Origin of the sequence: Nostoc sp. UHCC 0870 (assembly GCF_022063185.1) — a bacterium.
GTDB lineage: Bacteria > Cyanobacteriota > Cyanobacteriia > Cyanobacteriales > Nostocaceae > Trichormus.
Map to the genome: position 1 here is coordinate 1,182,915 of NZ_CP091913.1, position 52,086 is coordinate 1,235,000.

At 40.7% G+C, this 52,086-nt stretch carries 44 protein-coding genes and 2 CRISPR repeat arrays (2 of these 46 running past the window's edge); of the genes, 26 read left to right on the forward strand and 18 right to left on the reverse strand.

The window, feature by feature from the left end; genetic code table 11:
* Together L6494_RS05265 and ilvN are read right to left on the reverse strand one after the other, a co-directional pair.
* Positions 1 to 579 carry the beginning of a P-loop NTPase fold protein gene (locus L6494_RS05265; RefSeq protein WP_237991914.1) on the reverse strand. The gene continues 768 nt to the left of window position 1, outside the view, so 579 of the gene's 1,347 nt are visible here — the first part of the coding sequence; the start codon lies at positions 577 to 579; its stop codon lies off the left edge, out of view.
* 398 nt (positions 580 to 977) lie between these two features.
* Positions 978 to 1,499, reverse strand: coding sequence for an acetolactate synthase small subunit (gene ilvN, locus L6494_RS05270; RefSeq protein WP_190699525.1), 522 nt, complete (start codon positions 1,497 to 1,499; stop codon positions 978 to 980).
* A 284-nt stretch (positions 1,500 to 1,783) separates the two neighbouring features.
* Between ilvN and L6494_RS05275 the strand changes: the two genes are divergently transcribed.
* Entirely contained in the window at positions 1,784 to 2,137 is a 354-nt protein-coding gene (locus L6494_RS05275) for a BON domain-containing protein (RefSeq protein ID WP_237991916.1), read from the forward strand.
* Positions 2,138 to 2,305: 168 nt separating this feature from the next.
* On the opposite strand, the gene L6494_RS05280 is transcribed toward L6494_RS05275, so the two are convergent.
* Positions 2,306 to 3,226: an alpha/beta fold hydrolase gene (locus L6494_RS05280; protein WP_237991918.1), complete on the reverse strand. Its 921-nt coding sequence runs from the start codon at positions 3,224 to 3,226 to the stop codon at positions 2,306 to 2,308.
* Between the two features lie 355 nt (positions 3,227 to 3,581).
* Here L6494_RS05280 and infC point away from each other — a divergent pair, with 355 nt between their 5' ends.
* From infC to L6494_RS05330, 10 genes are all read left to right on the forward strand, one after another.
* Complete coding sequence (infC, locus tag L6494_RS05285; protein WP_190705740.1) at positions 3,582 to 4,115, forward strand: translation initiation factor IF-3; 534 nt, start codon at positions 3,582 to 3,584, stop codon at positions 4,113 to 4,115.
* Positions 4,116 to 4,233: 118 nt separating this feature from the next.
* On the forward strand, positions 4,234 to 7,272 hold the full coding sequence (locus L6494_RS05290) for an MFS transporter (protein ID WP_237991921.1): 3,039 nt from the start codon (positions 4,234 to 4,236) through the stop codon (positions 7,270 to 7,272).
* Positions 7,273 to 7,951: 679 nt separating this feature from the next.
* Positions 7,952 to 9,328, forward strand: a complete 1,377-nt coding sequence (locus L6494_RS05295) for a S8 family peptidase (protein WP_237991923.1) — start codon at positions 7,952 to 7,954, stop codon at positions 9,326 to 9,328.
* A gap of 147 nt (positions 9,329 to 9,475) precedes the next feature.
* Positions 9,476 to 9,715, forward strand: a complete 240-nt coding sequence (locus L6494_RS05300) for a ketohydroxyglutarate aldolase (protein WP_237991926.1) — start codon at positions 9,476 to 9,478, stop codon at positions 9,713 to 9,715.
* Between the two features lie 78 nt (positions 9,716 to 9,793).
* Positions 9,794 to 10,255, forward strand: coding sequence for a trypco2 family protein (locus tag L6494_RS05305; RefSeq protein ID WP_237991928.1), 462 nt, complete (start codon positions 9,794 to 9,796; stop codon positions 10,253 to 10,255).
* Between the two features lie 21 nt (positions 10,256 to 10,276).
* Positions 10,277 to 11,962, forward strand: a complete 1,686-nt coding sequence (locus tag L6494_RS05310) for an SIR2 family protein (protein WP_237991930.1) — start codon at positions 10,277 to 10,279, stop codon at positions 11,960 to 11,962.
* A 4-nt stretch (positions 11,963 to 11,966) separates the two neighbouring features.
* A complete protein-coding gene (locus tag L6494_RS05315) occupies positions 11,967 to 15,092 on the forward strand; it encodes an NACHT and WD repeat domain-containing protein (protein WP_237991934.1) in 3,126 nt (1,041 codons plus the stop codon).
* A 14-nt stretch (positions 15,093 to 15,106) separates the two neighbouring features.
* Positions 15,107 to 15,379 carry a hypothetical protein gene (locus tag L6494_RS05320; RefSeq protein ID WP_237991936.1) on the forward strand — a complete coding sequence of 91 codons (273 nt, stop codon included), beginning with the start codon at positions 15,107 to 15,109 and terminating at the stop codon, positions 15,377 to 15,379.
* Positions 15,380 to 15,411: 32 nt separating this feature from the next.
* Positions 15,412 to 16,575, forward strand: a complete 1,164-nt coding sequence (gene grrM / locus L6494_RS05325; protein WP_237991938.1) for a cyclophane-forming radical SAM/SPASM peptide maturase GrrM/OscB — start codon at positions 15,412 to 15,414, stop codon at positions 16,573 to 16,575.
* A 36-nt stretch (positions 16,576 to 16,611) separates the two neighbouring features.
* Positions 16,612 to 17,649 (forward strand): hypothetical protein, encoded by a 1,038-nt coding sequence (locus L6494_RS05330; RefSeq protein WP_237991940.1) that lies wholly within the window; start codon positions 16,612 to 16,614, stop codon positions 17,647 to 17,649.
* Between the two features lie 55 nt (positions 17,650 to 17,704).
* Here the strand turns inward: L6494_RS05330 and L6494_RS05335 are convergent, their stop codons facing one another.
* Entirely contained in the window at positions 17,705 to 17,881 is a 177-nt protein-coding gene (locus L6494_RS05335) for a hypothetical protein (protein ID WP_237991942.1), read from the reverse strand.
* A 59-nt stretch (positions 17,882 to 17,940) separates the two neighbouring features.
* On the opposite strand from L6494_RS05335, the gene L6494_RS05340 reads away from it, so the two are divergent.
* The gene (locus L6494_RS05340; RefSeq protein WP_237991944.1) at positions 17,941 to 19,500 is read left to right on the forward strand and encodes a cation:proton antiporter; all 1,560 of its coding nucleotides are present in this window, start codon (positions 17,941 to 17,943) and stop codon (positions 19,498 to 19,500) included.
* Positions 19,501 to 19,616: 116 nt separating this feature from the next.
* On the opposite strand, the gene L6494_RS05345 is transcribed toward L6494_RS05340, so the two are convergent.
* Both L6494_RS05345 and L6494_RS05350 read right to left on the reverse strand, forming a co-directional pair.
* Positions 19,617 to 20,426 (reverse strand): SnoaL-like polyketide cyclase, encoded by an 810-nt coding sequence (locus L6494_RS05345; protein ID WP_237991946.1) that lies wholly within the window; start codon positions 20,424 to 20,426, stop codon positions 19,617 to 19,619.
* Between the two features lie 346 nt (positions 20,427 to 20,772).
* Positions 20,773 to 22,668: a purple acid phosphatase family protein gene (locus L6494_RS05350; RefSeq protein ID WP_237991948.1), complete on the reverse strand. Its 1,896-nt coding sequence runs from the start codon at positions 22,666 to 22,668 to the stop codon at positions 20,773 to 20,775.
* 419 nt (positions 22,669 to 23,087) lie between these two features.
* On the opposite strand from L6494_RS05350, the gene L6494_RS05355 reads away from it, so the two are divergent.
* Positions 23,088 to 23,645, forward strand: coding sequence for a CAP domain-containing protein (locus L6494_RS05355; protein WP_237991950.1), 558 nt, complete (start codon positions 23,088 to 23,090; stop codon positions 23,643 to 23,645).
* 269 nt (positions 23,646 to 23,914) lie between these two features.
* On the opposite strand, the gene L6494_RS05360 is transcribed toward L6494_RS05355, so the two are convergent.
* Positions 23,915 to 24,283 (reverse strand): hypothetical protein, encoded by a 369-nt coding sequence (locus L6494_RS05360; protein ID WP_237991952.1) that lies wholly within the window; start codon positions 24,281 to 24,283, stop codon positions 23,915 to 23,917.
* Between the two features lie 256 nt (positions 24,284 to 24,539).
* A complete protein-coding gene (locus tag L6494_RS05365) occupies positions 24,540 to 24,809 on the reverse strand; it encodes a hypothetical protein (RefSeq protein ID WP_237991954.1) in 270 nt (89 codons plus the stop codon).
* Here L6494_RS05365 and L6494_RS05370 point away from each other — a divergent pair.
* Positions 24,799 to 25,380 (forward strand): Uma2 family endonuclease, encoded by a 582-nt coding sequence (locus L6494_RS05370; RefSeq protein ID WP_237991957.1) that lies wholly within the window; start codon positions 24,799 to 24,801, stop codon positions 25,378 to 25,380. The two genes, L6494_RS05365 and L6494_RS05370, sit on opposite strands and share 11 nt — an antisense overlap.
* Before the next feature lie 19 nt (positions 25,381 to 25,399).
* Here the strand turns inward: L6494_RS05370 and L6494_RS05375 are convergent, their stop codons facing one another.
* Together L6494_RS05375 and L6494_RS05380 are read right to left on the reverse strand one after the other, a co-directional pair.
* Positions 25,400 to 25,846, reverse strand: coding sequence for a type II toxin-antitoxin system VapC family toxin (locus L6494_RS05375; protein ID WP_237991961.1), 447 nt, complete (start codon positions 25,844 to 25,846; stop codon positions 25,400 to 25,402).
* Positions 25,834 to 26,106: a hypothetical protein gene (locus L6494_RS05380; protein ID WP_237991963.1), complete on the reverse strand. Its 273-nt coding sequence runs from the start codon at positions 26,104 to 26,106 to the stop codon at positions 25,834 to 25,836. Before L6494_RS05380 ends, L6494_RS05375 begins: the two co-directional genes overlap by 13 nt.
* A 363-nt stretch (positions 26,107 to 26,469) precedes the next feature.
* On the opposite strand from L6494_RS05380, the gene L6494_RS05385 reads away from it, so the two are divergent.
* Together L6494_RS05385 and L6494_RS05390 are read left to right on the forward strand one after the other, a co-directional pair.
* On the forward strand, positions 26,470 to 26,946 hold the full coding sequence (locus L6494_RS05385) for a TspO/MBR family protein (RefSeq protein WP_237991965.1): 477 nt from the start codon (positions 26,470 to 26,472) through the stop codon (positions 26,944 to 26,946).
* Positions 26,947 to 27,472: 526 nt separating this feature from the next.
* Positions 27,473 to 28,600: a site-2 protease family protein gene (locus tag L6494_RS05390; protein ID WP_237991967.1), complete on the forward strand. Its 1,128-nt coding sequence runs from the start codon at positions 27,473 to 27,475 to the stop codon at positions 28,598 to 28,600.
* Here the strand turns inward: L6494_RS05390 and L6494_RS05395 are convergent, their stop codons facing one another.
* The 5 genes from L6494_RS05395 to L6494_RS05415 all read right to left on the reverse strand — a co-directional run bounded on the left by L6494_RS05395 (position 28,601) and on the right by L6494_RS05415 (position 34,804).
* Complete coding sequence (locus tag L6494_RS05395; RefSeq protein WP_237991977.1) at positions 28,601 to 29,104, reverse strand: phosphate-starvation-inducible PsiE family protein; 504 nt, start codon at positions 29,102 to 29,104, stop codon at positions 28,601 to 28,603.
* A gap of 546 nt (positions 29,105 to 29,650) precedes the next feature.
* Positions 29,651 to 29,929: a CRISPR-associated endonuclease Cas2 gene (cas2, locus tag L6494_RS05400; RefSeq protein ID WP_237991991.1), complete on the reverse strand. Its 279-nt coding sequence runs from the start codon at positions 29,927 to 29,929 to the stop codon at positions 29,651 to 29,653.
* Between the two features lie 3 nt (positions 29,930 to 29,932).
* The gene (cas1, locus tag L6494_RS05405; RefSeq protein ID WP_237992000.1) at positions 29,933 to 30,925 is read right to left on the reverse strand and encodes a CRISPR-associated endonuclease Cas1; all 993 of its coding nucleotides are present in this window, start codon (positions 30,923 to 30,925) and stop codon (positions 29,933 to 29,935) included.
* A gap of 47 nt (positions 30,926 to 30,972) precedes the next feature.
* Positions 30,973 to 31,236, reverse strand: coding sequence for a CRISPR-associated protein Csx18 (csx18, locus tag L6494_RS05410; RefSeq protein ID WP_190709989.1), 264 nt, complete (start codon positions 31,234 to 31,236; stop codon positions 30,973 to 30,975).
* A gap of 297 nt (positions 31,237 to 31,533) precedes the next feature.
* A CRISPR array of direct repeats spans positions 31,534 to 32,546; the repeat unit is 36 nt; unit sequence GTCACTTCTATTCAATGAAGTGGAATTAATGGAAAC.
* Between the two features lie 212 nt (positions 32,547 to 32,758).
* Complete coding sequence (locus L6494_RS05415; RefSeq protein ID WP_237992002.1) at positions 32,759 to 34,804, reverse strand: WYL domain-containing protein; 2,046 nt, start codon at positions 34,802 to 34,804, stop codon at positions 32,759 to 32,761.
* Positions 34,805 to 34,972: 168 nt separating this feature from the next.
* A CRISPR array of direct repeats spans positions 34,973 to 36,026; the repeat unit is 36 nt; unit sequence GTTTCCATTAATTCCGATTTCAAGTAATCGGTAAAG.
* Positions 36,027 to 36,505: 479 nt separating this feature from the next.
* Between L6494_RS05415 and L6494_RS05420 the strand changes: the two genes are divergently transcribed.
* The 6 genes from L6494_RS05420 to L6494_RS05445 all read left to right on the forward strand — a co-directional run bounded on the left by L6494_RS05420 (position 36,506) and on the right by L6494_RS05445 (position 43,219).
* Positions 36,506 to 38,071 (forward strand): Cas10/Cmr2 second palm domain-containing protein, encoded by a 1,566-nt coding sequence (locus L6494_RS05420; protein ID WP_237992004.1) that lies wholly within the window; start codon positions 36,506 to 36,508, stop codon positions 38,069 to 38,071.
* A complete protein-coding gene (locus L6494_RS05425; RefSeq protein ID WP_237992007.1) occupies positions 38,056 to 39,042 on the forward strand; it encodes a type III-B CRISPR module-associated protein Cmr3 in 987 nt (328 codons plus the stop codon). Before L6494_RS05420 ends, L6494_RS05425 begins: the two co-directional genes overlap by 16 nt.
* Entirely contained in the window at positions 39,043 to 39,876 is an 834-nt protein-coding gene (cmr4, locus tag L6494_RS05430; protein WP_237992016.1) for a type III-B CRISPR module RAMP protein Cmr4, read from the forward strand. It begins immediately after the preceding gene.
* Positions 39,877 to 39,980: 104 nt separating this feature from the next.
* Positions 39,981 to 40,391 carry a hypothetical protein gene (locus L6494_RS05435; RefSeq protein WP_237992018.1) on the forward strand — a complete coding sequence of 137 codons (411 nt, stop codon included), beginning with the start codon at positions 39,981 to 39,983 and terminating at the stop codon, positions 40,389 to 40,391.
* Entirely contained in the window at positions 40,384 to 41,865 is a 1,482-nt protein-coding gene (locus tag L6494_RS05440; protein WP_237992020.1) for a hypothetical protein, read from the forward strand. The genes L6494_RS05435 and L6494_RS05440 overlap by 8 nt, the downstream gene beginning before the upstream one ends.
* Positions 41,807 to 43,219, forward strand: coding sequence for a hypothetical protein (locus L6494_RS05445; RefSeq protein WP_237992022.1), 1,413 nt, complete (start codon positions 41,807 to 41,809; stop codon positions 43,217 to 43,219). The genes L6494_RS05440 and L6494_RS05445 overlap by 59 nt, the downstream gene beginning before the upstream one ends.
* A 310-nt stretch (positions 43,220 to 43,529) precedes the next feature.
* On the opposite strand, the gene ruvC is transcribed toward L6494_RS05445, so the two are convergent.
* Entirely contained in the window at positions 43,530 to 44,021 is a 492-nt protein-coding gene (ruvC, locus tag L6494_RS05450) for a crossover junction endodeoxyribonuclease RuvC (protein ID WP_237992025.1), read from the reverse strand.
* 140 nt (positions 44,022 to 44,161) lie between these two features.
* Here ruvC and L6494_RS05455 point away from each other — a divergent pair, with 140 nt between their 5' ends.
* Together L6494_RS05455 and tsaE are read left to right on the forward strand one after the other, a co-directional pair.
* Positions 44,162 to 45,532 (forward strand): gluconeogenesis factor YvcK family protein, encoded by a 1,371-nt coding sequence (locus L6494_RS05455; RefSeq protein ID WP_237992027.1) that lies wholly within the window; start codon positions 44,162 to 44,164, stop codon positions 45,530 to 45,532.
* Between the two features lie 79 nt (positions 45,533 to 45,611).
* Positions 45,612 to 46,067 (forward strand): tRNA (adenosine(37)-N6)-threonylcarbamoyltransferase complex ATPase subunit type 1 TsaE, encoded by a 456-nt coding sequence (gene tsaE, locus L6494_RS05460; RefSeq protein ID WP_237992038.1) that lies wholly within the window; start codon positions 45,612 to 45,614, stop codon positions 46,065 to 46,067.
* A gap of 889 nt (positions 46,068 to 46,956) precedes the next feature.
* Here the strand turns inward: tsaE and L6494_RS05465 are convergent.
* Together L6494_RS05465 and L6494_RS05470 are read right to left on the reverse strand one after the other, a co-directional pair.
* Entirely contained in the window at positions 46,957 to 48,129 is a 1,173-nt protein-coding gene (locus L6494_RS05465; protein ID WP_237992050.1) for a patatin-like phospholipase family protein, read from the reverse strand.
* A 256-nt stretch (positions 48,130 to 48,385) separates the two neighbouring features.
* Entirely contained in the window at positions 48,386 to 49,705 is a 1,320-nt protein-coding gene (locus L6494_RS05470) for a dihydroorotase (protein WP_237992059.1), read from the reverse strand.
* Positions 49,706 to 49,916: 211 nt separating this feature from the next.
* Between L6494_RS05470 and lepB the strand changes: the two genes are divergently transcribed.
* A complete protein-coding gene (lepB, locus tag L6494_RS05475; protein WP_237992061.1) occupies positions 49,917 to 50,561 on the forward strand; it encodes a signal peptidase I in 645 nt (214 codons plus the stop codon).
* 469 nt (positions 50,562 to 51,030) lie between these two features.
* Positions 51,031 to 52,086, forward strand: the 5' portion of a protein-coding gene (gene ldpA, locus L6494_RS05480; protein WP_237992066.1) for a circadian clock protein LdpA. Its footprint extends 60 nt past the window's final position; the window shows 1,056 of its 1,116 coding nt (coding positions 1-1,056); the start codon lies at positions 51,031 to 51,033; its stop codon lies beyond the right edge, outside the window.

Below are 52,086 nucleotides of genomic sequence, written 5' to 3' on the forward strand. Positions count from 1 at the left end.
TTGGCGAATTGTAGTTTTTTGTTTATCAGAACCTTTAATCTGCGCTAGCAATTTCACCATTAATTTTGCGATAAATGGTGCTTGTGGTTGGAGGGTTGCTTCTCCCTCAATGCTGACAGATTTTTCTACACTTTCTTCTGTCTCTTGAGTAATTTCTTTAAACCAAGATTCAAAATTTTGTAATAATGCTTTATCAAAATTTAAGCCTAATTTTCTTAACTCATATTCTACTTGCTTGATAACTATTAAATATAAATCTGTATAGTTAGCATCATTAATATCTGTTTCTTCATTTACTTCTAAATAAATAACATGATAATTTTCTTGCCAAAGCGTTTGAATACGTTTTAGCTCTGTACTTTTACCACACCCACGATGCCCAGTAAATAGAATTGTGGTAAAGTCTGAGGGTTCTTGAAACTCTAGAAGTGTACTAACATTATCCACTGCTGAAGTTTTGCGGACTGCGGATAAATCGACATAGTATTTTTCTATATCTTCACCTTCTAAGGGTTCAACGCTACAAGCTTGAAAGGCTGATTTCAGAGTATTAGCACGTTGAAAATTAGGTATGGCCATTGTTTCTAGTTAATTTATAAATATAAATACTCAATGAAAGAATTTTAGGCGATCAGCTACCCTGATTTTTCACGTTATGTAGAAAAGTTGACGGGAAACCTAACCCCCTAACCCCCTTCCCTGGTGGGAAGGGGGAATATGTAGAGACGCTGCATACAACGTCTCTACAGTTATAGGCTACGGTGTACACACAAGTTATCGAATCACTATCAGTCCTCTGTTTAACCCACCCTAACCCTCCCCTTGGAAATGGGAGGGAACTAGATTTTCCGGTTTCCCCCCTTTCCAAGGGGGGATTAAGGGGGGTAATTCGACTTGTGTGTACACGGTAGGTGAACGGGGAGAGGTACTCTTGTAGCCGCGACTTCTAGTCCTGCGGCATTTTTGGCAAATAAATCTCAGGAAGCCTTGGCTTCCAAAGACTTGAGCAACTCAGTATTTACACCAGATTCACGAGTCAGGGCAATTTTGCCAGTGCGAGCAATTTCCCTAATCCCAAACTTTTGTAGCACCTGCACGATCGCCACCATCTTACCAGGATCGCCCACAACTTCTAAAGTCAGGGAATCTTCTGCTACATCTACTACACGCGCCCGGAATATCTGAGCTAGTTCGATGACTTCAGAACGGTTGCTGCTAGTAGCGTTCACCTTCAAAAGCATCAATTCTCGCTCTACACAAGGGGTTTCTGTAATATCCTGCACCTTGAGGACATTGACCAACTTGTATAGTTGTTTAGTGAGCTGTTCAATTACGCGATCGTCACCAGGTACAACCATCGTAATGCGGGAAACTCCCCCCTGCTCACCCGAACCAACTGCGAGGCTTTCGATATTAAAGCCACGACGCGCAAACAAACTAGCAATGCGGGAGAGAACCCCCGCCTCATCTTCTACCAAAACTGAAAGGGTATGTTTCATCTTTGCCAACACAGACTCAGGAAGCTATTGCTAACGCAAACATTAACTAATAGCCACCTGACACGTACTGCTTACTAAGTGAATAAATATAAGTCTTGTCCCTTATTTTAAACTCAATACCTGCACCTGTTCTATTCTTCTCTAGCAAAAAGTTAGGTCTACATCATACTGAAAGCATATGTTTTGAGGAGTGCATATCTTTTTGTGGACAGATGTGCATAGTTTACCAAACATCTATGATATCCGTATTATTAACACTATGCAGTTTCAGGAGGATGAAATTTATGAGTTGGCTCAAAAGAATTTTTGGTATGGAAAAACCCCAAAACGCCCAAGTAAATCCCTCCCCCCAAGTACCGCAAGCGGCTACTTCCACTGCTACCCAATCAATTCCACCAGAACGTTTGGGGTTAAATGGAGAATATGACCAAAGTGGTTTAGCAAAGCGGGTAGCATTGGCATTTGATCAGGATGCACAACTAAATAGTATAGATTCCCTGTGGGTAGCTCAGACTGCTGGGACTGTAGTGTTGAAAGGCAAAGTTCCTAACCAAGAAGTTCTCAACAAAATGAGGTCTGTAGCCCAAAATGTACACGGTACTACATCTGTTGATACTGCTCAAGTTACCATTGGCTAGTTGAAGAAGGTGATAGGTGATAGGTGACAGGTGACAGGTGACAGGTGATAGGTTATGTCATGTTCGCTTCATTCCTGACGAAACCCGAAGAACCCCACCCCGCCACAGCTACGCTTTGTCTCCCCTCCCCGTTCACGGGGAGGGGTTGGGGGTGGGGTTCTTTGACAGCTAAATCCCTCCATCTTGAAGAGATTGATCAATCCAGTTTAAAATGGCTTGGTTGACTTGCTCTGGACATTCATCATGGGGACAATGACCTACATCTTCTAAGTTAAGTATTTGTAGCCGTTCATTATATTGAGCAAATCGACTGGCTAGTATAGGCGGGACAAAGCGGTCTTTTTGTCCCCAAATTAGTAACATGGGAATTTTGATATTTGGTAACAGTGCTTTCACACTTGGACTAAAATTAATAGCGATCGCAGCTTTAAATAATGCACTAAAAGCACGGGCTGAACCCCTATCTTGGGGAGGCCCAGCTAAAATATCTATCAGTTCGTCAGTAATTGCTTCGGGATTCGCATAAGCCAAACTAGCCCAGCGACGTAATACACTGGGTTGACGCACAAAGTAAAATACAGGCTTTAACACTAGTGGAGAAGCGACAATATTTTTGATTGTCTTCACCAAAGGACGCAGAATAGGCGGAATAGCTTCTTGCTCTAATGATGGGTCAGGTAAACTCATCATGACAATCCCTTTTACCATATCTGGATGAGCTGCGGCGGCGGCTAAGGAAACTAGAGAACCATTGGAATTGCCCACTAATACCACTGGTTGACGGATAAAAGCTTGCCAAAACTCATATACCTGCTCTACCCATAGTTCTATACTGTAGTTGGCGGGAGCTTTTTCTGAACCCCCAAAACCGAGCATATCGAGAGCATAAACTGTGTGATGTTCGCTTAATGCTTCTAAGTTATGTCGCCAATGACCAATAGAAGCACCAAAACCGTGTAATAAAATCAGAGGCGTTGTTTTTTGGTGATTTTGACTGGCGCGAATATAGGTATAACGAATTTGCCAACCACGCCATACCCAGTCCCTTTGATTCCCAACTCTTTCTTGCCAGTGTACTGCGATCGCCATGTCGCTTCCCTCCGAATTCAAAATTGAATATAATTGAGGACTTAACTTCTATTCTAAAGATAGGGGAATGTTGACTATTAACTATCATTAAACGAATTGAAAAATAATTGTTACAATAGTTAATGGTTCTCTAGGTTGTGTGATTTAAATTAACTATTGCAGAGAAATTCTCTGAGAGTGAGTAGAATAGCAAATACAGAGAGAACATATCACTCTGTGGACTAGCTAACCCAAAACTATAGACTTATGATCAAGTCATTAGTTATTTTATTGTTGTGCTTATGAGCCACACCAACCAAAATCAAGTTAATTCAGTCCAAGCCAAATTCTTAGCAAAGGAATCCCATTAACTATAATGCCTGTGATTGAGAAAAAAAGAACTCGCGATCTGCCCCAAATTAACGAAAGAATTCGCTTCCCCAAAATTCGAGTCATTGACACTGACGGCTCTCAGCTAGGAATTCTGACTCCCCAGGAAGCTCTGCAACTAGCAGAAGACAAGGAGCTTGATCTAGTGCTGCTCAGTGACAAGGCCGATCCGCCAGTATGTCGGATTATGGACTATGGGAAATATAAGTTTGAGCAGGAGAAGAAAGCGCGGGAAGCCCGGAAAAAGCAGCACACAGCCGATGTGAAAGAAGTTAAGATGCGTTACAAGATAGAAGAACACGACTACAATGTGCGTGTTAAGCAAGCAGAACGCTTCTTGAAAGATGGTGATAAAGTCAAGGCGACTGTGATGTTCCGGGGGCGAGAGATTCAACACAGTGACTTAGCAGAAACCTTACTCAAGCGGATGGCTACAGATTTAGAGCCATTCGGTGAAGTACAACAAGCACCTAAAAAGGAAGGGCGCAACATGATGATGCTGATTTCGCCCAAGAAATAATTAACAGTGCTGAGTAAGTTCAGTCAAGTAATTTGCTACTGAAAATATTAAATCTGATAGTCCTGAACTCTGAGTGGGAAACATAATACTCAGTTGTTCAGGACTTTTGCCATTTTTAATGGAATTGAAAAATAATTCGTTGGCTGCAAAGAATAATTTGCTAGCACAACTATTAAAATGGGTGAATCTACGACCAGAAGAAGGCAGACGGACTTGGATGATGTTTGCCTTTTATACAACTGTATCTATAGGGTTACGATGGGCAGAAGATAGTACAGTCGCACTGTTTTTAGATGAATACGGGGTTGGGCCATTACCTTGGATGTATATAGCTAGTGCTTTTATGGGTGTCGCACTAGTTTTTTTGTATTCTTGGTTACAAAAGGTTTTTCCTTTACGCTGGGTAGTGGTGGCGATCGCACCTTGTATGGTCGCACCATTAATCTTGCTAGTATTACTACACTGGAAATTACATATTTCTTACCTAGCGGTGATTCTGGTGTTTTTATTGCGGCTATGGGTAGATTCTTTATATGTAGTCAATGACCTCAATACTTCTATTGTCGCCAATCAACTATTTAATATTCGTGAAATTAAACGCACCTACCCCATAGTTAGCAGTGGTTTACTAGTCGCAGATGTAATTAGTGGCTTTAGCTTACCTTGGTTGCTGCAATTTGCTCGACTCAATCGTGTAATTATCATCGCCTGTGGGGTGATTATCTTAGGTTCAGCAATTCTGGCTTATTTAACCTATCAGTACCGAGATGCTTTTCCCGATGCACCACAGCGTATCTTTCCCCAAGAAGAAGCCTCACGACACCGCCGCCTCGAAGCCCCACTCAAACGTTATACATTACAGTTATTTGCCTTTGTTGGTCTTTTGCAAGTCATTGGGTTATTAATCGATTTTCAATACCTGCAAGAACTAAAATTAAACTTGGGTGACACAGAACTAGCAGGCTTTTTAGGCTTATTTGGTGGGATTGTCGGACTTTGTGAGTTAGCGACTCAGTGGTTTATCTCCAGCCGCCTGATTGAACGTTTTGGGGTGTTTTTTAGTGCAGCCCTTTTACCTGTGGCTGTAGGCTTTGTTGTCCCAGGAGTGATTGCGGTACTGAATATATTACCGGGAATGCAATCCGTTGCTTTTTTCTGGGGATTGGTAGGGCTGAAATTTACAGATGAACTGCTACGTTATACCTTTGTTGTTAGTAGTGGCCCTGTATTATACCAACCCATACCAGAGCGGATTCGCAGCCGGATGCAGACTTTATCTGGAGGTTCAGCCGAAGCGATCGCTACAGGGTTGACTGGATTGGTAATATTTTTGACTGTGGTTATTGGGGGAAAATTTGTAGCTGCACCCGTCCAAAAATGGATATTTATTGCCGAGACAGCCATTGTAGCAGTTGCTTGCTTGCGCGTAGTTTGGGTATTGCGATCGCGCTATGTAGATTTATTAGTCTTGAGTGCAGAACGCGGAGAACTGAGTGCTTCTAAGGTGGGATTACGCGCCTTTAAGCAAGCAGTAGTCAAAGCTTTAGAAGAAACAGGTAACGCCGCCGATAAACATTCTTGTATTGACCTATTAGCCCAAATTGATCCCCAAGGGGCAGCTGAAATTTTAGCAGGATTACTATTCAAACTCACCCCTGACTTACAGCATCGCAGTTTAGAGGTGATGTTAGCAGTAGGTGCAAAACCTGAATATGTCTCAGAAGTGCGTTGGTTGTTAGAACGACACCCTAGTGTGGTCAATCCAGAAGTTTTTGCTTTGGCGTTGCGTTATGTCTGGCTAGCGGAAGCGCATCCTAATCTCGGTCTCCTAGAAGAATATCTCCACCCACGAAACCACTCACTCATCCGTGGAACTGCTGCTGCTTTGCTACTACGTCAAGGAACACCAATGCAAACAGTAGCAGCCACCAAAACCTTACGTTCGATGCTGACTCACAAGCAAGAACTAGAAAGGATGAATGGAGTCAAAGCTTTAAGAGAAGCAGTATATTTACAAGCCTTGCGGATTCACATCCCCAATCTGTTACAGGATGAATCCCTACGGGTACGCTGCGCTGTTTTAGACATGATTGCAACCAACAGAATGGAGGAATATTATCCAGCACTTTTAAAAGCACTTTACTACAAATCAACCCGTGATACGGCCATGCGTGCCTTAGTTAAAATGGAGAATGAAGCATTGGAGATGCTGCTAAAATTAGCCACCAATGTTTACAAACCAGAAGTATTGCGGATGTATGCTTGGCGGACTATAGCCCATATCTCCACCCTAGAGGCACTAGACACTTTATGGTTACATTTAGAATCATCTTGGGGTGGGACTAGATATCATATTCTTCGCAGTTTATTAAAAATTCAAAAACAATCAGAAGTTACCAATTTAGTAGATCGATTCCAGCACAGTCGAGTAGAAAGTTTAATTGACCAAGAATTAAAATTTTTAGGTGAAATTTACGCGGCGTACATAGACTTACAACCACAACAAAGGTTAGAAAATTATCAAACACAAGAGCGAGTTTTGATTGTCTACGAATTATTACAACGCGCTTTATCAGAAATGGAATGGGATATTAAAGAGAGATTACTGCTGTTATTGCGCCTATTATACTCCCCAGAAAAAATGCAGGCGGCAGCTTTTAATTTACGGTCTGAGTCAGGGACTAACTTAGCACGGGGCTTAGAGATATTAGAGCATACAGTCAACTTACCCACCAAATCATTGCTGTTGAATATTTTAGATCAGCGATCGCCCCAAGAGAAACTCCCTTATCTTATAGAAGCTGGATTTATGGAATATCAACCGTTTACACCCAGTGATAGACTGCGCCGGATGCTGAGTTTAGGGAATTTTTTCTCAGATTGGTGCTTGGCTTGCTGTTTTCATTTTGCTCAAGTCAACCGCATTCGCCTGACCATTAATGAAATTTTACAAGCTTTGCGCCATCCTACAGGCTTTGTGAGAGAAGCGGCGATCGCTTATTTAAGTGTAGTATCTCAGCGCGTCCTCTTAGAACTGCTACCGAAATTACAACAAGATTCACATCCCCTTGTAGCCACTCAAATCCAAGAGTTAATCAAGAAAAACCCAACTAAAAGTTATGTTGACGCAATCTATTCCATATCTGATCCTGTCTAAAAAATAGCCCAACTTTTCATCAATCAGGGCGTTCTTTATATTCTTTGTGCTTAATGCCTTATAGTACTTTTGGTCTATGCCTTTTGAAGACTAACTATATTGCTTGTTATTGATTAATTTCATCGGCATAACATGGTTAATTGCTTGTTTACAGATATCATCACTATTCTGGCAGGCAGCATAATCATCATGAAAAAGGTTCTACCTGAGAAAGAGGTTAAATTATTTCTAGTCCGTGAAAATCCCAATATTAGAGTAGGCAAGATTTGGAATTTGCTTTTCTAATCAAGCAACTTAGATGGAAATGAATTCACTATTTTTTAGTTATGAATTTTAGGGATAATTTCATCTGTTGTGTTTTCTTGTAAATCTGACCAATTCAGCTAAATCTATGCTCAGTCTATTACTTATTAGACTCCCTTAAAGCCTATTGACGGGCTAAAGCTATTTCAAAGCTTTTGTAGCGAATTGGCCTAAATTATCCGCCTTTTGGCTTAATCCGCTTTAGTTCAAACTGCTTCATCTGTAAACGAAAGAATTTTTGTTTATAGACCTTAAATGGCTATTGCCATTTGCTCTCTCTTAAAGAATGTAGATTTACCCTGGACGACTAGTTTGCACAACTCTTTTGCCCTTTACCGTCAAATAAGTCGCTAGAGAACTAGAAGGGAAGAAAATTATGATTAGCCCCATCTCATCAATTAATGGGTCAGAGACAACGGGAAGATATCTAGTATTATTGCGTGAAAATGCAATCGATTCAGGAATCCGCACACTGCGTGATTACACTGGGAACAGGAGAGTTGCTAGAGCAGCCGACTTTGAGAAAAATGCCGTTACCGCAGAGCAATTAGAGCAAACAGATACCACAATATTTGACAATTTGGGTGTTGCTGTTTGTACTCTCGACCCAGAACAGTTGCAGTCACTCCATACTGCGAGTGATGAAAGTAGTCCGATTGCTGTCATTGAAGCAGAGAGAGTTGTTTACGCTTTAAACGGTCAAGGATTGGGGGGTATTGTTGAACAACTAGCACCCAGGACTACCACTAATCCGGCAATGGAATACCTCAAAGGCTACCGAGATGCTGTGGATAGGCTCATAGATCATCTAGCACCCACAAATGGTACTACCAGGATGTTGCCTATGCCCGGTATGCAGGTGGTGGACGAAACAATAGCAACATGGGGACTACAAATCACAAAAGTCGTCAATTCCAAATTTAGTGGACGGGGGATTAAAGTTGCCGTTCTCGACACAGGGTTCGACTTGACTCACCCTGATTTTGCCGGACGGAGGATAATCAGCAAATCGTTCATAGCTAACCAAGAGGTGCAAGATAGAAACGGGCATGGAACTCACTGCATCGGTACAGCTTGCGGTCCCCTTTCTCCTACTATCCCCCCGCGTTATGGCATTGGTTACGAAACAGAAATCTTTGCCGGAAAAGTTTTAAGCAATCAGGGACGTGGGACTGATAGCGAAATCTTAGCAGGCATTGAATGGGCGATCGCCAATGGCTGCCCAATTGTCTCAATGTCTCTGGGAGCGCGTGTATTTCCTGGACAGAGGTACTCAGGGGTGTTCGAGGTTGTTGCTGATCGTGCGCTCCGCAATGGGATGTTAATTATCGCTGCGGCTGGTAACGATAGTGAGCGACATTTAGGCATAGTTGAGCCAGTTAGTCACCCAGCTAATTGTCCCTCGATCATGGCTGTAGGTGCGATTGACTCTCAACTGGAAGTTGCTTACTTTTCTAATGCTGGGCTTAATACCAATGGTGGTCAGGTCGATATTGTCGCTCCAGGGGCTGAACCGAGAACACCGGGGGGTAGTTCGAGAATTGATGTTCATTCAAGCTATCTGATGCCAACGAGGTACAGAAGGCTTAGGGGTACAAGTATGGCTGCACCCCATGTTGCTGGTATAGCTGCTCTGTATGCTGAGGCTATAGGGGCTACTGGCCGTGTTCTCTGGAATCGACTGACTCAAAATGCTCTCAGATTGCCTCTACCTTCAGTAGATGTTGGGGCTGGACTTGTTCAAGCACCTTAGAAGATTTTTCCTATCTTCTCACCTGAAGACCGTACTTCAACCATCCTTAGACTATACCTTGGGATGGTGAGTACCTATTTTAGCAATGCCGACTTAGCTGATAAGCATTGCAGTTTCTACTCCATAAAGCGGTAGGGAATTGTTGATATGTCAAATGTTAATTTATCAATTGCAGTTGATGAAAAATACATAGATCATATCCAGGAAGTAGCTCAAAACTTAGAGTCTTCTGGAATGAATGTTGGACAACTGTTGGAGAATCTGGGAATTATAACTGGTTCATGTGATTCTGAAAAAGTGGATGCTCTTGCTCAAGTTGAAGGAGTCTCTCATGTGGAACTGTCGCGAGAATATAAATTACCACCACCGGAATCTGATGTCCAATAATAATAGACCAGAAACTATATGCAGACGCTAAATTTCTATATTCTTACAAAAGTAAACTTCCCATGAATAGGAATTAATATGTCAAACAAAATTAGCTTAAATGAATTTATTTCTCAAGTTAAAGAGGACTTGAAACCTACAGAAGATACACCAATCTTCTTTTTGGAAAAAGCAGAATTAGAGATTCATGTAGCAGTTTCAAAAGTGGGTTCAGTTGAAGGCGAAATCATGGGAAAATCTGACTTAAAAATTAGTGTACTAGGTGTGGATTTCTTCAAAATCGGCGAATTTCAAGCTAGTGGTAAAGCATCTGGAAGTCTAGAAAGAAAAGATATACATACTATAAAAGTGACCCTTGTACCAATTTTTAATAATGAAGAGATAAAAACTAGTTTAACCGAAAATCAATTGATAGAAATAAAAAGAGCTATCAAGAGAAAAATAATGCGGGGAGAGGAGGAAGACCATAACACTAATTTAAGCGAAACAGAACTAGAAGAAAAAAATAAAGCTACTAAAAACAAAAGAATGCGTGGATAAAAAAATAAAAATGAACCTTCAATGTTTAAGAAAAAAATATTGATTTTAACAGCCAGCCCAGAAAATCATCTCAGGTTGCGGGTAGATAAAGAAATTAAAGCGATCGAGCAAGAATTAGATCGCTCTAAAAATCGCGATAAGTTTGAAATTATTCCTAAATTGGCAGTGAACCCTGGCGACTTAATTCGGGTTCTAGAAGCCGAAAAACCAGAGATTGTCCATTTCTCTGGGCATGGAAAGCAGGCAGGTTTAGTTTTTGAGAATGAAGCAGGACAGTCTCAGCTAGTGAGTGCAGAAGCTCTGGCAAGGCTATTTAAGCAATTTAGGAATGAAATTCAGTGTGTTCTCTTAAATGCTTGCTATTCCGAATTTCAAGCTCAGGCAATCAACGAACACATTCATTACGTGATTGGTATCAGTAATCAGATTGAGGATACAGCAGCCATTAAATTTGCCGTCGGTTTTTATGCCTCCCTAATTGCCGGTCGTACCTATAAAGATGCTTATGACTTTGGTTGTATTGCTCTCGATCTGGAGGGAATACCGGACGATTTGATCGACTTTAAGGAAAATACTCAATCCAATTTAACTGTTCCACGACTTCCCGAAAATCCCCCGACAACTCACCATTATCTAAATATTATTAACGCCTTAAAGAGCGGAAGATTAATTCCATTCATTGGCCCGGGGTTTAACTTGTTTGACGAACAGTTAACGAATCAGAGACTCAGTGAAATTGAACTAGCAGATTACTTAGCCCAGAATTTAGGAATAACCTCTCCCTATGAAGATTTAGTAGGTGCGCCGTGTCCACTCTGCCTTGTCAGTGCAGATGATCTGCCAACCGATTGTCCTGTTAAGAAAGCCCTGCTGCAAGGCACAATTACAGCTTGTCCACTCGCTAACGAACAGGCACTTGCTCTAGCGAAGATGAATCTTCAGTGCCTTGCTCAATATGTCCAGCTTACCTTCGGCATCAAGGATGTTTACGAAAGGTTGTACGAACTTTTGAGAGGGAAATACAGTCCTAGTCGATTTTATTTGTTCTGGGCTAATCTCCCTGAAAAAATGGAAGAAAAGCAATATCCTTTGCCTTACCAATTAATCGTGACCACCAATTACGATGATATGTTGGAACGGGCTTTTAGAGCAGCTAATCAACCGTTTGATTTAGTGTTCTATGTAGCAGAAGGCGAAGAGGTGCGTGGTCGATTCAAATATAAGCCGTTTGAAGAGAAAGCCCGTCCCATTGACAAGCCCAATCAATTGGAAGTCATCAGCAAAGCAAAAGATCGTCCAGTTATTCTCAAACTCTATGGCGTAGTTGATTTAATTGAGAGTCAACAGTGTAATTTTGTCATTACTGAAGATCACCACATCAATTATTTAGTCTACCGAGAGATTGGACAACTGCTGCCTAAGGATATTTTGGAAATTTTATGGGAAAGTCATAACATCTTGTTTATGGGTTTTAACCCCAGCGATCCTGATCTGCGGGTTATCATCAATCGAATCTGGGGAGAGCGGCTAGTTGGGCAAAAATCTTGGATGATCCATCAATCGAAGCCAGGGGAGCTAGATAAAACCTTCTGGAATAAGCGACAGGTAGAACTGATCGATAGCCGCTTAGAAGATTACTGTACTGACTTAGCCAATGGGATAGAAAAGCTGTCACCCAAGAAGTCCCTATATGAGCTTTGGAGTTAATTCTATGGGTGAAGTACCTTACCTGGGTTTAAATCCATTTTCAGAAAAAGACGCACCATTCTTTTTTGGCCGGGATGAGCAAAAAAGAGCGATCGCCAGAAATCTTCGGGTTTCGCGTCTGACAGTCCTGCTGGGGGAAAGTGGAGTAGGCAAGAGTTCCATTCTGCAAGCTGGCGTTGTTCCCCAGTTCCACCGAGATGGCGAACAACACCAACAAGAGCATGATGGTAAGCCTTTGTGGGCTGTTGTTGTGTTCAATGCCTGGCACAGTGATAATCCGTTGATGCTACTAGTAAACGAGATTCGGCATTCTGTTGCCGCAGCATTAAAAATTGACCCGGCTAGCTTGAAAGATGAGGCAACAATCACCGAAAGTCTGCAAACCTGGACAGAGATGTTGAGTGAAGAGCCAGAAAGAGGTCAAATTTTTATTATTCTAGACCAATTTGAGGAGTACTTTCAGTATCACTCACAGGAGTCTGGCGAAGAAACATTCGCCGATGAGTTTCCCCGATGGGTCAATCGTCCCAGCTTGTCGGTCAATTTCCTCATTGCCATGCGCCAGGATGCTCTAGCTAAACTCAATCACTTCCAGGGACGAATTATCAATATATTTGATAATCAACTGGTACTCCAGCGTCTTGACCGACCTTCAGCACGAGACGCAATTGTCAAGCCAATTGGGCAATACAACCTGCAACAGATTATCACCAACCACTTTATGACCTCGCGACTCACCCTACTTTCTACACCTAGTATGGAAAAAAGTCGCATCCTCAAGTATGGTGTTGTCCATCGCTTGCAGCAGATCGCCCAGCAAAATCTGCACAATCAGAGCGTACCTCAAATAGCTACTGTTATTTTTAATTACTGGCGTGGTAATCCGGTCGTTAATTTAAAACAGCAGGTGGATAACGACATCAGAAAAATCTTTCCCGATGTCCAAGTTCCTCAAGCCGGGACTTCATTGGCTCAAACCTTGCAGGAGTGGGCGGAGCATATCAGTGGTAAAGAAGGAAAAGGTAAACTTTTTATTATCCTCGACCAGTTTGAAGAGTTTTTCCAGTATCAGCAGCCAGACATGGAAGAAGGAAGCTTTGTTGCCGAATTTGCCCGTGCGGTCAATTATGCTGAACTACCTGTCCATTTCCTGATTGCTATCCGTGATGAGGCATTAAATTTACTCAAATATTTTGAACAGCGCATCCCTGGTATTTTTGACAACCACTTGCGTATTAAAGAACTAGAAGAAGACTCAGCGATCGCTGATTTAGTCAAACCGATTGAAGAACCAACCGACAAAACAAGCCAGGCGATCGCGATCGAACCCGAACTAGTTGAGGAGGTCTTAAATCAGGTTCAGGTGGGTATGGTTTCTCTCATCGAAACTGATCAGGGTAGGATAAGTATTCCTTCTACCTCCCAAGAAAATATAGAAATTGAAGCTCCCTTTCTAGAACTGGTAATGGAACGCCTCTGGAAAGAAGAGATCGGCAAAAAAGGCTCACACTGCCTACGGTTAGAGACACTGAATCAATTCAGCATTCCAGAGAAGAATATAACTGCCGCCCAAAGGATCGCTAACGAGCATCTAAGTGAACAGATGAATATTCTCTCAGACAGAGAACGGGATGCTATGGCAACTGTCTTTAAATACTTGGTGAGTGCAGGAGGCACTAAGATTGCTTATCCTGTCATTGACCTACCGGAGACTACAGGACTTAACCAAGGTGAACTCATATCTGTATTAGACAAACTCGACAGACAACGCATCTTGCGTACAGTCAAAGCCCCTTATCATTCAGATGTAAAACGCTATGAGATTTTTCACGACATTATAGCTTTACCGATTTTAAAATGGCGCGATCGATACTTGCTGGAAAAAAGACTCAAAGAAGAAAAAGAAAAAGAGAAGCGGAAAGCAGAGCAGAAGATTCGACGGGGCAGGTTAATTGGGGGAGGTATTTTGTTATTCAGCGTTATTTTAGGATTGTCCTGGTACACAAATCATAATTTTTATCAATTAAGAGTAGCCAATGATGAGATAGAAAAAGCTTGGGATGCTTATAGAATGAAACCCTTTAGATCCTCTGGAGAGATTGATGGATTAATTATGGCTATCCAGGCAGGACATAAATTGACAGTGCCCTTGAAAAATCCATTACTCATTTGGAACCCCTTCCTCGCACCTCAAATTAATAAGTCCAAAAATAACTCCATCCACGTCTTGCAAACAATTTTGAATGACATCAAAGAGAAAAATAACCTGATTCTCCGCCCAATGCCTCAGAGTGACATGTTTAGCATGAGTTTCAGCCAGAATAGGAAGCTCATAGCTACTAGCTTCGCCGACGGCACTGTCCATCTGTGGACGCTACAGGGTAAGAAACTGAATGAATTTCAAGTTCCAGGAGGTAGAGGTTTGAGCCTCAGCTTTAGCCCTGATGGGAAGCTCTTAGCCACTAGCTCGGATGATGGCAATGTCCGCCTGTGGACGCTACAGGGTAAGAAACTGAATGAATTCCAAGTTCCAGGAAATCTAGTCTTGAACCTCAGTTTCAGCCCTGATGGGAAGCTCTTAGCCACTGGTTCCGTTGACGGCAATGTCCGTCTGTGGACGCTACAGGGTAAGAAACTGAATGAATTCCAAGTTTCTCAAGATCCAATTTATAGCCTCAGCTTTAGCGCAGATAGGAAGCTCTTAGCTACTGGCTCCCAAAATGGTAATGTCCGACTGTGGGATCTCCAAAATCTCAAACCTCCCAAGGCTATCCTAACTTTGCCAAATCAGGGTAGTGTTTGGAGTATTAACTTCAGCCCAGATGGGCAGCACCTAGCTACTGGCTACAAGGATAGCATCGTCCGCCTGTGGAGTATACAGGGTGAGAAACTAAAAGAATTCCGAGTCTATCCAGTTCCAGTTCCAGTATTGAGCATCAGTTTCAATCCCCATCAGAATATTCTGATTGCTGGAACTAACAATGGGATTGTCAGTTTCTGGGATATTTCAGGTGAAAAACGACAAGTTGATGACAACTTAGATAACTTGTTAGCAAGTGGTTGTGATTGGCTTAAGGACTATCTCGCGACTAATCCTGATACCAATTTGTCATTCTGTCAACCTAAATAGGGAGTTTTGGCTATATGGAAACTAAACAAGATGAATGGAAAGTTTTGCAACTCTTTACAGTATCAGTCGTTGCTATAATTTTTAGTTCTGCTTTGTCCAATTCTGCTTTAGTCAAGGCTGCAAGTGTTTCAGAGTTAACAATAGAAGAGCGGTTAGTGAAGGTAAGAAAACATATACAGCAGAGAGGAGACGAACTTATAGACTCGTATTGCACTGTATCTTCACGGCAAGATGATCTAGAGGTTAAAGAGGAATGGAAAAAGGGGCCATATGACAAATCTCTTTAATCATAAAATCCGAAAATTTGGTGACGAAATCCATGCAATATACCAACATTGGACCCGTCAAGCTCGTTATCATTCAACCCACTACTTTCTGTAATTTAGATTGCGATTACTGCTATCTACACAATCGCCAATCTAAGGCTCAAATATCTATTGATTTGATCGAAACCATCTTTAAAAGTCTGTTTCAAAGCCAATTAATCGAGAAAGAATTTACTGTTATTTGGCACGCAGGCGAACCCTTGTCTATGCCGATCGCTTTTTATCATGCGGCATTTCAAAATATTAATAACCTCAATCAAGACTTCAACCAAAATCGCTGCACAATATATCAGTCCATTCAAACTAATGGAACACTCATTAATCAAGATTGGTGTGATTTGATTAAAAGCTATCAAGTGCAGATGGGTATTAGCCTTGATGGTCTGGATTTTATCCACGATGCTCACCGCAAAACTAGGAAAGGCTTGGGTACTCATGCCAGCACTATGAGAGGAATATCAATGCTCAAAGCAAATAATATTGACTTTCGTGTAATTACTGTACTGACTCAAGACTCTTTAGATTATCCAGAAGAGATGTTCAATTTCTTCATGGAAAATGACATTAGAAAGGTGGGATTTAATATTGACGAAAAAATAGGCTCTCATGAGTCATCATCTTTTGAAAATAGGGGAATAGAAGAACGATACCGTGCTTTTATGCAGCGTTTCTATGAGCTAGTGAAAAGCACGAATTGGTACTTAAAAATTAGAGAATTCGAGGAGCTTAAACATAAAATTTGCTACGGAATGCCCAATGAAATAAAAGGTCAATTTACACCTTTTTCAATAATCAGCATAGACTATCAAGGTAATTTTTCCACATTCTCACCAGAACTTTTATCTATGAAAAGTTCTATCTATGGCGATTTTATTTTGGGTAATGTGGAACATGACACGTTTGAATCAGCCTGTAAAACAGATAAATTCAAAAGAATCAATCACGATATTCAAGCAGGGGTCGATTTATGCCAGCATACCTGTCCATATTTCTCGGTCTGCGGAGGTGCTTCTCCTGCTAATAAATACTTTGAAAATGGCTTGTTTGAATCGTCTGAAACGATCTATTGCAGATACTCAACGAAGATTTTAACAGATATTATTCTGGAGGATATTGAAACTTATTTGGTACTCGATCAACCCAAGATTAACGGATGAAGTAGCTATATCTAGAAACTAAAAAAGTAAAAATTTATGCCAGTACCACAGCAAGAAAATCAAACTCGTAATGGTTCGATTTTGGATCAACAGAAACAAGCCCTACCAGAGGTATCTTCACCTCTCACAATAGCCAAAAGTTTTTCAGAAAATCAACGGCTTCTGATTGAAGCTTACCTGAAGCTATTAGATATGGTTGCAGTATCCCAAGTATCAACAGGGGTGCTGCCAAGCATTACTAAAAACCGTTATCTTGTCTATGTGCATGGGATTAGCCAGCATCAAGATGGATATTCCAACAGTTGGTGGCAAGCATTACAACCTTATATTGGGAAAGTGTTCGAGGATGGCAATCTTGGCGATACCCGTAGAGAGGTGCTGTGGAGTGATTTAGTTAATGCGTCAACTGTTGCTGATATGGTTGATACTACGCAAAAAGAGCAATTAAAGCGAGAGATTCTGGCAATTTTAGAAGATAGACAGCGACAAGAGATAGCCGCAAAAACTGGCGGTGGTCGCCAGGTACATCTGTCCATGCAGACTCGTGTCATAGAACCTAGTCAGGTTTTGGGAATTGATGACTTTCTCATCTATATGTTGAACAGCGAAATGCGCCAACAAATCATCAATCGCTTTACTGATACTGTGAAACCACTCCTTGGCAGTAATAATCAAATCGACATTATTTCCCACAGTTGGGGTACTGTAGTTGCCTACGAAGGGTTACGAGAACTTGAGGCTGAACAATTTTTACAGGGACAAGTCTCGAACTTCTTTACTGTGGGCAGTGCGTTATCTATTGGACCAGTACGCGCCTCTTTGCGCCCAGAAAATCAGGATGGTCGCCGACCTTCTATGGTGAATAAATGGATTAATCTTGATGCACAAGGGGATCTAGTTGGCGGGATGTTAGGGGATATGTTCGAGATTACTCAGGAAAACCTGGGACTTCAACCCATCGGTTGTCTATTAGAGTGGTTTGGCTATAGATTATCCTGCGCGCACAGCTCCTACTTTGTAGGGGAAAATACAACTGTCAACCGAGATATTTTTGCTCACTATCTTCTGGATTAAGTGCTACAGTCTACGCGAAGCTCGGAAAGGAAGTATAAAAAATTTCGATGATTTGTCATTCTGAGCGCAACGTAGTGAAGGGTAAAGCCTGCGGCATAGCTTCGCTAACTACAAAAAAAATCCGGCGTGGTAACAGTTCAGTAATAGCTAATCCCGCCAGCACTAAACCTGCAACATAAGGAACTTTAAGTCTGCGGGATAATAACGGTATACCTGTAGTAACTAGCAGCAAAAGAATTGATGCTCTATGTTTTTACAGGATACATTATTCCCTGATTAGACTTATTGAATATGGTAATTGAATCAGCAATTGGAGAGGAAGCGATCGCCTCTAATCTCAAGCAGTTTCTTCTAGTGCTGTCGGTATCTTTAGGGGTGGCGACCTTACCACAGATATTTAACTGGTTTCGCCAGATACCCTACACTTTACTTTTAGTCATTGTCGGCTTAGGTTTAGCGGTGGTTGATGTCCGCCTAGTTACTCTTTCCCCAGCCTTAATTCTGTTCATTTTTTTACCTCCCCTCTTATTTGAAGCTGCATGGAATCTGAAATGGTCAGACTTGAAGCAGGAATTTATCCCCATTTGTTTGTATGCAGTATTGGGGGTGGTCATTTCCATTGCGGGGGTAGCAATTGGACTCAATCAACTAGCTGGATTATCTATCACTACAGCTTTGCTCATTGCTGCGAGTCTTTCAGCTACTGATCCTGTTTCGGTAACGGCTTTATTTCGGGAATTAGGCGTAAGCAACCGCCTTGTTACTTTGATGGAAGGTGAAAGCTTATTTAATGATGGCATGGCTGTAGTTGCCTTTGGTTTTTTAGTAGCCTTACCTTTAGGTAATGCCGAATTAGGGCTACAGCCTGTTTTATTGGAGTTATTTCAAGTTATTGGTATTGGTTTAGCGGTGGGTGGTTTGATTGGTTTTGGTATTTCCTACCTCACCCAACGCTTTGATTTACCGATGGTTGAACAATCTCTGACCTTAGTATCTGCTTATGGTACTTACTTAATTACTGAAGATTTGGGTGGTTCTGGGGTAATTGGAGTTGTCACCACAGGTTTAATTTTAGGTAACTTTGGCTCTCGCATCGGCATGAATCCCCGCACCCGGATTATTGTGTCCGAGTTTTGGGACTTTTTAGCCTTTTTCGTCAATTCCATTGTCTTTTTGCTGATTGGCGACCAAATGCGCTTTGCCAGTCTCAGAGAAAACCTACAAATCATCGGTGTAACAGTTGCTGCCATGATTTTAATGCGAGCTGTAGCAATTTACATTCTCAGCTATCTCAGTCAAACTATCACCAAATCAACAATTTCTCTACCCGAACAAACAACCCTGTGGTGGGGAGGGTTACGCGGTTCTGTTTCCATAGCATTGGCATTGAGTGTACCAGCAGTTTTACCAGATCGAGACAAAATTATTGCGATCGTATTTGGAGTAGTTTTATTTACCCTACTCATTCAAGGATTGACCATCAAGCCATTAGTTAAACAGCTAAATTTGTTAGGCGATGCACCCCTACGGGAACAGTATTTAGAAATGGTTGCTCGTAATATCGCCTTAGAACGAGTTCTAAAATATCTGCAAACAGAACAACATCCTGGTATTAACCCGGAGTTTGTCCGCTATCAAGAAAAACTCATCACTGGTGAGATTGAGCAGATGCAAACCAAGATTGACAAATTACAAGATGAGTACCCCAATATCCAGAACTTTATCACTGAACAGTTTCAAGAAAAACTATTGGCAGTTGAGGCAGATACCTATGCAGAATTTGTCAAATCCGGTAGGTTAAATAAAGAACTAGCACCCATGCTGGAAAATGTTTTGCCCCATGATAGGTGACAGGTGACAGGTGACAGGTATGAGGAAGTGAACATTTAGCACAGGCTAACGTCCCACTTACTACTCACTACTCAGCACTCAGCACTCATCACTCATCACTCACTACTCAGCACTCATTACTCACTTACAGCAAAGGGACAACGACTAGTAGAGAGATTTACATCGGTTGATTTTTTTCTCCAAGGCCAAAGTTTCTTGATAAAATTCCATAACTTTTGCCACAGAGACGATTTGGTTTTTGTACCTGTTAGTTGTTGTGTTTGCAGATTAGGTGGTAGCTTACCACCTGATGTAAGTTTTGCTAGAAACTTAGTGTTGTCATAGTAGTGTTCTAAAGAGAGAATTTTTAGGTCATCTCTCAGATGAACAACACTAGTGCCAATAATTTCAATAGTTTCACCTGTCGGTGCATAATCTTTGTATGCACCATTAAAAGCACCCCAATGTCGCCATTTAAAAACGATACTTGGGGGGGTTGAATAAACTTCTAACACCTCCCATAAGAAACCTTCGGGAAATGCTGTATGAAAAAGGTTCGTTGAGGTTTCAAAATTTTCCTCACTGGCTTTGTAATGTTTGTTATTACCAATTAATAGTTTATAAGTACCAGAATTAATTAAATCTGTGATGGTGTAGCCATAACCACCATTGGTACTCATGCGAAACTTATCTTGAACAACAGTTAGCCATTGAGCAGGGTTAGTCTTAAAATTGGCCTCAATATCAAAAGCGCGCACCAAGTTTTGGACTAATCTTTCTAGGGAATTTTCGGGGTGATTTTGTATGCTTTCTTCGGCAAGTTTTTCATTAGAATGAGTATAGTCTGGTTTTTGACCATATCGCCATTCTATATCAGTGCTATATTCTAGCACTGTATCTCTATCTTGTACCCAAAGATTAAGCTTGCTGATGTCGATGGGATTCATAAATGCCTACGCGAAAAGTTAACTAAGAAATAAATGTAAATTGATGATGAGCAACAGAATTACGCAATGAAAACCCTCTAGTTTTGCAGCTAGTTATACAGCTTTTTTGCAGATTTAATCTCTCATTCGTTTGTAGCGTCAGAGATTTTGAAGTACATCTACTTGCATCTTTTACTATTATGCCAGCCAGTACAAAAAAAGTTGATTAATATAGATAATCTCAAATAATTTTAGATAGTAATTTGTTGATATTTTTAGTTTTAATATGTAATTTATTCTTAAACAAATAGGGTGCGTTAATGCAGTGTAACGCACCGATTATTTTGGTTAATTATGCCAAAGGCTCTTATTGCTTAATTTTGCGTGATTTGAATCCTAACGTACCTAAGCCAAACACCAAGAAACCAAAAATTAGACTAGGTTCAGGAACTTCTTGGATAATTCGCCCATTGGTATCTACGAAAAAGGTAATCTCATCGCTGTAGGTGCGGCGATCGCTACGCAATAAATTATAGTTTTGATCAAGGATGGGGAAGTTATACACTGGTGTCAGAGTAACTTTGGCATATTTACCATTTGCTCCATTGAGTTTCTCTAAATTCACCTCAAGATGTCCGTAGTGTTTACCACCATCCACTAATTGCAACGCCCCAGCGATGTCTTGCCAAAACTCACCTTCACTTTGGTCGGCTGTCCATTGGCTGAAGCTGTTGTACTTGAGTAGGGGGTCGCTCAAGCTTGAACCGTTACGTTTCTCACCCCGTAACCCATCACCTGATACGCCTACATCATAGTAATATACGCCAATACCGTCGCCGTTTTCATCAACAAAACTGCGCTCGAACATTTCACTATGACCAGACAGCACCGCCAAGACACCAAATTCCTCAAACATACCCTGGTATTGGCGCATGGGTGTACCGCCCTGACCTGTTGACAGAGCATGGTTCATGGGTTGTCCGTGTTCACCACTGCTGTAGGGTGCGTGATGGAACTGCACAAAAATCATTTGACCTTTGGCTCGTGCATCTTCTAATTGTGCTTTTGCCCAATTCCATTGGGGACTACCAGGGTTAAAGTCTGCTAAGTCAGTACCGCCAGCCGCTTCATATTGGGTACGTGTATAGTTATCTTGGGTGTCAGTCCCTGTACCTGTGTAATCTTGTCCGCTTATTTTCGGTAGTTGACCATCACCCCCGTAGTTACTGCGTCGATCATCTGGCTCACCATTGGAACTATCGAGGGTAATAATAGTGATAGGGCCGTAGTCGATACGATAGTAATTATCTTGATGATCTGGTGTACCGTTGTCAGGTGCATCAAAGTAGACATGATATTTATCGCGGCCAAATTTAGGGCCAAAACGTCCATCAGCATCAGTACCATAACCGCCATTGAGTGCGCCAAAGTTCTCCCAGTTACCCAAGGCTGGCAAAATGGGGTATTTTGACAAACCACTGTCAAATTCCCCGGCGTTGTGCCGGAAAAATTCATCCCAGCCTGGTTGGTATCCACCACCTTGCACCAAATCACCAGGCATCAGCAGGAAGTCAGGGTTGCGGCTGTTAACGATCGCAAGGTTGCGTTTGTAGCCTTCAGTTTCAGTCAAAGCATAGCGCAAAGTTTGTGAACCACCTGAGCCGGCAGTGCCGAAAGTATTTGCCCATTGACTACCACTCAATTCGGGGCGTGCGGCTGAACCTGGAGCTAAAGCACCGGGTTGCCATTCACGGCGGCTAAAACGTCCGGCTGGCTCGGTTTCACTGTCGGACATGGCAATAAAGCGGATGCTATTCCAGTCGTCTTTAGTGGGAGCAGTTTTAAAAGATGAGTTAAAAACACTCGTCCCCTGGACTACCGTATATTGATATGTTGTTCCCGGTAACAAACCACGCACATCAACGCTATGTTTATAGTTGTTATCACTGAGCAACCACGACCCTGGAGCTAAACCAGTAATATTCTGATTCTTTTCGGCGTTGGTGTATGCTAGCACTGACTGGTATGCAGGTGTACTGGTAAAATTGAGGGGATTACTTAGACCAGCCCCAGTAATTGAGAGAATGCCGGGTACTTCTTCTTCCGTAAACCAAGTAAAATACATTCCTTCAGTCGAAGGCTGCTGTAAATAGGGATTGATGCGGAAAGAGGATGCGTTGGCTGGAAAGCTTGTAGCAGAAATCAATCCAGTAGTGAGTGTCAGGGCGATCGCTATTTGCGGCAAGCACAACTTGTGTAGCATAGATATTAATCGTAACTCCGTTGGGTTTCCTAGTCTGCTCTGGACTGAAGCTATTCATTTCTTATAGTTCTGGGGTGAAGACTAGGTTAAGCACCCAATATTGTAGGGTTAAGGTGACAGGTGACAGGGGATAGGGGATAGGGGATAGGGGATAGGGGATAGGGGATAGGGGATAGGGGATAGGGGATAGGTGACAGGGGATAGGGGATAGGTGACAGGGGACAGAGGGATAGGGGACTGACTTTTAACGTTATCTGGAAAACCCCTCTTGAAACCTCTCCCCTACCAATGTAGAGACGTTTCATGAAACGTCTCTACATATTCCCCCTTCCCTAGTAGGGAAGGGGGTTAGGGGGTTAGGTTTCCCGTTAGCTTTTCCACATAACGTTAAAAGTCAGGATAGAAAATTGAAAATAACTATGAATCGATTGCCTCAAAAATTATACTTAGTGTGGGTTGCGATCGCGCTATCATCTACCGGGTGTGAGCAAGTTACAAAACAATTGCCACCTCTGCCCAACATTGACATACCATTAAGCCAATCCCCACAACCATTAATTACTCCTGAATCTGCCACAACTGCCCAAATCGAGTCCGAAATCCGTCAAGGTATTAACCAAGTAAGACAAAAAAATGGGCTTCAGCCACTCAAAGATCATCCAAAATTAGCACAAGTAGCCCGTAAATATAGCCGTCAGATGGCAGAACAAAACTTTTTTAGCCATACTGGTGCTGACGGTAGCACACCACAAGAAAGAGTTACGAGAGATGGTATTCTTTATTCAGTAGTGGGTGAAAATTTATTCAAAAGTCAGAATGTACCTAGGCCAGTACCAGCAGCCATTGAAGGCTGGATGAAAAGCCCAGGACACCGAGAAAATATTCTGCGTCCAGTGTTTACAGAAACAGGTGTAGGAGTTTGGCGAGAGGGTAATACTTACTACGTTACCCAGTTATTCTTAAGACCATTTCCGTAGTAATTCCGGCTACGGGGTGTTGGCTACGCCCGCCGCAGGCATCGCATATAGCGTTTCCTAATCACATCAGGTATGTTGTCATAGCCCCCTCTTTGCTTGCGGGGCTACCGTGTACACACAAGTTATCAAATTATTATCAGTCCTCGAATTACCCCACCCTAACCCTCCCCTTGGAAAGGGGAGGGAACTAGATTTTCCGGTTTCCCCCCTTTCCAAGGGGGGATTAAGGGGGGTAAAACCTTGATATAAAAAGAAATTTTACTGTATTCTTAGCTTGAGGTAGTAGTCAAAACCACCTTTTGACGCATAGCACGTTTGCGATCGCTCTTGCGCGTTCCTCCAGCCATTTGATACTCGTGGCTATTATTACCGAACTTATAAGCAACACCACGCAAAATGCTCTCAGAATAGTCTGCTAAATCTTCTTCATATTCAACTATCTGAGTTAATAAAACATCAATACTGGAAAGAGTGGTATTGTAAGCTTCCAGAGATTTTCTGAGGCGTTCAATTTTTTTGGTATAATCTTGAACCGTCAACCCCTCTCCTACATCTAGAGTTGGACTAATAGATTTAATGCTTGCTAGACGTATCTCAGCTTTATCAAGCATACGTGAATTGCGTTTTTGTCTTGCCATATTTAATACTTATCTTCCAAATTGACCCTAACTCTATAGTGGACATTTGTTTAAGGCGTTGTCATACGTAAAATTGTTGATTTTTATGAAAAAATTTAAAGATTAGGTAATTTACAGCAGTTATTATTTATCTGACTTTTTACGTGATGTGGAAAAGTTAACGTGAAACCTAACCCCCAACCCCTTCCCTACAAGGGAAGGGGAGCAAGAATCAAAGCCTCTTTCTTTGCAGGAGAGAGGTTTGCAGAGGAGTTTTCTAGATGCCGTGAAAAGTTAGATTATTAATAACTTCCACATCGCTTGAACTTCTTAACGTTAAAGTGGAAGTTGCTACAAAGTGCGCGAAACACGAAAACGTGAAGACATAAGTTACATCCGGGAAAGCAGAAGTTACATCCGGGAAGACAGGAGTTACTTCCGGGAAAGCAGAAGCTACATCCGGGAAAACAGAAGCTACATCTGGGAAAGCAGAAGTTGCCAAGCTAAAATCAAAACAAACTAGAAACTGTCTTGCTATGGTAGCCATCCCCCAACAACCGCAAAAAATGACTGTCGAGGAATATCTCGCATGGGAACTACAGCAAGAGCTTCGTTATGAATATGTTAATGGCGAAGTTTTTGCCATGACTGGTGGTACAATTCCTCACAATGACATTGCACTGAACTTTTACAGAGTTTTATACCCACATTTACGTGCTAGAGGTTGCCGAGTGAATGTGTCAGATGTGAAAGTGCAATTTAATACTAAAAATATCTATTATTATCCTGATTTAATCGTCAGTTGCAACCCTCAAGACCTGAATGCTCGCAAATTTATTCAAAATCCCACAATAATTGCTGAAGTTTTATCCCCTGGTACGAGTAGCAAAGATCGGGGCGAGAAATTCACTAATTACTTAACAATTCCCTCTTTACAAGAATATTTATTGATAGATTCCGAAAAAATCTCTGTTGAACGTTTCTGTCGGGGAGAGGGAAGAATGTGGCTTTACTATCCCTACACTGAGGGAGATATGATCACACTATCTAGCATAGAATTTGATTTTGCCATAGCAAAACTCTATGAAGGTGTGGTATTTGCACCAGTAGAAGAATAGATAAAACAAAAGCGATATCTTATGATGCCAGCACTTCATCTAAAATCACGATGAATAAGTTTGACACTGTTCTTAGTTGTCGGTCATTGGTGAGAAACTGGGTACAGCCTAATGCTGTAGCTGTTGCAAGATGAATGGCATCGGGTGTTCTCAATGAAGGTGTAATAGCACGCAGTCTTGCTGCTTCCTTCAAGATGGCCTGACTAATGGGAACTAATTGTATTTGGGGTGATTGCAACAATCGCTCGTAGGCATGAATCAGAAACATATCTGAATTTCTCATTGGTACGACTAGGGTTTCCATCAAAGTCAGTTCACTGGTAAAAACTTCAAGGTTTCCTGTCTGAAGGTTATTCCATAGAGGATTCAGCAACATTCCATAAATTGGGGTCTGTTCAACGGCGTAAATAATCGTTACTGTATCAATGTATATACGGTCAGCATTGGAAAAAGTTAGTTGTCCCATGCTTCTTTCTCTACCTGTATATCTCGATTGATTTCTTCTACACTTCTGCCGACAGGGCGTTGTCTATGGATTTCTTCAAGCAATGTCAGAATGGATTGGCTTTTTAGTGCAGGTTTCTGTTCTGGTAACAAGACAATCACCTCAATAGTTTGTCCTACTGAGGTTAAGGCAGTATCATTAGGCAAATTGATTTCAATTTTGTTGCCTGGTAAAACTTGAGTTTCAATTCTTAACGCCGATTGCATCTTGTCTGCTCCCATTTAAATTTGCCCTATATTGTATTAATCATGGCGCAGATTTGGCTATGATGCGATCGCATATTGGGAAAATCTGCTTTTGTGCGATCGCCCCAGCACCTAAAGCAGTAATAATCAGAGAAATAGGGTCAACCATAGTTAATCCTTAATAATTGATAACAGGGAAAATACTTATCTTCTACGGTTATATTATCAGCGATCCTATAAGTTATTATGCGTATTAGCTGCATTATAAATTTGATGAAACTCTCTATCACCAATCCACAACACAGACATGGTTTGTACACACATCTTTACTAAAGAGAGTTGCAATCTGTCAAACCCAAGTTAAACTGCAAATATCAGCCACCATGACAGGAAACCATTGTGAAAGCTAGATGGATTATTACAGCAGTTTCAGCAGCATTATTTTTTGGCGGTAGCCTGTTTACCTCACTGCGCGACCCTTGGTTTCAAAATTTGCAACGCCCTGACTGGTTGACCTTTGAATTTATCATCCCGTTTGTTTGGACTTTAATTTGGGCGTGTCTCACCATCTCAGCCATTATTGTTTGGGAGAAAAAAACTAGACAAGGTTCTCGACCTTGGCTTTTGATGGCTATTTACGCATTAATTGCTATCCTCACTTCCACCTACAGTCCCGTTGTAGTAGAACTGAAAAGCCTCACAGGGGGAATAATTCTCGGTGGATTAGCCACACTTTTGGTCTACATTCTCGCTTTTGTAGTTAAGCCAATTTCCCAAAAAGCCGCTTGGCTATTCCTTCCCTACGCACTTTGGGGGCCTTTCGGGACGTATCTAACTTGGTTATTACTGCAACTCAATCCCGGTGCAGGGGTTTAGTTTTAACAGTTCGTAGTAAGGACTTTAGTCCTTAAATGTAGGTTGGGTTAAGCGCAGCGCAACCCAACATGAACCTCAGAAACTCAACATAAATATTTGTGTTGGGTTTTCTTACGTCAACCCAACCTACAACTGATATATCAAATATTTTTTACCCCACCCTAACCCTCCCCTTGTAAAGCTACGGTGTACACAGAAGTTATCGAATCACTCCAGTCCTTGGTTTACCCCACCCTAACCCTCCCCTTGGAAAGGGGAGGGAACTAGATTTTCCGGTTTCCCCCCTTTCCAAGGGGGGATTAAGGGGGGTAAGAATGTGATTAACATCACAAGATATCACTTTTCAAACAACCTCTCAGAAAAATAAGGACTAAAGTCCTTACTACAAACGGTAAATATAATGCCCAATCCCCAGTTATTTCCTTTGATACACAAGACTCTATCGTTTGCTAGAGGCAGCAATAATCATCATTTTCTAAGCTTTTGGTGACTTCGATGATCTTTTGCGCTCAAATAAAAGCAAATTATGCAAGGTTTTCGCTTAGGTTCTTTCTTCGGTTTTGAAATCCGAATAGACCTGTCTTGGTTAGTAATTTTCTTTCTTGTCCTGTGGACTCTAAGCACAGGGTTATTTCCTGCTAATTATCCCGGATTTGACAATGCTACTTACTTTGGCATGGGCATAGTAGCAACATTACTGTTCTTTGCATCCTTACTAGCTCATGAACTTTCCCACTCTTTTGTAGCTAGGTCAAAAGGAATTCCCGTTGAAGGTATTACCCTATTTATCTTTGGTGGAGTTTCCCGCACTCGGATGGATGCAGAAAACCCAGGGGATGAATTTCAAATAGCCATCATTGGGCCTGTTACTAGTTTTGTACTATCTGCCCTATTTGGCTTGCTTTGGTACATAGGCAGAAATGCAGGTTGGAGTGTGGTAGTTAATGGTGTGACTTCTTACTTAGCATCCATTAACCTGATCCTCGCTATTTTTAATATGTTACCAGGGTTTCCTTTAGATGGCGGTCGTGTCTTCCGTTCTCTGGTGTGGAAGTACACAGGTAACTTGAAGAAAGCTACACAAATTGCCTCTACAGGCGGTAAATTGCTGGGTTATTTACTGATTGCTTTGGGTATATTACAGACATTTGGTGGTGCTGTTTTAGGCGGACTCTGGTTTGTTCTAATTGGTTGGTTTCTCTACACTGCTGCTGAAGCTAGTTATGAGGAAATTTTGCTGCGTACCAGTTTGCAAGGAGTACGAGTCAGGGAAGTTATGACACCCTATCCAGAGACAGTAAATGCTGAGTTGACACTGCAAGAATTAGTAGATAAATATTTCCTCAGTCGCCGTTATCATTCTTTTCCAGTCATGGAAGATAGTAAACCGATAGGCATGATTACTTTAAATAAAGTTAAGGATATCCCGCGAGAAGAATGGATGTATCGCACTGTTCAAGAGACGATGATTCCTACACAAGAGGGGATAAGTGCGCGACCAGAAGAACAAATGTCTCAGGTACTAGAAAAAATGCAAACATCAGGAGTGCGGCGAGTGCTAGTCATTCAAGATGATTTGCTTACAGGTATTATTACCACGAATGATATAGCGAACTGGCTACAGCGACGACGAGAGTTTGGGGAAGTTGCTTAACTAATCGGCAGCAATTGAGGTTTCTGATAATAAATCTGTATCATCTGCTGATATTTCTGGACTGATAATTCTGACATGATTAAAAAATCGAGATATCCAAGGTAAAGCGATGAGAATGCCTGTTAAAACTATCAAAAAGAAGGAGATACCAAAAATTTGGTCACGGGGAATCTCTAACACACCCCGCAAAATTACCTCCCGTAAAGCAGAAACTATAGTAATTTCTGCGGCTGCTCCTACTGAGATTTTCTGTGTTTGTAAATAGTCAATTAATAAGCGAAATAACTCTACTAAAATTAAAATAAACAAAATATCAGATGTGACTTCCCGTAAATCTAATGGGTGTAAAAAAGATAAAAACATATCACCTAGACGGATGAGCATCACGCAAAACAAGCTCATGCAAAGAGAAATAATAATAATGTCTTGAAAGACTTCTAGATTCGTGACAATTGTTTTTCGGTTGAACCAGGTATTTAACTTTGTGATTATCCGTTTGGGCATATTACTCCAGTGCATTATGGGGTACACTTTTTCATGATAGACAATTTAAGAAACAAAAATTATCATAATTCAATGAGTTTTTAGAGTTTTGATAACAATCTAAAATGCTCAATATTTACATAATTTTAAATGTATTCAAATTCACTTTTTCTAGTTGGTAGGGTGTGTTATGCCGTAGGCTAACGCACCTTGAATTGATGTATAGTGTTTCTTTGTTGAGTAAGTTACAAGAACCCCACCCCCAACCCCCTCCCCGCAAGCGAAGAGGGGGCTATGATGTATCGCAACTTTTAGAAAAATCAACTCTCCCCTCGACCGAAGCTACGGTGTACACACAAGTTTTGGCGCAGTGTATCTATCCCCCCTCGGAATCAATTCCGAGTCTCATAGCGTAAGTCCACTCAAGAGGACTCAAAGAGAAATTTCATTTAGTCCACTTGAGTGGACTTTAGCTATTAGCCTAGAACTTAAGTTCTAGGTGGGACAGGGTTCAGCGTGAAAATGTTGGATTTGTGTGTACACCGTAGGCGACTGAAGAGTGATGAATTAGATAATAGTTGAGCCTGGAAGTTCCGTAACTGGTGCTTCTCCCCAAGTTTCGATTTGGTTGAATGTATGCCTGGTTAAAGGATAAAATCGCACGCTATCTTCTGGGAGTTTGACTTGCTTTCGGAGTCTTTTTTTTAGTTCTTTATATTTATTTTCGTTAAGAATACATTCAAACACTGAATATTGAACTCGTTTACCATAACCTTCTAATAAATCTGAGACTTTTTTGCGTCTTTTGTCGCAAGGGATGTCATATACTACTATATAAAACAGCATTAATTAACGAATCTGATAAGGATTATATAGTTGACTAGGCTGATAAACAAATTCTTTAAAAAATTTAATTTGCTGGGTCATTAAATCCCAACGAGGTTGTTTTTCCCCTTTGGCATTTTGTACTTCTTCTTCTAGACGTTGTAAGAAATATTTTATATATTTGGGACGACCGTAATTATTTAAATAGCAACCGCCATTGTGATATTCAAAGTCTGTTTGCACATCCATGACTTTGCTGTTGACTAACCACAGTACCAGGGAATCAATAATAGGAACACGAAATTCTTCGATTAAATCGGAAGCAAGCGCAGCGTGGCGTTCTGTCCCTTGATGTAAACAAGCATAGTAGGGGTCTAGTCCTTGAAGTTCAATTAATGTGAGTAGATGATTCCACAGAATTTGATATCCAAAACTTAGCATGGCGTTCACCGGATTCCCCGGAGGGCGGCGACTGCGGGCTAAGAAGACAAAATCAGGATGATTCAAACATTCACCAAATGCTGAAAAATATTGTGCTGCACCAGCACCTTCTAAGCCCATGATGCGTTCAATTGTTTCAGATTCACCTACTTTTTGCAACAATACTTCTAAACTTTTAATAGCGATATCAGCAGAGGTTGAGGGTTTACGTCGCTGCTGTCTCATCAAAAATGTGCGACTGTTTTTTAGTTTGGCTTGGATGATTTTTCTGGCTACTAAAAGGCGTTCTATTTCTGTTAGGTTTTGCTGGTAGCGGGATAACTGACGATATCCTCTTTCAATTGGCATGAGCCTACCATAACAGTATCCCATTCGAGATAGGTAAGCTATGGGAATATTTCGCCAAAGACAAGTACGAATTACTTGTGTCGTAATTTGGGATTTACCGAATATTAGGATTTGTTCTAGTAGTGGTAATTGTACTTCACCTTGAATGGTTTCTCCTTGTTTAATGATGATGTTTTCAGCTTTGAGGGTAATGTAACAACCTTGTTTGGATACGTAAAGTGTCCGCATAATATGTTAATATAATATTCAAGGTAAATTAGCAGAAATGTGGTTGGTTAATTTTCGTTTTCTTTGGTTAGTTGTGACTGTTTAGCGATGACTTCAGCTAGTAATGTTTTGATTTGTGATGGTTGCAAGAAATTAACTACAGCATCGCCGGCGGTGGCGTTAACAAAACTGGCTACTGTGACTAAGATTGTATTGATGATGACGGCTGCTAGCCCCAAGGGAGCGATTAATAGGATAATTAAAGTGATACCGCCATTAAGTATGGCTACTCCAAAGTTACGAACTAATGCAGCACGGGAGGAGATATACATAAGTTTTATGGTTGATGCTTGTGCGAATTTGTTCTATGCCTTAAGGTAAGGGCTGGTTTGGGATGATGCTAGTGTTTTCATGCGAATGACGAATTTTTCCTATCGTTCTGTTTTTTCTGCGCCGGGGTGGCGAAAATCTGGAAAGGCTTATTTTTTCGTTGAGGCGGCCGATGTCTTTCTGTGTAAGGGTTTTAGGCGTTTTAATTCTCTCGGTTGATGCAAGATTTGCTGCATTTATCGACCCGGCCGCAAATGGCAGCTGGACATTAGGCTCTGTAAGGGTTTAAATAGGGGTGGGTCACTTCTATTCAATGAAGTGGAATTAATGGAAACTGAGCACCAGCACGCTGTCGTCCAGCTCGGCGGCCAGTCACTTCTATTCAATGAAGTGGAATTAATGGAAACCAGTTTAGATATACCTACATAGTATTTTTATTTGCGTCACTTCTATTCAATGAAGTGGAATTAATGGAAACAACCCATGTTGCAGCAAGAGTTCCGTTAGAAAATAGTCACTTCTATTCAATGAAGTGGAATTAATGGAAACACTATTTACTTTATTTGCAGCATTGACAATGCGCTTTGTGAGTCACTTCTATTCAATGAAGTGGAATTAATGGAAACTATATCTTCCTGCGGGACAAGGTAACGTCTATGCCCACCTGGGTTGTTGGTGTCACTTCTATTCAATGAAGTGGAATTAATGGAAACCCTCATCTTCAAATGCTTCTAATTCTGTGCCTTCTCCTGTCACTTCTATTCAATGAAGTGGAATTAATGGAAACTTTATAGATGCTCTGTTCGCTTCGCTTATAATATCGGAGTCACTTCTATTCAATGAAGTGGAATTAATGGAAACATCAGTAATGATACTTAAGTGTATTAAAAGTGCAGATGTCACTTCTATTCAATGAAGTGGAATTAATGGAAACATCTTCATCATCTTCATACATACCTGTTAAATCTAATACTTTTTGTCACTTCTATTCAATGAAGTGGAATTAATGGAAACTTTTACGTCTATTAAGTATAGGTTCTCTATAGGGATTTCGGTCACTTCTATTCAATGAAGTGGAATTAATGGAAACTCTTTTAATTTGTTTTAATTGTTCTTCATTTAGGTCACTTCTATTCAATGAAGTGGAATTAATGGAAACGTTTGATCACCAAACCCAATGGTGGTAAGAGAAGCATAATTAGTCACTTCTATTCAATGAAGTGGAATTAATGGAAACTTGATATACTTCGCTGTCCTTACGTTGATGATACGACCGGTCACTTCTATTCGATGAAGTGGAATTAATTGGAAACCCCAACAATTCCAGGCGAAGAGGTCAGCAAAAGTAGGATAATTGTAGATTGGGTTGGGTTTCGTTCCTCAACCCAACCTACGCAAAATCATGTTTTTAGTTTTAACTGAACCGTATTGACTTTTATTCACACAAATATATTCATCAAAATAAAAAAGTCGAGATATCAACATCCCGACCCTTACCAAATATATATAAAATTTTATTTATTATTATTCATAAACCTTGAAAATTGCCTCACCCATCCCTTTAACTTTAATAATTAACTCTTCAGGTTTTACCACCCTAACATTACCACCAAACCCAACAATCCATCTCAAAAACTCTACATCACCCAAATACCATTTAGGTAATACCAATTGAAAGCGATTAGGAAAACATTTATTCTGCGTTCTCTTTAGGCAGAAAATCGACTTAGGCAACCTTGAATGCCCACTTTCTCCAGGAAGAGACATTTTCATCTGTTGCGGTGGAAATCTTTTCGTACCTTCAGCGATAAATCGAAATATCATATCATTAAACCACAACTCTATTGTCATACAAGCCTGAGAACGTTCTTGTTTAATATGACTAAGAAACTGCTGCTGGTCACTCACACTATACCCAAGAAAAATACCAGGACTAGCAGCATAAAGTTTTTGCAACTGCTGTAATGACTTCTCTTGTTCCTGTCTAGAACGTACTCTTTCTTGAAATTGACCGATAAACAATCTATCCAAACGCTCAAACCGAAAAAGTCCAGCATACTTTCCTCCCTCACATTCATAACCCAAGTACCATGCTTGGTTACAAAAGACAATTTGCAAAGGAAATGCTAGAAAAAAACCTTCTTCGTCCAGCGCAAACTTACCCCCACCCGGAAAGCGATTAAATTCCAGCAGTTGTCCCTTAACGATCGCTTCCTCAACTTGCTGTAAATTCTTAGATAGGGCATCTGACGGTAAAAACTCTGGGTCTATTATATTCCGGTTAGCGATCGCCCGTACTGGATATACCTGACTCACCCCCAATTTACTTTGTACCATCCGCATGGCGAAAGTTTCATAAATCTCCAACGCCACGGGGTCATTTAGACTTTTCGCCTGAGATTGCAGAACGTTAAACACCTGACTTAACTCATGGGGTGACAAAATCGCCGTCCCTGCAAAATAGCCGTCTCTCAGGGGAAATTCTGGTAAGATTTTATAAGGCTTCAGCACCTTTTCAATATCCTTGCGGACGGTATCTAAGCCATCAATATCAATAATTCCATATTGCCCAAGTGCAGAAACCAAAGTGGGTAAACTTCCCTGGCTGGTATCTTGTAACAATGGATGATGCAGGATAAACCGAATGATTTGGACTAACCTCTGGAACGTGTAGAAGTCCGAATAGCCATGAGTCACAAAGGAAGATGGTGTAATGGCGTGATTAACTGGTGGGGTAATAGGGGAAGATAAAGCAATAGTATTGACCCCAATCAAAGAATTTTGCTCTAACCATTCTAAATCAAATGCGATCGCCCCAGCATCAGCATAGATTTGACCGCAAAATTTACCGATGAAGGCGGTAACTTCTTCTATGGAACTAGCAAATTCAGGAACATAACCAAAAATGGTTTCTAGCAGACTGGGGTGATTGAATTGCAAACTTCCCATCCCCGGATAGCGGATGATTAAGGAAATGAGATACATCAGGCGTTCAAAGTCCAGCAACCGACTGTAGGAATGTAAAGTAATGTGGCGATTGCGGTTAGCACGGTTAGTTAGTGTACGTGGTAGCTGTTGGATTTGGTTTTGAATCTGTTGAATGTGGAAATTTGGGGAAGTGACATCAATTGCTTTGACTGTTGCAAAACCTTCTGCTGCTATCGGCGGAAACTCTTGCAGAGATTTGTGCATATTCTCAATAATGATATCTGGAACTTGGCGCGTGCGCTGTTGATTCCAAGCCTTGCAAATTGCAATAGGGGTTTGTAAATACCACCCCATCCACTGAACATCAACCCCATTTAACTTTTTGAGCAAATCCATCCGCCAAACGCGCTTGGCGTTAGTAGCATCATAGATTACGCCATCACCTTGAGCCAGCGTATTCACAATCTCAGAGGTAGCAACTTTCTCTATCTCTGTCCACTCCCCCTGGATATTCGCATCGCCGTATAGTGAGGCGCGAATTGCGTCAGTGGAAACAATGCGATAATTCCCCAACTTTGCTAGTTCTGTGGCGAAGGTGGATTTTCCGCTACCAGGGACACCAATGAGGAAGTGACAAATCATTAAAAATTTCAGCCTAAAAGTTTTTCTACTTTCACTTTTAGCCTTTATTTGTTTGTTGTCTAGGGTTTTCAAGCGAACAACGAAATAGTTCGTAATTAAAATTTTAGCATTTTAGGCGATCGGTAAAGTTTTCGGAGTTGATTTTCGAGTCCTAGATTCAGTTACAGCGTTTCCATTAATTCCGATTTTAAGCGATCGGTAAAGGATAGTGATTTACGGGGTAAGGGCAACTCCATTGCAAGGTTTCCATTAATTCCGATTTTAGGCGATCGGTAAAGTGATATAGAGGTGAAAGATTTCTTTGAACATACTGAAGTTTCCATTAATTCCGATTTCAAGTAATCGGTAAAGCGGAGGTATATTTGCTTGCTTCGATACATTGCTTGGTCATGTTTCCATTAATTCCGATTTCAAGTAATCGGTAAAGGCAATTGGGATTAAGGCCTGAAGTTGCTGCCAACGGTTTCCATTAATTCCGATTTCAAGTAATCGGTAAAGTTAGACTACTTTTTAACCTCTCTTGCAGATAGATTAAGTTTCCATTAATTCCGATTTCAAGTAATCGGTAAAGCTTTTGACAGGGAGGTAGGCAACCTTACCACATATTGTTTCCATTAATTCCGATTTCAAGTAATCGGTAAAGGTTAATTAGTTTTGGGAAGAAAGTAGTTTCTCCCCTACTGGTTTCCATTAATTCCGATTTCAAGTAATCGGTAAAGGAGGTGGCTAATTTGCCCGATGGAACGCACGTTGAATTGTTTCCATTAATTCCGATTTCAAGTAATCGGTAAAGCTAAGGCTGAGGAGCAAAAAATGAACAAACGTTTCCATTAATTCCGATTTCAAGTAATCGGTAAAGGAGGGATCAACTTGCACAAGCCGAAATAGTATTTAGTTTCCATTAATTCCGATTTCAAGTAATCGGTAAAGGCCTGAAGAAAAAAAGAAGAAGAGCAAACAACAATGTTTCCATTAATTCCGATTTCAAGTAATCGGTAAAGTTTAATTACGCTTTTAATAAGGCTGGAGAAGTTTTAAATTGTTTCCATTAATTCCGATTTCAAGTAATCGGTAAAGTATTAAAGACAAGGCGGAAATCGCCTACTTTAAGTTTCCATTAATTCCGATTTCAAGTAATCGGTAAAGGAGACAACAGGACGAATGGCTAGAGCATGACCTTAAAATAGTTTCCATTAATTCCGATTTCAAGTAATCGGTAAAGAGTTCGTTCAGCAGCCTTTACCCCGTAAGGGTTTCAGCCGCCAAATCGACACCACTCTGAAAAACATTATACTATGTTGTGCGAAATTGAGTAAAACACATCCCTAAAATCCTTACCCAATAAGCAATCGACACCACTCAACAAAAAAGATAAGGTTTCAGCGATTTGGTGAGTGGTGTCGATAAAAGGGTGTTAGCCATTACTCATCACTCATGACTCTTCCCCTGAAGCTTGCAGTATTCGTGTTAGCGGGAATTTGCCTGATTCATCCTTTCACTCAGTCACACCAAAAAATTTCGTCATTCGCATGAAAAGGTATTTACATCCTCAATTTTTCCGACAAGATATAAATATCACCGCAATTCACCCAACATTACATAAATCCCAACTCCCCCAATCAAGAATTATTACAAAGTATAACTACTGAATAAAAATTAAAATTTCTAATGTAATTTAGACAAGGCTGCATCCAGTGGACTATGGTAAACGTGATAAAATATACAGCAATCACCTTTGCTCCCGTACAAGGATTCATTGAGAAATCCCGTAAACTTAGAGACTTGTATGGTGCATCATTAATTCTTTCCTATCTCAGCCAGCAACTAGTAAAAGAAGCAGAAAAAACCACAACAGTCATTTCCCCAGCACTCCCCAACATCCAAAAAGGAATGCCAAATCGCATCCTAATTAAAGGAGAATTTTCTCAACAACAAGTAGAAAAAACCCTGCTATCGGCGTGGAAAACAATATTACAAGAATGTCGCCATTGGATAGAAGCCAAATTACCCGACTATCAATATTACTGGGAAAGAGAGTGGACAAACTGGGGAAACCACGCCTGGGAAATCTTCTGGGGAGAAGGCCATAATATCCAAGCCGCAATGGATAACCTAGAAACCCGCAAACTCTCCCGTAGATGGACTGCGGTTAACTGGATAGGCGAGAGTTCTAGCTTAACCGGTACAGATGGAATAGCCTTTCCCGGCTTAGGTGGAGAAGCTAGAAACCCTAAAAATCGCCAATGGACTATCGAAAAAGATGATATTAAAACCTTCTATCAACGCCTCGCCTGTGTATTAGAAAATCGACCCCAAGATACAGAACCAGAAGGTAAATTTTTCGCCCTGAATGAGAAATTAAGTATACCCGAATTAGTCAAACGGTTAGTTACCCTCCCAGAAATTGCCCACAACTTGGGGATGTCTAAACTAGAAAGCTTCAGTGAAATTTATCGCAGACCAGAATCAAAAAACGACCAAAGTAAAGGACGCTGGACAGGTTGGTTTATGGGTGATGGCGATGAAGTGGGAGACCATCTGAAAAAACTAGCAGAGTTAGAAAATGGTGATGAAGAACTGCAAATATTTAGTCAAGCCATGCGCCTTTGGGGAAAAGACTTTACCAGAGACTTCCCTCAAGACATCGGTCGAGTAGTTTATGCAGGTGGCGACGATTTTTTAGGTGTAATTTATCGAGAGAAAGACCAAGAACCGATTACAGCTAAAGAAGCATTTGCATGGTTAATTACCCTACCCCAAATCTGGAAAAAACATGACCAAAAAATCGGCTTAAGTGTCGGCTTTGTGTGGGCAGCTTCTAGCGTCCCCCAAAGGGATATTCTACAACATTGCCGAGAAGCCGAAAAGCTAGCCAAATCTTCAGGACGTGGGCGAGTCACCATCAGAATATTGTTTAACAGTGGTCAATATGTGCAGTGGACTTGTCCTTGGGATTACCTGGACATATTGACCAAATATAAAGATAGAGAAGGTCAAGCAAATTGGAGTCATATTTATCAAGATTTAGCACAGTTAGAATCACGCCGTGCTTTCAATTTAGATAAAAAAACCTTCGTTGAAAAATTCGCCATTGAATTTTTTGATCTTTACTTTCGCGGTGCAGGTCAAGAATTACTAAATTATGAACGGGCTAAATACCTTGTTGGTTTTAGTGATGAAGATGAGAATTATGAAAGAAGTCAAGCTATAACTAATTGGATTAGCAACTTAATTAAAGTAGGCTGGCATTTATGTTCAAATACCTAATCACAATCAACCCTTTAGGATTAATGTATGGAAGTGCCGGCGCATTCCTATCACCAGAAAACTTAGTCGGTCGTTCTGGTGCTAAATTCCCACCGGAAGCCGCGACTCTCTCAGGTTTAATGTTTAGCATTAACAAAATTACAGAAACATTTCCTCAGCATGAATTACGTGATAACCTATTTGTAGCCGGTCCATTTTGGGCAAAAAATCAAGACAAACAAAACTTTTATGTTCCCATTCCTTGGCATAAAATAATTGCCAAAAAATCAGTAGATGAATGGCAATTAAAAGATGGTCAATGGCAATTAGAAAACAAGAGTGAAAAACTAGAACCTGATTATCGTTGGCAAACCATCAACTCTTGGGGAATTGCACCCAAAACACTCCAATCCAATCAATCAGTAGCAGGGAATCCTTGGGAATATATTTCCTTTCTCCATCCCAAAATCAAACATTCAGAACGTTGTGTAGAAGATTCCGACGGATTATTTCTAGAAAACTCCGTCCAAATGTCAGACGACAGTTGTTTAGTTTATCTCTCTAACTATCCCATAGAACCCGGTTGGTATCGTTTTGGCGGTGAAAATCACATTGTAGAAATCGACTGCGAAAACATTACCAATAAGAAATTCTTAGACCTATTAAATCAACCAATTAAACGCACCTTCGCCTTAATTACACCAGCCATATGGGGTTCTAACCGCTTCTCTTCCCGCCATCCCCAACATGAAACTTTTCCCGAAACCATCGAAATGTTAACCGATAAACCACTACCCTACCGTTACCGCGCCAAAGGGAACTTAGGGAGAGGACGTTACGCAGTTCCGGCTGGTAGTGTGTATGTTTTAGCAGCACCGATAAATAAACCTTGGTGCGAATGGGATAAAGCATGGTTTCCCAAAGAAGGTTACAGCCTCAAACAACTAGGATGCGGTCTATGTTTACCAACAGAAATTAAAGGATTAGCCTAAATGTACAAAAAAGCCTATGGCATTATTGAAACCTTAGCACCACTCCATGTAGGTGCAACCGCCGGAGAAGAAAGCGGTAATTTAAACCTAATTTTTCGTGACCAATTTACCCAAACAGGTATCCTTCCCGGTAGTTCAATTCGTGGTCGCCTACGTTCCGAAATGCGCCTCATAGATGGAGAACAAGCCGCAAATTATTGGTATGGTAACGAAGCCGGGTCAGAACAATCAGAAATTAACAACGAATCCATCATCAAATTTGAATACGCCTCCATTCTCTGGCTACCCGTATTTTGTCCCGGTCAACCAATAGTCTGGGTAACTAGTCCCCGCCTACTCCAACGCTACCAAAGAATTGCCGGCGATACAGTCAAATTTAACGGTCAATCTCTCAAAGAAATTGACATACCCGACCCCTACACAGGTGCAAAAAACTTAAAAGCCAGAGAATCCCAAGGTAAAAAAACCTTATTTTTCAACCTAGGATTTTTGACTATCAACAAAACCGCAGACTTATCACCTTGGTTTCCATCGGGAAAAGAAAAACCAGCCGTCATAGTAGACGATAGTGACATTGCCATGATTCATGACATGGCATTATATCGCCAAAGTCGTGTCCGCCTAAAACCCGACCAAAAAGTAGTAGATGGAGGCGGCTTCTTTAACACCGAAGCCTTACCAGAAGGAACAATCTTAATTTTCCCCATCGCCATCAAAGACGATAAATCAGAGAAAAAATGGCAACCCTTAAATGATACTCAAACAGACATTTACCTTGGAGGATTAGAATCCATCGGCTTCGGTCACTGTAGCTTAACCATAAATGGTGTGTAATAGAATCCTCGCTACAAATCCAAATTTCTTTTTAATTACGAATTACGTTAGCGTAGCGGGACGTTAGTCCATTACGAATTACGAATTACAAATTAGTATCACTTATGACTTGGAAATCATACAACTTAGACCAAGAAGCACAACGCCTAGTCCTCAAACACCGCGACCAAAAAGGAGTCATTGGTCAATCCCACAAAATGCGAATAACTGTAGCTTACGGCTTAGAAAGATTTTGGGGAGAACAACTAAGACTCTTAGACAAAGAAAAAGCAAAAGGCGAATACTGGCGCGACACCTGGAAAAGCTTCGTCAAAATCATGCAACTAGCAGGAATTAAACTTCCCCAAGAAGACGTTAGCAGTAGAGACACACCACAAATTCAACAAATCGCCGCTAAATTATGGGAACTACCCATAGAAGACCAAAGAATTTGTTTAGCCGTCCTCACGCAATTTTGTGACAGCTTAGTCTGGTGGACTCAACGCTATAAAAAATCAGGAGTTGGCGATGACTAATAGTAATGAAGTCCCCTTAATGTTTCAAGCGCAAATCTCAGGACGCGGACAAATTCAATATATCAGAAATCCCGAACAGTCTGAGAGATGGGTTGATGAATGGGTAGAAGGTGCAGCATTTGATGCTCCTCAATTTAGCACCAATGTCAAAACAAAAGAATATAAAATCACTTGGCGATTTGTTTCTAACAGTGGACAAGACGAAGATATCATTCGGCCAGTCATCGCCGCCAAAGGATTTCCATACTACCCAGGCGCAAGTATGAAGGGTGCTTTTTTACGCGCTTGTACCTCAGAACAAGGTGAAAGATATTGCGGCGGACAATTAACTAACAACGATACCCAACCGGGAATTTTACGCTTTCATGGTGGTTATCCCAAAGATGCAACCTGGGTAGAACAACCATTAATTGACGTAGTTCATCCTCAAGAAAAATGGCAAGTTAAAGATAACAGTAGCCACTCAGCCTTTATTCAGATATCTCTCTATCAACCCACCTTAGTATTTGGTATTTCCAGCACCCAAATATTAGCAGATAGTGAATGGGAAACTATCTGGAATATTTGGGATAAAGCCATAGAAAGAGGTATCGGTTCTAGAGTCAGTGCTGGTTACGGTCAACCTATAAATCACCCTGAAAGCAAGTTAGTTACTGTTAACTTGCGTGGACAAGGTTTAGCCTCGCAATTAATTGATAAAACAGGCGAATTTCGACCCAATATTTTTAAAGCCGCCTTACGCGGTCACACTCTGCGGTTATTTAGTGGCGTTACCGATGAGAATACAGCCGAAGCATTAACCAGAGAACTTTGGGGAGGTTTCGCTGGTAAAAATGGTGCAGTTGTGGGACAGTTAGGAATTGCCTTTAATGCCGTTAATTTAGAGATGGATAAATATAGATATGGTAACAATACCATGCCTACTTATGAATTAAATTCAGGAACTCTCAATATTCTCTGCATGGGTGCGTACCCCAAAGAATACAAAAAAGAATTGAAGGTATTAGCGACACAAATTTTAAGATTTGCTATGCTGCTGGGTGGTTTTGGTAAATCATGGCGACGCATTGACCACCGCATTTTCTTTGAAGAATATGATAAACACTTGATAGGCTGTCATTGGCAATTTACACAACAATCAAATCAATACTACTTCGCCGTAAATAGCCTCAGTCATATCACTAATATTTTGAATGATATTCAGAAAACTGTCAACAATTGGCTGAAATTAAAAGGGAAGACTCCAAGTAATCAATTAAGTTCTTGGCGTGAATCATTCCATTCCCAAAAAGTGCAAGTCTGGGGACGTATTGCAGCAGATGAAGACGATAGTTTAGCTGTGAGATGGTTTCATGGTAATTACCAAGGAGTGAAATCAATTAAAGGTTCAATTCTCACAGGGAAGATGGGTCAAATTGGCAGAATTTGGCATCGAATGTATCCACACTATATTAGTGTATGCAAATCAACCTGATTATTACCAGTCAGATTTAAAATTCCCACTACTTGATACATATCATAAATATTTTATAGAAGAAAACATCAAGCCGGAAAAAATTATAATTTTGCTCACCGACCAAGCGCAAATATTTAATCAAGACAAAATTATTTACGAAAAATGTCCCTATTGGCAAGATACCTGCACACTTAAACCTCTATTAGAATGGTATTTTCAACATACTTTTTATTGTCAGCCAGAATTTTTATATTTAGTACCAACAGAATCAGGTAAAGGTAAAGGTATAGATAATTGGAATGAAACCCTTTCACTAGTAGGTAAAACATTAGATAATTTAACCGATAATCCCCTAAAAACAGTTTATATCAGTCATCAAGCCGGAACGCCAGCGATATCTTCTGCTGTGCAATTTGTTAGCTTAGGTAGATTTAAAAATGTTAATTTTTTAGTTAGTAATGAATATTTTGATGATAATTATAACCCACAATCGAAATCAGAAGCTATTCCCAGTTCTAATTATTGGCGCGGGATGCAAATTCAAAAAGCCAAGCAGTTAATTACGAGTGGATTCCCTGGTGCTGCACTCAAATTATTAGATAATATAGACAAAATAGATGAAAATGCTATTGCTAATTTAGAGAAGATGGTTAATTTCTTCAATCTCCATAATCCGCTAACAGCTACCAGTGAAGATTTTGAAATTCCCCAAGCAACTCAGCGAATTGTTGACACTCTTGACCTCATTGGTTTTTTCTTAAATCAAAAAAATTATCTCCAAGGTATCACCCTACTGGCGGCGGCTCAAGAAACTTTTTTAAAGGTGGCTATCCTATCACAAGTAGCACTGATTAATGAAACTGTGATTTTAAATGGTAGTTCTCGCAAAGTTTCAGAATTAATAGCATGGACTGCATCAGGTTTATTTTTAGAGAAATCTGTTAAAAATGAGAGTATTAATATTAAAAAAAATATTTTACAAAAATTAAAGTTTCCTGTACATCATCAATTTGCATTTGATACAGATAAGGATTTTGGAGTGACTAATAAAAATTTTGGTCTGGTTGCTTGGTTAAATAATATAGATAAAAATTTTGTCAAATGGCCTTTATTGCTATGGTACTGTGACTCTTATAGAAAAACAGAAGATGACCTACGTAACCAATTAATGCACAACTTGCGCGGAGTCAAAGATAAAGATGTCATAGCATATTTATTAGCAGATAACGATCATAAATTAACTGAGGTGATGACAGCTTATGTAAATCATGTCAAGCAACCCTTTTTAGAATCAATTAATTATTTCAAACTTCCTTATAAAAGAGATAAATTGCCTAAGAGACTTCAAGAAATAGCAGACTCTCTTAAGTAAAACGGCACGATTAATGCACACTCACTCACTAAGTAAGTAGTGGTAATAAATTCAATCATTTTAAGTAATGTAAGAGGGTGTTTGAAAAGTCTAAATTAATACTAGCCCCGGCGATTAGAAATCGCGGCTATACAGACGAAACCCACCTCCGTGGGTTTGAAAGTCCTAGTTTTTGGTTAGTCCGCGCAGGCGGACTTTGTTTGTGTAGTAGCGAATTATATTCGCCCAAAACTTTTCAAACATCCTCTAAGGTTCTTGTAATCGAGTTCGTAGTAAGGACTTTAGTTCTTATTTTTTCCCTGCGAGACGCTTACAATTGATACGACGCTGTCAAAGCTACAGCCAGACCATCCGCCGCATCATCAGGCTTGGGAATATCTTCTAAATCTAACTCCCGTGCTACCGCTTCTTGCACTTCTGATTTATCAGCATTGCCATAGCCAGTCAAAGCTTGTTTAATTTGAGCAGGGGTAAATTCTACATAGGGTAGATGGTGCTGCGCCAAGGCTAACATAACTACGCCTCTGGCCTGTGCCACTAGGATAGTGCTTGACATACGATAGAAAAACAGTTTCTCAATCGCTACCAAATCTGGCTGCAAATGATCGATTAGGGTATGTAAATCATCGAACAAGGTACACAGGCGTTGTCCCATCTCTGTGTCTGCTGAAGTCTTGATTACCCCGAAATCTAAGACACTGACTGTTGTCTCTTGTATACTGGTTGGGCTTTTTGTACAGGTAATTGCCCCAAATCCTAAAATTGCTAGTCCGGGATCTAATCCTAAAATACGCTTTTCCATGAAATTTTATTTGGCAACTTTGATGATCTGCCCTTAGTGTAAATGCAACGGGAAAGTTTCATAACTTCATACTTGGTGTTAAAACCAGTTAGTGTACATTTTCTGTTAATTATTGTTTGTACCACTGTTCCGAATCAGGTATGTCAATAGGTTTTCTCAGACAAGCTCTCCACAGGCTGCAAAAACAATCGCGCGGTCGCACTTCCCATCGGGTGAACCAGTGGTTTAAATGGTTATCTCCTGGACTCTCAATCAAACGTTGGTTGCTGATTAGTGTCGGGGGTGTACTGCTGGCAATTTTGGGGTTGGCGATTTCGATTAAGCTGACCCCCATTTTTTTGCTATTGGAATTACTAAAGGGTTTTTTGAGTGCGATCGCTAATATTTTACCCAACTATGTCAGCGGCCCTCTAGTAATACTTTTTGGTTTGTTATTGGTGCTTTGGGGGCAAACCCGCACTGTGGGTTCAATTACTCAGGTGCTAAGGCCAGATGCCGAAGAAGAACTTATTGATGTACTTTTAGCCCATCGCCGATTGTACCGCGGCCCCAAAATAGTTGTGCTTGGTGGCGGTACAGGACTATCAAATTTACTCAGGGGATTAAAAACCTATAGTGCTAATATTACCGCTATTGTCACCGTTGCTGATGATGGTGGCTCTTCTGGCAGACTGCGCCAAGAGTTTGGAGTTTTACCGCCAGGAGATATTCGCAATTGTCTAGCAGCTCTCGCAGATGAAGAAAAGCTATTAACAGAATTATTTCAATACCGTTTTCGGGCTGGTGATGGGTTGACTGGGCATAGTTTTGGCAACTTGTTTCTCACAGCCATGAGTGAAATTACTGGGGACTTAGAAAGGGCTGTAGCTGCTAGTTCTAAAGTGCTGGCGGTGCGAGGACAAGTTTTACCGGCTACTTTAAGTGACGTTCGTCTGTGGGCAGAATTAGCTGATGGTCGCCGCATCGAGGGCGAGTCTAATATTCCCAAAGCTGGGGGTAAAATTGTGAAGATTGGTTGCGTTCCTGATAACCCTCCAGCTTTACCAGCTGCTATTAAAGCTATTAAAGAAGCTGACTACATTATTATTGGCCCTGGTAGCCTTTATACCAGCTTAATTCCTAATTTGTTAGTCACGGGAATTGCTGATGCGATCGCTCAAACCGAAGTTCCCCGCATCTATATTTGCAATATCATGACCCAACCAGGGGAAACTCAAGGATATAGTGTTGCTGACCACATTCGCTCTATTGATGTGGCTTGTGGGCAAAGACAGCTTTTTGATGCGGTGTTAGTCCATAAAAAATCCCCCTCAGCCAAATCACTCATCCGCTATGCTCAACAAAATTCTCACCCTGTTTTTTTAGATAGAGAAGCTGTATCCCAACTAGGACGAAGAATTGTCTTAGCTAACATTCTGTATGAAGATGAAATTGGCTGCGTGCGTCACAATCCCCAGAAGTTAGCAAAAGTCCTATTAAAGTGGTACAGTGGCGCGCATCATGGAAAATAAGAAATCAGCTGTCGCCCACTAACAAAGCTCATCGTTTCGTGTCAACTGTTGGCGGTTGACTATTGACCATTGACTAATTATGAACATTTTACTTAAAGATGCAGACGCAACGCTTAACTTAGGTATCAAGCTGGGGCAAACTCTGATTCCTGGGAGCGTCATCTTACTAGAGGGTGATTTAGGTGCTGGTAAAACTACATTAGTACAAGGAATTGGACAAGGTTTAGGTATTACTGACCCTATTGTTAGTCCTACTTTTACCCTCATTAATGAATATTCTGAAGGACGCTTACCCCTTTACCATCTTGATTTGTATCGTTTAGAACCACAAGAGGTTTCAGCATTAAATCTAGACATTTACTGGGAAGGTGTTGAGGTGACTCCGGGTATTGTAGCGATTGAATGGGCAGAACGAATGCCCTATAAGCCAAGTATTTATCTTCAATTGCATTTGACTTATGGGGATGAAGGCACTCGTCAAGCCGAAATTACACCGTTTAATTGCACCATCAACGAATTGATTGCTAATTTGTGAAAAGCTCTTGTTAAATTTTGGTAAAAAAGCTGCCAATACTTCAGTAATGTCAGGGTTGCTCATCAAATACCATGTATGAGGATAAATCAACAATTCACCCTCCAATACATTGGTATTTTTCTTGATTTACCAGCACTAACAGCATGATTACCAATCAACTTTAATTAAGACACGACAAAATATTTAGTGATAGTCGAGGGAGAATTCCCGGCTCGTTCTATCTACCACTACCACGCTCATCTAAAAAATTAGTTACCATAATTTTGTTCTTGATTCAAAAATCGATGAAATATTCTTCACTAGCACATCTGGTGTATTTACCATCTACTCAGTTGTTGTCTGAGATCAACTAAATTGCGTATGATCGCGGTCATTCTGGCAGTAGTTGGATAAAAATTTAACTTGCTTTGTTTCAGAAATGCTTTTTCCGATGCTATTTAGCAAGTAGTGAGATTTTTTTAATACCTGCTTTTTCAGCAAATTAGACTAACGTGAGTCCACAATAAGTGCTTATAAAATTTTTGTATGTATAAAACATATTTTTCACGGAAATTCGCCCATTTACTTAACCCTATTTTTCTCTACAGTTATTTGCTAAAACATCCGGATAGTTGAACGCAAAAAAGCCAATGGGCAGAAATTTGGTAATGATTAATTCTGTATTAGCTGTCTAACCTGTCTTCGTACTTAAGTATTCCCAAACCAAATTCCGGATCTATACCTGTAAAGTTACTAATTGTTAATTTATGAGATAAACTGATTTAGCTTCTCTCCTGTGACAAGATATACTTATATTTGACTATAGATAGATGAAAACAAGAGTCATTTGATATAAATACTCTTGAATTTGTTAATAAAGATTTTGCCTAAAGTTTTTTACGTAAAAATACTAATTGGACATAATAAAAGCCGCGATCGCATCCTTGACTTTTGGACCACGATGATTTCTGGTGTAATAAGTACAGCCTTCCTCAATAAATTCGGATGCTGCATATATAAACTTCTCTACAGTCTGAGTTCTAGCATCATCCATCTCTTCACTGACTGGGGTTTGGGTAAACCTGTTGATTCTTTCATCTCTTTTCAAAAGAGTCCGAGTATCTTTGTAGGTTTCCTCTTGTTTAGATTTAAATTTCTCATTTAAGTCGAACTGAAGACGCAAATACCGTTGAGAGTTGTATCCGCCCATGATTTGCTGGCAAATGGTGCTACTAACCTCTGATGTCGGCTCCATGAATATATCAATTAGATGTTGCGCCCAGTTTATACCCCGCCAACTGTGGACTTGCTCAAACAGAAATGGTTCACCACTCTGACCTGTACCAATAGAAAGAATGGCAATGTCTTTTAAATCTACACCATCAAAATTATATTCTTGTTTAATCTTGGGTGAAATGGAGGATTGACTCAGCCTCATGACTAGACTAAGTGCTGCTAATGCTGGGTTATTAGCCCCGACACCACCATCAATGTGAGGAAATACCCAATCGCCAAATTTTTCTTTGTTAACAGGCTCTAATTTATAAGCTGGAAAGAATGTAGGTGCAGAGGCAGATGCAGTACATATCTGCCATAAGTAACATTCGTCATACCATCTAGCCCCCACATCTGGATGACAGTTAGTAAAAAATGTTGTATTCCGGTAAAGAGTATCGTAAGCCAAAATTAAAATCATCGGTTTGGCGATATCCTGGATTCTTTTGTAACCCAATACATCAGTTAAGACATCAATCAGCCCTTGATGAGAATATTTAGGTGGTGACAACGCCTCTAGCACTGGTTGGATGATACTTGGGAATTTCTTGTAGCGTTCTTTTTTATTCAGGGGGAATATCTGCTGACCCTGTTCTCTATATAGCTGAAGTAGCTCATTACTCTTTTTTCCTACAGCAATCCCGGCTGTTAAAATTGACCCCGTGGAAGTGCCAGCAATTAGATCAAAATATTCGTTTAAAGACTGACCTTTACGTTCTTGAATTTGTCGCTCCACTTCTTGAAGAATGCGTGCTGTAATCACTCCACGTATACCGCCACCATCCAAACTCAAGATTTTGAAGGACATTGCAATTCTCCTTAATAGTATTTTGTTTCTTGTTTTGGGTATAGTTTCTGACCTAGATAGACGTTAGCCAAGAGATTATTTGTTGAGATAGGGTGTAGAGATACAAGTTAGTAAACCTCTCAACCTAGTCTCAACAAATTACCTTTTCTGTAAGTTCTGCTGTGATTTGCACCAAGTAAAACTTAAAACGTCAGAATTTAACCTGGTTACACTATGGTCTAAATTTGTCCGATACGTAAAGGCTAGCTAATATTTGCTACACGAAACTTAAAGCTTGACCCCGCACTTCCGTATTCAGTTGACCTTGGTCATAGACAATTTGACCGCCGACAATAGTTGTTACAGCCCATCCTGTGAGATCCCAACCTTCAAAGGGACTCCATCCACACTTGGTTACTAGTTCCTCTCGCCGGACGGGGCGATATGTGTTCAAGTCTACCAGCACTAAATCGGCATCATAACCAGGTGCGATCGCTCCCTTGTTGGGGATACCATAAGCTTTAGCTACAGCCGTAGACATCCAGTTAACAACTTGAGCTACAGTACACTTACCCTCCATAGCCGCCGTTAACATCACAGCTAAGGATGTCTCTACTCCAGGCATCCCAGAGGGAGTATTGGGATATTCTTGGGCTTTTTCGGCTAAGGTGTGGGGGGCATGATCTGTAGCAATAAAATCAATCACCCCATCCCGCAAAGCTTGCCATAATACTTCATTATCGTGGGGCGATCGCAATGGTGGATTCATCTGCGCTAAAGTCCCAATCTTTTCATAAGCACTGGTATTGAGTACCAAATGTTGTGGTGTCACCTCCGCCGTTACCCAACTGGGTTTGTCTTGACGCAGTAATTCTGCTTCCTCAGCCGTGGACATATGTAAAATATGTAACCGACGTTGATATTTTTTAGAAAGTCTTAATGCCAACTGGGTTGCTAACAGTGCTGCTTGGTTATCTTGAATTTGGGAGTGAATTGCCAGATCGTGAATACCTGCAAATTCTTGGCGGCGTTGCTGGATTCTGGCTTGGTCTTCGGCATGAACCGCAATCAATCGCTCACCTTGAGCAAATATAGATTCCAGCACAGTGTCTTGATCAATCAGCAATTGACCGTGCATTGACCCCATGAAAATTTTAATTCCCGGTGTGGGCGATGCTGTCAGTAAATCTGGGAGGTTTTCTGCCGTTGCCCCAATAAAAAAGCCATAATTAACTAAGCACTTATTTGAGGCACGTTGTAATTTGTCGTCTAAAGCTTGCTGGGTAGTAGTTAGAGGACGGGTGTTGGGCATCTCTAAAAAAGATGTCACCCCACCTTTAGCACAGGCACAACTAGCTGTGAATAAATCTTCCTTATGTTCTAACCCTGGTTCGCGGAAATGCACCTGGGGGTCAATGACTCCTGGCAACAAAGTTAAGTTTTGTGCGTCAAGTTCTATTGCTGGTGTTGTCGTGGCAATTTTTGGTGCAACTTCAACGATCTGGCGATCGCGTGTCAATACATCTCCTACCATAAATTCACCATTGGGTAAGACGATGCGAGCGTTCCGAATTAATATACTTTGGGGCAATGGCATGGGATTAACAAGTTTCCTACGAGGATCTAAAGATGAAGTAACTTGACCGCAATTAGTCCTGATTTCCTAGATTTTTTTTATGCAGGGTGAAATAAGCACAAAAAAAACTAATGATGATGACTACTGAATCAAGTTTCTCCCATTAAAATTAACAAATATAGTATTCCTCAGAGAGTTAATTACCTGCAATTTTCCTTACTTCAATAATTTCATGCAAAATCAAGTGTCTGACAACAACTCTAGTCAACAACCCGATAATTCCTGGATCGCCGAGCTAGGTAGAACAGTTGTATTAAGTATCGTTCTGGCATTAGGTATTCGTACCTTTGTGGCGGAAGCACGCTGGATTCCTTCTGGCTCGATGGAACCTACTCTCCACGGCACTCCAAACCAATGGGAAGCAGACAAGATTATTGTTGATAAATTGAAGTACAAATTTTCCCAACCACAAAGGGGAGATATTGTAGTATTCTCACCTACAGAAGAGTTACAAAAAGAACAATATCATGATGCTTTTATTAAACGGATCATTGCCTTACCTGGAGAAACCGTAGCCATCAGGAATGGTCAAGTCTATATCAACAATCAACCCCTGAAAGAAGACAAATATCTTGACTCTACTCAGAAGACAGTGACTGATGTTTGTACATCAGGACAACAGCCACCTTTCTTAGCCAAACCCCAAACAATACCTCCTGATTCCTATCTAGTGCTAGGCGACAACCGTAATAGTAGCTACGATAGTCGTTGTTGGGGTGTTGTTCCTCGTAATAATATCATCGGTCGTGCTGTAGTCCGGTTCTGGCCACTCAACAATGTGGGAGAAATAGATAAATCACCACTTTATCCACAATAAATAGTTACCCATAGCAGTTGGGGTGAAATTCATCAGAATAGTTCATTGACCATCATAATTTCCCAATTAAGGTTTCACCCCGGCTATTTTATGGTTTTTATCGCTAAAAGAAAAATTTTATATTAGCCACTAGCTTGGAATTAAAAAAAAAATTAAATATTTATCTGATATAAACCATTGTTTCAATAGTTATTCCTAATCCTGCGAAAATTTTAAAGTTTAATGACTACAAAAAACATTGGTATTTTATAATACACAAATTAAAATAAGCTTCTAAATTGAGATAATAAATTATAAAATGTAATCCAACTTTTAGCTGAAAATTGACTTATTTATAAAACAAATGCAGTTAATTCTAAGCAATGCAAAGATTTAACTGCGTGAAAGCTGAAAATCCAGAATCAAGCAATCAAGATTTTTCTTTAATCTAAGACTTCTATTTTGAGTCACATAAAAGCATAATAGAAATGTGACTCATATCTTAGCCCCATTACAATCCTTAAAAACAGGTCGCTGGTTCAAGCTCATCTGCGGAGCTAGTTTCCAACACCTACCTACAGTCAGGAGTTTAACATTAGCCTACACTTTGGCAGGTGCTGACTGTATAGATGTTGCTGCCGATCCAGCAGTAATTATAGCAGTTCAAGAAGCTTTAGACGTAGCCAAGACCCTAGTTGGTGATGCCCAAGCGCGAGGCTTTGACTATCAAGGTAATTCACCGCTTTTAATGGTCAGTTTAAACGATGGAGAAGACCCTCACTTCCGCAAAGCCGAATTTGATCACGCGAAATGTCCCGAAGACTGCCTGAGACCATGTGAAAAAATTTGTCCAGCACAGGCAATTATATTTAACCGTAAACAAGATGATTTTTCAGGAGTTGAATCCCAGAAGTGCTACGGCTGCGGTCGTTGTTTGCCAATTTGCCCATATGATATAATTTATACAGAATCTTATATATCAACACCAACAGCGATCGCACCACTAGTAATATCCACGGGGGTAGATGCAGTAGAAATCCACACAAAGGTAGGGCGTTTAGCCGAATTCAAGCAACTATGGCAAGTAATTTCACCTTGGGCAGAACAATTAAAGATATTAGCCATCAGTTGTCCAGATAGAGAAGGAATAGTCAAATATCTTCAGTCTATCTACGACCTCATTTCTCCCCAATGTCAAGAAATAATTTGGCAAACCGATGGTCGTCCTATGAGTGGTGATATTGGAGACGGTACTACATTGGCAACTGTAAAATTAGGTCAAAAAGTTTTAGCAGCTAATTTACCAGGATATGTACAGTTAGCAGGTGGCACTAATAGATATACAGTTGCTAAGTTAAAAGCAATGGGATTATTAAACAGTGCTGATCACGAAAGCAAAAATCAGCACTACATTGCTGGAGTAGCTTATGGTAGCTACGCTCGTGTGTTAATTTCACCCATTATCGAACAGTTGGAAACCAAGGAGGTGAATCAAAATCATATCAAGGCAACTATCCGCCTAGAAGAAGAACCAGAGTTACTTTGG

What these genes read in the sequence shown, in the direction of transcription:
- L6494_RS05305 (WP_237991928.1), top strand. Translation starts at nt 9,794, where the DNA reads ATGTCAAACAAAATTAGCTTAAATGAATTTATTTCTCAAGTTAAAGAG.
- infC (WP_190705740.1), top strand. Translation starts at nt 3,582, where the DNA reads ATGCCTGTGATTGAGAAAAAAAGAACTCGCGATCTGCCCCAAATTAAC.
- cmr4 (WP_237992016.1), top strand. Translation starts at nt 39,043, where the DNA reads ATGTACAAAAAAGCCTATGGCATTATTGAAACCTTAGCACCACTCCAT.
- L6494_RS05470 (WP_237992059.1), bottom strand. Translation starts at nt 49,705, where the DNA reads ATGCCATTGCCCCAAAGTATATTAATTCGGAACGCTCGCATCGTCTTA.
- L6494_RS05455 (WP_237992027.1), top strand. Translation starts at nt 44,162, where the DNA reads ATGTCAATAGGTTTTCTCAGACAAGCTCTCCACAGGCTGCAAAAACAA.
- L6494_RS05365 (WP_237991954.1), bottom strand. Translation starts at nt 24,809, where the DNA reads ATGGCTACCATAGCAAGACAGTTTCTAGTTTGTTTTGATTTTAGCTTG.
- L6494_RS05290 (WP_237991921.1), top strand. Translation starts at nt 4,234, where the DNA reads ATGGAATTGAAAAATAATTCGTTGGCTGCAAAGAATAATTTGCTAGCA.
- L6494_RS05415 (WP_237992002.1), bottom strand. Translation starts at nt 34,804, where the DNA reads ATGATTTGTCACTTCCTCATTGGTGTCCCTGGTAGCGGAAAATCCACC.
- ruvC (WP_237992025.1), bottom strand. Translation starts at nt 44,021, where the DNA reads ATGGAAAAGCGTATTTTAGGATTAGATCCCGGACTAGCAATTTTAGGA.
- L6494_RS05390 (WP_237991967.1), top strand. Translation starts at nt 27,473, where the DNA reads ATGCAAGGTTTTCGCTTAGGTTCTTTCTTCGGTTTTGAAATCCGAATA.
- L6494_RS05295 (WP_237991923.1), top strand. Translation starts at nt 7,952, where the DNA reads ATGATTAGCCCCATCTCATCAATTAATGGGTCAGAGACAACGGGAAGA.
- L6494_RS05420 (WP_237992004.1), top strand. Translation starts at nt 36,506, where the DNA reads ATGGTAAACGTGATAAAATATACAGCAATCACCTTTGCTCCCGTACAA.
- tsaE (WP_237992038.1), top strand. Translation starts at nt 45,612, where the DNA reads ATGAACATTTTACTTAAAGATGCAGACGCAACGCTTAACTTAGGTATC.
- L6494_RS05330 (WP_237991940.1), top strand. Translation starts at nt 16,612, where the DNA reads ATGCCAGTACCACAGCAAGAAAATCAAACTCGTAATGGTTCGATTTTG.
- L6494_RS05425 (WP_237992007.1), top strand. Translation starts at nt 38,056, where the DNA reads ATGTTCAAATACCTAATCACAATCAACCCTTTAGGATTAATGTATGGA.
- L6494_RS05275 (WP_237991916.1), top strand. Translation starts at nt 1,784, where the DNA reads ATGAGTTGGCTCAAAAGAATTTTTGGTATGGAAAAACCCCAAAACGCC.
- L6494_RS05315 (WP_237991934.1), top strand. Translation starts at nt 11,967, where the DNA reads ATGGGTGAAGTACCTTACCTGGGTTTAAATCCATTTTCAGAAAAAGAC.
- grrM (WP_237991938.1), top strand. Translation starts at nt 15,412, where the DNA reads ATGCAATATACCAACATTGGACCCGTCAAGCTCGTTATCATTCAACCC.
- L6494_RS05320 (WP_237991936.1), top strand. Translation starts at nt 15,107, where the DNA reads ATGGAAACTAAACAAGATGAATGGAAAGTTTTGCAACTCTTTACAGTA.
- csx18 (WP_190709989.1), bottom strand. Translation starts at nt 31,236, where the DNA reads ATGTATATCTCCTCCCGTGCTGCATTAGTTCGTAACTTTGGAGTAGCC.
- L6494_RS05310 (WP_237991930.1), top strand. Translation starts at nt 10,277, where the DNA reads ATGTTTAAGAAAAAAATATTGATTTTAACAGCCAGCCCAGAAAATCAT.
- L6494_RS05370 (WP_237991957.1), top strand. Translation starts at nt 24,799, where the DNA reads ATGGTAGCCATCCCCCAACAACCGCAAAAAATGACTGTCGAGGAATAT.
- L6494_RS05345 (WP_237991946.1), bottom strand. Translation starts at nt 20,426, where the DNA reads ATGAATCCCATCGACATCAGCAAGCTTAATCTTTGGGTACAAGATAGA.
- L6494_RS05465 (WP_237992050.1), bottom strand. Translation starts at nt 48,129, where the DNA reads ATGTCCTTCAAAATCTTGAGTTTGGATGGTGGCGGTATACGTGGAGTG.
- lepB (WP_237992061.1), top strand. Translation starts at nt 49,917, where the DNA reads ATGCAAAATCAAGTGTCTGACAACAACTCTAGTCAACAACCCGATAAT.
- L6494_RS05340 (WP_237991944.1), top strand. Translation starts at nt 17,941, where the DNA reads ATGGTAATTGAATCAGCAATTGGAGAGGAAGCGATCGCCTCTAATCTC.
- L6494_RS05300 (WP_237991926.1), top strand. Translation starts at nt 9,476, where the DNA reads ATGTCAAATGTTAATTTATCAATTGCAGTTGATGAAAAATACATAGAT.
- L6494_RS05440 (WP_237992020.1), top strand. Translation starts at nt 40,384, where the DNA reads ATGACTAATAGTAATGAAGTCCCCTTAATGTTTCAAGCGCAAATCTCA.
- L6494_RS05395 (WP_237991977.1), bottom strand. Translation starts at nt 29,104, where the DNA reads ATGCCCAAACGGATAATCACAAAGTTAAATACCTGGTTCAACCGAAAA.
- L6494_RS05355 (WP_237991950.1), top strand. Translation starts at nt 23,088, where the DNA reads ATGAATCGATTGCCTCAAAAATTATACTTAGTGTGGGTTGCGATCGCG.
- L6494_RS05350 (WP_237991948.1), bottom strand. Translation starts at nt 22,668, where the DNA reads ATGCTACACAAGTTGTGCTTGCCGCAAATAGCGATCGCCCTGACACTC.
- L6494_RS05435 (WP_237992018.1), top strand. Translation starts at nt 39,981, where the DNA reads ATGACTTGGAAATCATACAACTTAGACCAAGAAGCACAACGCCTAGTC.
- cas2 (WP_237991991.1), bottom strand. Translation starts at nt 29,929, where the DNA reads ATGCTGTTTTATATAGTAGTATATGACATCCCTTGCGACAAAAGACGC.
- ilvN (WP_190699525.1), bottom strand. Translation starts at nt 1,499, where the DNA reads ATGAAACATACCCTTTCAGTTTTGGTAGAAGATGAGGCGGGGGTTCTC.
- L6494_RS05360 (WP_237991952.1), bottom strand. Translation starts at nt 24,283, where the DNA reads ATGGCAAGACAAAAACGCAATTCACGTATGCTTGATAAAGCTGAGATA.
- L6494_RS05380 (WP_237991963.1), bottom strand. Translation starts at nt 26,106, where the DNA reads ATGGGAGCAGACAAGATGCAATCGGCGTTAAGAATTGAAACTCAAGTT.
- L6494_RS05280 (WP_237991918.1), bottom strand. Translation starts at nt 3,226, where the DNA reads ATGGCGATCGCAGTACACTGGCAAGAAAGAGTTGGGAATCAAAGGGAC.
- L6494_RS05375 (WP_237991961.1), bottom strand. Translation starts at nt 25,846, where the DNA reads ATGGGACAACTAACTTTTTCCAATGCTGACCGTATATACATTGATACA.
- cas1 (WP_237992000.1), bottom strand. Translation starts at nt 30,925, where the DNA reads ATGCGGACACTTTACGTATCCAAACAAGGTTGTTACATTACCCTCAAA.